The sequence below is a fragment of the Oribacterium sp. oral taxon 078 str. F0262 genome (assembly GCF_000160135.1).
GTDB lineage: Bacteria > Bacillota > Clostridia > Lachnospirales > Lachnospiraceae > Oribacterium.
This window is the reverse complement of the sequence record NZ_GG729934.1, coordinates 717290-772529: the sequence shown is the minus strand read 5'-3', so window position 1 is coordinate 772529 and position 55240 is coordinate 717290. Positions and strand designations below refer to the sequence as shown.

The 55240-nt window shown below is 57.5% G+C and carries 54 protein-coding genes, 1 tRNA gene and 1 other RNA gene (1 of these 56 only partly in view); 4 read left to right on the top strand and 52 right to left on the bottom strand.

Going from position 1 to position 55240, the window contains the following annotated elements; all coding sequences use genetic code 11:
- Positions 1 to 7: 7 nt before the first annotated feature.
- From GCWU000341_RS07335 to GCWU000341_RS07315, 5 genes are all read right to left on the bottom strand, one after another.
- Positions 8 to 1318 (bottom strand): YjiH family protein, encoded by a 1311-nt coding sequence (locus GCWU000341_RS07335; protein ID WP_009215231.1) that lies wholly within the window; start codon positions 1316 to 1318, stop codon positions 8 to 10.
- A 103-nt stretch (positions 1319 to 1421) separates the two neighbouring features.
- On the bottom strand, positions 1422 to 2750 hold the full coding sequence (locus GCWU000341_RS07330; protein ID WP_009215230.1) for a YjiH family protein: 1329 nt from the start codon (positions 2748 to 2750) through the stop codon (positions 1422 to 1424).
- Between the two features lies 1 nt (position 2751).
- Positions 2752 to 3612, bottom strand: a complete 861-nt coding sequence (locus GCWU000341_RS07325; protein ID WP_009215229.1) for an FAD binding domain-containing protein — start codon at positions 3610 to 3612, stop codon at positions 2752 to 2754.
- Entirely contained in the window at positions 3613 to 4077 is a 465-nt protein-coding gene (locus tag GCWU000341_RS07320) for a (2Fe-2S)-binding protein (protein WP_009215228.1), read from the bottom strand.
- Positions 4078 to 4082: 5 nt separating this feature from the next.
- A complete protein-coding gene (locus GCWU000341_RS07315; protein ID WP_009215227.1) occupies positions 4083 to 6350 on the bottom strand; it encodes a xanthine dehydrogenase family protein molybdopterin-binding subunit in 2268 nt (755 codons plus the stop codon).
- Positions 6351 to 6735: 385 nt separating this feature from the next.
- On the opposite strand from GCWU000341_RS07315, the gene GCWU000341_RS13760 reads away from it, so the two are divergent.
- Entirely contained in the window at positions 6736 to 7398 is a 663-nt protein-coding gene (locus GCWU000341_RS13760; protein WP_196794812.1) for an MBL fold metallo-hydrolase, read from the top strand.
- Between the two features lie 43 nt (positions 7399 to 7441).
- Here the strand turns inward: GCWU000341_RS13760 and GCWU000341_RS07305 are convergent, their stop codons facing one another.
- Complete coding sequence (locus GCWU000341_RS07305; protein ID WP_242651633.1) at positions 7442 to 8140, bottom strand: GntR family transcriptional regulator; 699 nt, start codon at positions 8138 to 8140, stop codon at positions 7442 to 7444.
- A gap of 216 nt (positions 8141 to 8356) precedes the next feature.
- On the opposite strand from GCWU000341_RS07305, the gene rnpB reads away from it, so the two are divergent.
- Positions 8357 to 8700, top strand: an RNA gene (gene rnpB, locus GCWU000341_RS12670) — RNase P RNA component class A.
- A 149-nt stretch (positions 8701 to 8849) separates the two neighbouring features.
- Here the strand turns inward: rnpB and GCWU000341_RS07300 are convergent.
- The 25 genes from GCWU000341_RS07300 to GCWU000341_RS07185 all read right to left on the bottom strand — a co-directional run bounded on the left by GCWU000341_RS07300 (position 8850) and on the right by GCWU000341_RS07185 (position 30754).
- Entirely contained in the window at positions 8850 to 10505 is a 1656-nt protein-coding gene (locus GCWU000341_RS07300) for a nucleoside kinase (RefSeq protein WP_040653584.1), read from the bottom strand.
- 108 nt (positions 10506 to 10613) lie between these two features.
- Entirely contained in the window at positions 10614 to 11432 is an 819-nt protein-coding gene (locus GCWU000341_RS07295; RefSeq protein WP_009215222.1) for a Nif3-like dinuclear metal center hexameric protein, read from the bottom strand.
- Complete coding sequence (locus tag GCWU000341_RS07290) at positions 11422 to 12090, bottom strand: tRNA (adenine(22)-N(1))-methyltransferase (protein WP_009215221.1); 669 nt, start codon at positions 12088 to 12090, stop codon at positions 11422 to 11424. The genes GCWU000341_RS07295 and GCWU000341_RS07290 overlap by 11 nt, the downstream gene beginning before the upstream one ends.
- Before the next feature lie 15 nt (positions 12091 to 12105).
- On the bottom strand, positions 12106 to 13860 hold the full coding sequence (gene dnaG / locus GCWU000341_RS07285) for a DNA primase (RefSeq protein WP_009215220.1): 1755 nt from the start codon (positions 13858 to 13860) through the stop codon (positions 12106 to 12108).
- A gap of 44 nt (positions 13861 to 13904) precedes the next feature.
- Positions 13905 to 14948 carry a deoxyguanosinetriphosphate triphosphohydrolase gene (locus GCWU000341_RS07280; protein ID WP_040653850.1) on the bottom strand — a complete coding sequence of 348 codons (1044 nt, stop codon included), beginning with the start codon at positions 14946 to 14948 and terminating at the stop codon, positions 13905 to 13907.
- 99 nt (positions 14949 to 15047) lie between these two features.
- Positions 15048 to 16397 carry a sodium-dependent transporter gene (locus GCWU000341_RS07275; protein WP_040653848.1) on the bottom strand — a complete coding sequence of 450 codons (1350 nt, stop codon included), beginning with the start codon at positions 16395 to 16397 and terminating at the stop codon, positions 15048 to 15050.
- Between the two features lie 268 nt (positions 16398 to 16665).
- Positions 16666 to 17130 carry a GNAT family N-acetyltransferase gene (locus GCWU000341_RS07270; protein ID WP_009215216.1) on the bottom strand — a complete coding sequence of 155 codons (465 nt, stop codon included), beginning with the start codon at positions 17128 to 17130 and terminating at the stop codon, positions 16666 to 16668.
- Between the two features lie 152 nt (positions 17131 to 17282).
- Positions 17283 to 17356: transfer RNA gene (locus GCWU000341_RS07265), tRNA-Pro, on the bottom strand.
- 291 nt (positions 17357 to 17647) lie between these two features.
- The gene (locus tag GCWU000341_RS07260; RefSeq protein WP_009215215.1) at positions 17648 to 18259 is read right to left on the bottom strand and encodes an HrpE/YscL family type III secretion apparatus protein; all 612 of its coding nucleotides are present in this window, start codon (positions 18257 to 18259) and stop codon (positions 17648 to 17650) included.
- A 20-nt stretch (positions 18260 to 18279) separates the two neighbouring features.
- On the bottom strand, positions 18280 to 18774 hold the full coding sequence (coaD, locus tag GCWU000341_RS07255) for a pantetheine-phosphate adenylyltransferase (RefSeq protein ID WP_009215214.1): 495 nt from the start codon (positions 18772 to 18774) through the stop codon (positions 18280 to 18282).
- Positions 18771 to 19337 (bottom strand): 16S rRNA (guanine(966)-N(2))-methyltransferase RsmD, encoded by a 567-nt coding sequence (gene rsmD / locus GCWU000341_RS07250; RefSeq protein ID WP_009215213.1) that lies wholly within the window; start codon positions 19335 to 19337, stop codon positions 18771 to 18773. The genes coaD and rsmD overlap by 4 nt, the downstream gene beginning before the upstream one ends.
- 164 nt (positions 19338 to 19501) lie before the next feature.
- A complete protein-coding gene (locus GCWU000341_RS07245; protein WP_009215211.1) occupies positions 19502 to 21196 on the bottom strand; it encodes an ATP-dependent DNA helicase RecG in 1695 nt (564 codons plus the stop codon).
- Complete coding sequence (locus GCWU000341_RS13140) at positions 21159 to 21557, bottom strand: putative ATP-dependent DNA helicase RecG (RefSeq protein WP_009215210.1); 399 nt, start codon at positions 21555 to 21557, stop codon at positions 21159 to 21161. Before GCWU000341_RS13140 ends, GCWU000341_RS07245 begins: the two co-directional genes overlap by 38 nt.
- Before the next feature lie 262 nt (positions 21558 to 21819).
- Complete coding sequence (locus GCWU000341_RS07240; RefSeq protein WP_009215208.1) at positions 21820 to 23517, bottom strand: DAK2 domain-containing protein; 1698 nt, start codon at positions 23515 to 23517, stop codon at positions 21820 to 21822.
- Between the two features lie 22 nt (positions 23518 to 23539).
- Positions 23540 to 23899, bottom strand: coding sequence for an Asp23/Gls24 family envelope stress response protein (locus GCWU000341_RS07235; protein ID WP_009215207.1), 360 nt, complete (start codon positions 23897 to 23899; stop codon positions 23540 to 23542).
- A 138-nt stretch (positions 23900 to 24037) separates the two neighbouring features.
- On the bottom strand, positions 24038 to 24244 hold the full coding sequence (gene rpmB, locus GCWU000341_RS13135) for a 50S ribosomal protein L28 (protein WP_081443163.1): 207 nt from the start codon (positions 24242 to 24244) through the stop codon (positions 24038 to 24040).
- A 172-nt stretch (positions 24245 to 24416) separates the two neighbouring features.
- Complete coding sequence (locus tag GCWU000341_RS07225) at positions 24417 to 24845, bottom strand: GerW family sporulation protein (protein WP_009215205.1); 429 nt, start codon at positions 24843 to 24845, stop codon at positions 24417 to 24419.
- On the bottom strand, positions 24835 to 26103 hold the full coding sequence (locus GCWU000341_RS07220; RefSeq protein WP_009215204.1) for a hypothetical protein: 1269 nt from the start codon (positions 26101 to 26103) through the stop codon (positions 24835 to 24837). The genes GCWU000341_RS07225 and GCWU000341_RS07220 overlap by 11 nt, the downstream gene beginning before the upstream one ends.
- 42 nt (positions 26104 to 26145) lie before the next feature.
- Complete coding sequence (locus tag GCWU000341_RS07215; RefSeq protein ID WP_009215203.1) at positions 26146 to 26421, bottom strand: hypothetical protein; 276 nt, start codon at positions 26419 to 26421, stop codon at positions 26146 to 26148.
- A 3-nt stretch (positions 26422 to 26424) separates the two neighbouring features.
- The gene (locus GCWU000341_RS07210) at positions 26425 to 26958 is read right to left on the bottom strand and encodes a CinA family protein (protein WP_009215202.1); all 534 of its coding nucleotides are present in this window, start codon (positions 26956 to 26958) and stop codon (positions 26425 to 26427) included.
- 4 nt (positions 26959 to 26962) lie between these two features.
- Positions 26963 to 27505, bottom strand: a complete 543-nt coding sequence (gene pgsA / locus GCWU000341_RS07205) for a CDP-diacylglycerol--glycerol-3-phosphate 3-phosphatidyltransferase (protein WP_009215201.1) — start codon at positions 27503 to 27505, stop codon at positions 26963 to 26965.
- Complete coding sequence (gene rimO / locus GCWU000341_RS07200) at positions 27489 to 28769, bottom strand: 30S ribosomal protein S12 methylthiotransferase RimO (protein ID WP_009215200.1); 1281 nt, start codon at positions 28767 to 28769, stop codon at positions 27489 to 27491. Before rimO ends, pgsA begins: the two co-directional genes overlap by 17 nt.
- Entirely contained in the window at positions 28769 to 29188 is a 420-nt protein-coding gene (rpoZ, locus tag GCWU000341_RS07195) for a DNA-directed RNA polymerase subunit omega (RefSeq protein ID WP_009215199.1), read from the bottom strand. The genes rimO and rpoZ overlap by 1 nt, the downstream gene beginning before the upstream one ends.
- A complete protein-coding gene (gmk, locus tag GCWU000341_RS07190) occupies positions 29166 to 29810 on the bottom strand; it encodes a guanylate kinase (protein ID WP_009215198.1) in 645 nt (214 codons plus the stop codon). Before gmk ends, rpoZ begins: the two co-directional genes overlap by 23 nt.
- Positions 29811 to 29872: 62 nt before the next feature.
- Complete coding sequence (locus GCWU000341_RS07185; protein WP_040653581.1) at positions 29873 to 30754, bottom strand: YicC/YloC family endoribonuclease; 882 nt, start codon at positions 30752 to 30754, stop codon at positions 29873 to 29875.
- A gap of 119 nt (positions 30755 to 30873) precedes the next feature.
- On the opposite strand from GCWU000341_RS07185, the gene GCWU000341_RS07180 reads away from it, so the two are divergent.
- Entirely contained in the window at positions 30874 to 32691 is a 1818-nt protein-coding gene (locus tag GCWU000341_RS07180) for an Rqc2 family fibronectin-binding protein (protein WP_009215196.1), read from the top strand.
- 24 nt (positions 32692 to 32715) lie between these two features.
- Here the strand turns inward: GCWU000341_RS07180 and GCWU000341_RS07175 are convergent, their stop codons facing one another.
- The 21 genes from GCWU000341_RS07175 to sufC all read right to left on the bottom strand — a co-directional run bounded on the left by GCWU000341_RS07175 (position 32716) and on the right by sufC (position 54710).
- Positions 32716 to 33456 carry a YebC/PmpR family DNA-binding transcriptional regulator gene (locus GCWU000341_RS07175; protein ID WP_009215195.1) on the bottom strand — a complete coding sequence of 247 codons (741 nt, stop codon included), beginning with the start codon at positions 33454 to 33456 and terminating at the stop codon, positions 32716 to 32718.
- Positions 33457 to 33533: 77 nt separating this feature from the next.
- Complete coding sequence (gene alr, locus GCWU000341_RS07170) at positions 33534 to 34823, bottom strand: alanine racemase (protein ID WP_009215194.1); 1290 nt, start codon at positions 34821 to 34823, stop codon at positions 33534 to 33536.
- A 58-nt stretch (positions 34824 to 34881) separates the two neighbouring features.
- On the bottom strand, positions 34882 to 35793 hold the full coding sequence (locus tag GCWU000341_RS07165; protein ID WP_009215193.1) for an NAD(P)H-hydrate dehydratase: 912 nt from the start codon (positions 35791 to 35793) through the stop codon (positions 34882 to 34884).
- 15 nt (positions 35794 to 35808) lie between these two features.
- Positions 35809 to 36168, bottom strand: a complete 360-nt coding sequence (gene acpS, locus GCWU000341_RS07160) for a holo-ACP synthase (RefSeq protein ID WP_009215192.1) — start codon at positions 36166 to 36168, stop codon at positions 35809 to 35811.
- On the bottom strand, positions 36165 to 36800 hold the full coding sequence (locus GCWU000341_RS07155; protein ID WP_009215191.1) for a redox-sensing transcriptional repressor Rex: 636 nt from the start codon (positions 36798 to 36800) through the stop codon (positions 36165 to 36167). Before GCWU000341_RS07155 ends, acpS begins: the two co-directional genes overlap by 4 nt.
- Positions 36801 to 36813: 13 nt before the next feature.
- Entirely contained in the window at positions 36814 to 38100 is a 1287-nt protein-coding gene (locus tag GCWU000341_RS07150; protein ID WP_009215190.1) for an adenylosuccinate synthase, read from the bottom strand.
- 39 nt (positions 38101 to 38139) lie between these two features.
- Positions 38140 to 38328, bottom strand: coding sequence for a hypothetical protein (locus GCWU000341_RS07145; RefSeq protein WP_009215189.1), 189 nt, complete (start codon positions 38326 to 38328; stop codon positions 38140 to 38142).
- Positions 38329 to 38428: 100 nt separating this feature from the next.
- Positions 38429 to 39865 (bottom strand): adenylosuccinate lyase, encoded by a 1437-nt coding sequence (gene purB, locus GCWU000341_RS07140; RefSeq protein WP_009215188.1) that lies wholly within the window; start codon positions 39863 to 39865, stop codon positions 38429 to 38431.
- A 30-nt stretch (positions 39866 to 39895) separates the two neighbouring features.
- Positions 39896 to 40660 (bottom strand): 4-hydroxy-tetrahydrodipicolinate reductase, encoded by a 765-nt coding sequence (dapB, locus tag GCWU000341_RS07135; RefSeq protein WP_009215187.1) that lies wholly within the window; start codon positions 40658 to 40660, stop codon positions 39896 to 39898.
- Positions 40661 to 40671: 11 nt separating this feature from the next.
- On the bottom strand, positions 40672 to 41577 hold the full coding sequence (dapA, locus tag GCWU000341_RS07130; RefSeq protein WP_040653843.1) for a 4-hydroxy-tetrahydrodipicolinate synthase: 906 nt from the start codon (positions 41575 to 41577) through the stop codon (positions 40672 to 40674).
- An 81-nt stretch (positions 41578 to 41658) separates the two neighbouring features.
- Positions 41659 to 43497, bottom strand: coding sequence for a translational GTPase TypA (typA, locus tag GCWU000341_RS07125; RefSeq protein ID WP_040653842.1), 1839 nt, complete (start codon positions 43495 to 43497; stop codon positions 41659 to 41661).
- Positions 43498 to 43571: 74 nt separating this feature from the next.
- The gene (locus GCWU000341_RS07120; protein WP_009215184.1) at positions 43572 to 44186 is read right to left on the bottom strand and encodes an IMPACT family protein; all 615 of its coding nucleotides are present in this window, start codon (positions 44184 to 44186) and stop codon (positions 43572 to 43574) included.
- Positions 44187 to 44189: 3 nt separating this feature from the next.
- On the bottom strand, positions 44190 to 47009 hold the full coding sequence (locus GCWU000341_RS07115; protein ID WP_009215183.1) for a transglycosylase domain-containing protein: 2820 nt from the start codon (positions 47007 to 47009) through the stop codon (positions 44190 to 44192).
- A gap of 180 nt (positions 47010 to 47189) precedes the next feature.
- Positions 47190 to 48197, bottom strand: a complete 1008-nt coding sequence (asnA, locus tag GCWU000341_RS07110; protein WP_009215181.1) for an aspartate--ammonia ligase — start codon at positions 48195 to 48197, stop codon at positions 47190 to 47192.
- 80 nt (positions 48198 to 48277) lie between these two features.
- Entirely contained in the window at positions 48278 to 48610 is a 333-nt protein-coding gene (locus tag GCWU000341_RS07105; RefSeq protein ID WP_009215180.1) for a hypothetical protein, read from the bottom strand.
- A gap of 11 nt (positions 48611 to 48621) precedes the next feature.
- Positions 48622 to 49461 (bottom strand): peptidoglycan editing factor PgeF, encoded by an 840-nt coding sequence (pgeF, locus tag GCWU000341_RS07100; RefSeq protein WP_009215179.1) that lies wholly within the window; start codon positions 49459 to 49461, stop codon positions 48622 to 48624.
- Between the two features lie 150 nt (positions 49462 to 49611).
- Positions 49612 to 50073, bottom strand: coding sequence for a Fe-S cluster assembly sulfur transfer protein SufU (sufU, locus tag GCWU000341_RS07095; protein WP_009215178.1), 462 nt, complete (start codon positions 50071 to 50073; stop codon positions 49612 to 49614).
- Positions 50063 to 51310 (bottom strand): aminotransferase class V-fold PLP-dependent enzyme, encoded by a 1248-nt coding sequence (locus tag GCWU000341_RS07090; protein ID WP_009215177.1) that lies wholly within the window; start codon positions 51308 to 51310, stop codon positions 50063 to 50065. The genes sufU and GCWU000341_RS07090 overlap by 11 nt, the downstream gene beginning before the upstream one ends.
- Positions 51307 to 52377: a SufB/SufD family protein gene (locus GCWU000341_RS07085; RefSeq protein ID WP_040653579.1), complete on the bottom strand. Its 1071-nt coding sequence runs from the start codon at positions 52375 to 52377 to the stop codon at positions 51307 to 51309. Before GCWU000341_RS07085 ends, GCWU000341_RS07090 begins: the two co-directional genes overlap by 4 nt.
- Before the next feature lie 15 nt (positions 52378 to 52392).
- Positions 52393 to 53808 carry a Fe-S cluster assembly protein SufB gene (gene sufB, locus GCWU000341_RS07080; RefSeq protein ID WP_009215175.1) on the bottom strand — a complete coding sequence of 472 codons (1416 nt, stop codon included), beginning with the start codon at positions 53806 to 53808 and terminating at the stop codon, positions 52393 to 52395.
- A 146-nt stretch (positions 53809 to 53954) separates the two neighbouring features.
- Complete coding sequence (sufC, locus tag GCWU000341_RS07075) at positions 53955 to 54710, bottom strand: Fe-S cluster assembly ATPase SufC (protein ID WP_040653577.1); 756 nt, start codon at positions 54708 to 54710, stop codon at positions 53955 to 53957.
- Positions 54711 to 55172: 462 nt separating this feature from the next.
- Here sufC and GCWU000341_RS07070 point away from each other — a divergent pair, with 462 nt between their 5' ends.
- Positions 55173 to 55240: the 5' portion of a peptidylprolyl isomerase gene (locus tag GCWU000341_RS07070; protein ID WP_009215171.1), read on the top strand. 430 nt of this gene lie beyond the right edge of the window; the window shows 68 of its 498 coding nt (coding positions 1-68); it begins with the start codon at positions 55173 to 55175; its stop codon lies beyond the right edge, outside the window.

Below are 55240 nucleotides of genomic sequence, written 5' to 3'. Positions count from 1 at the left end.
CGCTCTGCTAAAAGAGAAAATGCATCAGGGCAGCGGAGAGAACGGCGGCGATCACGGTCCGGATCAGAAAGATCGAGATGAGCTCGGAAAACTTCATCCGGAATCTGGCTCCCAGCATCGCGTTTCCGGCCTCCGTCATGAAGATGATCTGACAGATCGAAAGCAGTACGACGAAGAATACCGAGGGCTCAGCGACTCCGGAGCTCACGGAGATCGTCGGAAGGCTCACCTCGATAAAGCCGAGCAGGACGGCAGGCGCGGCCTTTGCCGCGTTCGGAACTCCGAGGAGAGAGAGGAAGGGCGCAATCGGCTTCCCCAGCCACTCAAAAACCGGAGTCAGATGGACGAGGGAGAGCGTCACAACGACAATGGGGATCATATAGGCGATGATTTTCTGGGAGAATTTCAGGGCGCTGAACATACCGGAGAGGAGAGCCTTCCCATTAAATTCCTTTGACTTCGCGGTTGCCGCAAGAAGGGCTCTCTGAAAGCGCGGAAGCTTCTCCTCTTCCCTTTTCTCGCTCCCCTCCTTCCGGGGATTGAGATAGGTGTCCGAGATCCGGCTGATCGGCGGGATGCGGACCATGACAGCGGTCATCAGGAGCACCAGGACAAAGCTGAGGCCGAGAATCATGCCATAATACTGGCTGATCCCTCCCAGAGAGCAGAGCACTCCCACATATCCCACAGAGATCGTCGCAAAGCAGCTGGCTGCGGCGACCGCCTCCCTTCGGCTGTAGACACCGTTTTCATAGTATTGATCCGTCATGTATACGCCCACTGCCGCGCTGACCACATAAGAAGAGAGGCAGTTGATCGCGGCTTCGCCGGGCAGGCGGAAGAGCGGTCTCATAAAGGGCTCCGCCAGCGTTCCCACAAATTCTACGATCCCGGATTTCAGAATCAGGACGATCAGACCTCCACAGACAGACACGGTCAGCATTACAGTCCCCGCCAGTCCCAGGATCTGCCCGCCGATATCGGGATTTGAAAAAATGCGGGCCGGCGGCAGCTTGAACTGGATCGCGAGGACCAGCGCGAACGCGATCAGATAATGAATCTGCCGGGAAATTTTATCGCCCCCAAGATAATGAATACAGCGCTCATTTTTTAAAATCTGCGCCCCTGCGATAATGAGGGCGAGGAGGAGAAGAGCCGCGATCACGAGATAGGATATCCCTCCGCCCAATCCCTTTTTTATCGTATTCACAAGTAATACCACCGGTACGATCGAGCCTTTGACCGGTATGAAATACAGAAATATCCCGAGAATACTCAATAGAATAAAACGCGCGATATCCCTTTTCCTCGTTTCCATCGATTTCTCCTTTGCAGTTAAATGTATCCGTTTCTTCTCAGAGCGATAAATCCGGGGCAGCTGATTGGATGAATCAGCGGGAAAAGATACAGAGCGAATCCCTTCATCCGCAGAAAAATCTCGCAAAGACAGCCGCGATCCCGATTCCGATCAGGGTTCGAATCAGAAAGATCATGACGAGCTTCCGGACTCCGAGCGGGATCTCCGATGCCAAAATGGCATTCCCCGCCTCCGAAAAGAAGATGATCTGAATGATAGAGAGCAGGGCCACAAAGAATCTGGTCTGTACTCCTGCCTCTGTCTGCCCGATCAGGACGGAGGGAAGACTCACCTCTACGATCTCGATCAAGACGGAGGGGGCCGCCAGCGCAGGATCCGGCAGCCGGACCAGAGCGAGAAGGGGGGTGACGGGTCTTCCGAGCCAGTAAAAAATCGGCGTATAGTAGACCAGTATCAGAACGAAGGTGACAACGGGAATCATCACTCCCACGATTTTTTGCGAAAACAGGAGGGACTGCTTTAGATTTTTCAAAAAAGCCTCCGGCCCGAAGCTCTCCGCGCATTTCCGCCCGGCCGAGAGCGCGAGCCGAAAGCGCTCCGCGGGCGATATCCTCTCCGTCTTCTCCTCCTTCCTCCTCCCGTCGATCAGGCAGTCCTCTATCCCGGAGATCGGCGGGATCCGGACCATGATCGCCCCCATGATCAGGACAGAGAGAAAGCTTGCGATGAGGAGAGAGCCGTAGCGCTCCCCGATTCCCGCGAGGGAGGCGATCACGCCGATGTAGCCCACACTGATCACACTGTAGTTTGCCACGACGGCGCAGGCCTGCCGTTTGGTATAGCTTCCCCTCTTATAGTATTGCTCCGTCAGATAAACGCCGACGGAGGCGGAGGAGACGAAGGAGGAGAGGATATTTACGGCAGCCTCTCCGGGAAGGCGGAAGAGCGGCCGCATAAAGGGCTCCGACAGCACCGCGATAAAGTCCACAAGGCCCGACTGTATGATGAAGATCACGAGACTTCCCGCCACGGCGATCGTGATAAATACCGTGGCCCCCATATCAAAGATCCTGCCCCCGATCCGCGGATCCTCCAGGAAAAAAATAGGGGCATGAAAGAGCTTAAGGAGAAAAAGCACTGCCGCCAAAATCCAAAGATAAAGACGCGGTCCGGCGCCCGAAAAGCAGTCCTTTATCCATCCCTTCCCAAGAAGCAGGGAAAGAACTGCCCCTCCTCCCAGAATCAGGCAGGAAATCCCGCTCAAAAGGGGAAGTCTCTCCCCGAGCAGAGTCTTAAGCTCATTGATCAAAAGGACAAGCGGGATATTGCCCCTGCATACCGGGATAAAGAAAAGAATCAGCCCTGCCGCACTCAGAAGAAGGAATTTCCATGTCGCTCCGGACTCCTCTCTCCGCCTCGCTCTGCCTTCCATCCTATCCCTCACTCTCCTCCGCGGAAATCAGCTTCAGGCGGGAGAAAATGTCCAGCATGGCGCCTCTCGCGGCCCAAACCTTGTAATCCCGGTCAAACTCCTCCGGGACATGCTCCCTGATATAGTCGGAGAGGATCTCCGCCATGGCCAGGACCTCGGATTCTCCGATCCTCTTTCCTATCGCAAGCTCCTCCGCGGCCTTCAGGCGAAGAGGCTTTATGCTGACCGCCCCGATATAAAGGCGGAGCTTCCGAATCCGCCCGTCCTCCCTTTCCGCCCCGAGTGCGATGCCGATCCGGGAGATCGTCAGCTTTTTCCTCGATCCCAGCTTCAGAAAGGCCGTCTCCATCGTGCAGGGCGGAAGCAGAATTCTGACAATCGCTTCGTTGTAGGAGAGGCTCATCCTCCCCGGAGAGAGGAGCACCTCCTCGATCGGGAGACGGCGAAGTCCTCCGGGACCCATGGTCTCGACCTTTGCCTCATAGAGGCAGAGCACCGGGAGGAGGTCTCCCGCCGGAGAGGCATTTCCGATATTCCCCCCTATCGTGCCGTTATTTCGGATCTGCACGGAGCCCACGTCGGCAGCGGCCTGCATAAGCGCCGGATAACGCGCTTTGATCCCGGGGTCTCTCTCGAGCTCCGTCATGCTGAGATACGCCCCGATCGAGAGTCCTTCCTCCTGCTCACGAATCTCTCTCAGCTCCCGGACATAGCCCAGATAGCAGAGCGCATCCGATTTCAGCTGTCCGGAGTGCAGCTTGATGATGAGATCCGTCCCGCCTCCCAGGAATTTGCTCTTCTCCGTCATCTGCCTCAGGCAGTCCGGAATCTCCTCCCATGTCTTTGGTATAAAGGACTGCATCTACTGACCTCCCTCCGCGGCGGTCCGGGAAACCGCCCTTATGATCTGCGTGTAGCCGGAGCAGCGGCAGATATTTCCCGCCAGCGCGTTTCGGATCTCCTCCTCCGTCGGATGGGGATTCTGCATCAGGAGAGCCTTCGCCGACATAATCATGCCGGGCGTGCAGTAGCCGCACTGGATCGCCGTCTCCTCTACAAAGATGCGCTGTATCCGGGAGAGCTCTCCCGCCTCCTCGAGCCCCTCTATGGTGAGGACCTCTCTCCCCTCCAGCTGACAGGCCAGCACCAGGCAGGAGTGCACCGCCTTCCCGTCGATAATGACCGTGCAGGCCCCGCATTCTCCCTCCCCGCAGCCCTCCTTCGTTCCGCTAAGATGCAGATCCTTCCGCAAAAGATCAATCAGCCGCCGCTCCGGCTCTGTGTCCAGTCTTTTCGGCTTCCCATTCAGAATAAACGATAGCTCCATCCGCTCTACTCTCCTTTTTTTCCCTTCTCCCGCTCCGAAAGATACGCGCAGATCACATCCGGCGTCAGCGGGATCCGGTTCATCTCACTGCCCAGCGCATCATTCACTGCGGCCACCACTGCCGCAGTGACCGGCGTATGGGCGACCTCTCCGATCGACTTCGCTCCATAGGGTCCCTCCGTACCCCCGTCCTCGATGAATTCCACCCTGACATCCGGCGCCTCGAAGCTGTTGATGAGATGGTAGTCCTTCAGGCTCCCCATAGGGCTTCCGTCCGGCCTTGTTTTTACCTCCTCTAAAAGCGCGGCCCCTGCTCCCATCAATACGGCTCCCTGCGTCTGCGCGATACAGATTTCCCGGTTGATCGCCTGCCCGATGTCATGTACCGCAAGGTAGTGGAGAAGCTTCGTCATCCCGGTATAGCGGTCCACCTCTACCATCGCAAAATGTGCTCCGGCGACGCCGGGGTTCGTATCCGGGATATACTCCTTGCTGACAAAGAGCTCCTTTTTCAGAATCTGCTGAGATTCCTCTGCCACCCGGCTCCAGCTGTAGCCCTGCTCCGGAGCGCTTCTTGGAAACACCCGTTCTCCCTCCACGAGAAGCTCCTCCTCCGGCCAGCCCGTAAGGAGAGCGACGTGCTCCTTTAATTTTTCCCGGAAGGCCTCCGCGCAGAGGACGGCGGCCTTTCCCTGCACATAGGTGGTCCGACTGGAAAAGCAGCCCACATCCAGCGGCGTGTATCTGGTATCCCCCTCTCCCAGGCTCACCTTCTCCATCGCGATCCCAAGAGCCTCCGCGGCGATCATCTGGAGGGCTGTCACGGTACCGCAGCCGTGGTCATGGATCGTCAGATTCATCTCCACGCTTCCCGTCTCCGTCAGCCTCATATCGACTCTCGCATAGTCGGTCTTCGACGGATAGAATCCGTTCACGTGCGCGCCCAGGGAGACCCCCAGGCCGCGGCGGAAGCGTTTGTTCTTCCGGTTGAAAAGGCGGATCTCCTCCTTCCTCTCCTCCCATCGGAAATGCTCCCTGCCCTGCATGAGCGCCTCTGCGGCGCGGAAATTTCCTATGGGGACCTCCGTCAGGAAATCCGAATCCCCGGGGTGCATGACATTTTTCAGGCGGATATCGATCGGATCCATCCGGAGCTTCCGAGCCGCCATATTGAAGCTGTGCTCCAGCATGATCGCAGCCTCCGGAGAGGTCCAGCCCCGGAAGGCGCCCCCCACAATCGTATTGCTGAGCACGGCTCTTGCATGGAAATGATAATAGGGATAGCGGTATCCTCTGGAGAGCTTGTAGCCCACCGTTCTGGCGTAATTGATGGAATTTCCGAGATAGGCGCCGGCGTCCAGTATCAGCTCGCAGTCCACTCCCTTAAGAGCGCCGTCCGCGGCGAAGAGACATTCCGTCTCAAAGTGCATCGGAGATCTCCCATAGCTGGATATCATGGTCTCCGCCCGGTTATAGACGAGCTTCACGGGCCTTCCCACACGGATTGCCGCCGCGGCGGCCACCGGCTCCAGCACCCACTCCTGCTTTGCCCCGAAGGATCCCCCCATCGTCGTCTTGATGACGCGCACCCTGCTGTAGTCCAGCTCGAAGAGATCTCCGATCAGAGTGCGGATTCCGTAGACGGTCTGGTTCGGAGAGTAGATCGTGAGCTCCTTTTTATAGATGTCGTAATCCGCTATGCAGGCATGGGTCTCCATGCAGACATGGTTAATGCGGGAGAGCTCCGTGACGGTCTTTAGCTTCAGGAGTCCGGGCTCCTCCCTCTTCTCCCCATAGAGGATTTCTCCGGCCTCAAAGACGGCTCCCTCCGGGTGGATCCCGTCAATCGTCCCCTTCAGGCTCTCCCATACATTCAAAGAATACGGAAGTCTCTCATATTCCACATCGATGAGGCGAAGTGCCTCCCGGGCGGCCTCCTCCGTCTCCGCGATCACACAGGCGATCCGATCCCCCACAAAGCGCACATGCTCGTTAAATACTCTTTCCGTTTTGACGAGCTTCTGTCCGAACTGACTCTGATAGCGGTTGTACTCCTTTTTCGTCGTGTTAAAGCAATGCGCGATATCCACAACACCGGGATAGTCCAGGGCCCTGCGGCAGTCCAGAGCTTTCACGATCCCGTGCGGAATCTCGGAAAAGAGCACGGCCCCATACAGCATCTCTTTCTGCTCCATGTCCCCCGCATAGACAGCTCTTCCGGAGGCTTTTTGCTCTGCGTCGTGGATCGGATAGCTTTTCCCTACATATCTCATCTTTTCTCCTTCTGTCAAAATGACTCCGAAACAGACCGGCTCCGGAACTGTTTTCAGTATAATTCCGAAATTGGTATATGTCAATTTTAAATTGGTATACTTTTTAAATGAAAAACGCTCTCCGAAAATGAAAAGGAAAAGGCGGTGGAGCGCCGTATCTGAAAGCGTCCATCGCCTTTCCCTTGTCTTGTCTTCTCTTATCTTCTCTTATCTTCCCTTGTCTTCTCTTGTCTTTTTTTATCTTTTTTCATCTTATCTTTTCTTTTTTATCTATCTCCGGGCCAAAAAGTGCGGCTTTTTTCGACTTCAGAAAGCCGGTCTCTTTTGCTATACTGAATCCGTCCCCTTACTTGACAGCGGGGCAAAAAAACAAGGAGGATATCACATGCTCTTTTCCATCTTATCCCTTCCCTTCATGAGACCTCTCCCGACCGGGAAGCTAAGGGACGGCATCTATGCGGTAAAGGTCTGGAGGAACGATGCCTTTTTCATCCGGGCGGAGGGAGAATTCCTCGCCGTGGATTCCGGAAAATATCTCTCCGAGCTAAAAGATGGCCTTTCTAAGCTTGGTCTCGATCCCTCCGAGGTCCGCGACATTTTCCTGACACATTCCGACATCGACCACATCGGAGGCTTGGAGCTCTTCCCGGGCGCGAGAATCCATCTCTCAAGGCGGGAGCTACGGGAAGGAGGAAGCGGCGGAGAAAGAATTCGCGGCTTTCGCAGTGATTTTCCAAAGGGCGTGGAGAGAGCGCAGCTTCAGCTCCTCTCCGGCGGAGAAAAGCTCTCTATCGGCGGGCACCGCATAGAGTGCATCCCCGCCCCGGGGCACACTCCGGGATCCATGGCCTATTTACTGGACGATCGAATCCTCTTCAGCGGAGACGCCCTTCGGATCAGGAGAGGAAGGGCCGAAATCCACCCCTTTACCGAAGACCGGAAAAAAGCACGCTCCTCGATCGATGAGCTCCTGCGGATCGGAAGGGGTAAGGAGATCCTTAGCTCCCACTATGGCATGATCCCGGCTGCAAAGCTCCCCCATGAATAGGAATATGACAGCAGCTTCCGCCTATGGCAGAAGCTGCTGTCCCTCACTTAATCACGATTTTCCGGCTTCGGAAAGTATAGCTGTCTCCCGGATGGTAGCTTCGGCAAAAGAGCATCGGCTCCTCATCTCTCGCCCTGTAAAACCAGGTTTTGATCTGCAGGATCGGGGAGCCCTCCCTCACATTCAGAATCTTTCCCGTGGTCTTCAGGCAAAGAAGCGCCTCCACCTGCTGCTGACGGAGCGGATGGAGCTCTCCCCCCTTCTCCTGCACCATCCGATGCAGACCGACGGCATAGTAGGATACGTCCACCGCCGGAAAAAAGCGCTCCCTGAGATAAATATCCTCATAGGCAAAGGGGAGGTGATTCAGATATCGGGATCTTCTTATCCTCCAGTAGCCCTCCTCACTGTCCTCCGAAAGCTCCAGCATCCGGGAGCCGTAGCCTCTCTCCCGGCAAAGAGCGCAGCTGATCAGGCGGAAGGCCTGCTGCTCCTCTGCCCCCTTTTCCGCGATCAGCTCATCCTTTCGCACCTTTTCACTCGTAAGGTAGGTGCCGCTCCCCTTTTTCCGGATCAGATACCCGTCGTACGAAAGCTCCTCCACCGCTCTCCGAAGCGTCATCCGGTTCACGCCGAGCGTGGCCGCAAGCTCTCTCTCCGGAGGGAGCGGGCGCTCCGGCACATAGCTCCCGTCCATGATCCTCTCGTAAAGATATGCCTTCACCTTCTGATACTTCTTCAATCCCCCCTCCCTTCCCTTTCTTCCCACAATCCGCAGCGCACAGATGAAAGCTCTGCCATCGGCCCTTTCCGCCCGGAAAAGGTCCGGACTGCTGAGGATTTAAGCGGCGGCATCTCCATTCTCCGCCGTTGGGCCTGCCTATTGAAAATAAGCGAAAAAAGCTCTTATCCCCGGAAGTGCTTGACCGTCTCCCGGATTTATACTAGAATTCTCCCTGGAGTACCGCGGGTGGTCGCTGCCGGAGAGGCGAGAGCTTCCGGGAGAGGAAAGTCCGGGCTTCACAGAGCAGGATGCCTGATAACGTCAGGTTGAGGTGACTCACAGGACAGTGCAGCAGAAAATTACCGCCGGAAATCCGGTAAGGGTGAAAAGGCAGTGTAAGAGACTACCGGTCGTCTGGCAACAGGCGGCGCCGTGTAAACCCCATCCGAAGCAAGACCAAACAGAGAGCACAGGGCTGCTCGTCCGCTCTCGGGTAGGTTGCTTGAGGCTCATGGCGACATGAGTCCTAGATAGATGACCATCCACGACATAACCCGGCTTACAGCGGTACTCATCCCAGAAAAATCACTCCCCCAAAACTTGGGAAGCTTTCCAATACAGGCAGGGCTTAAAATTAAGCCCTGCTTTTTTATTCTTCCCGGCAGCCCGGCATGGAAAAATATAGCTTCTCCGCGCTGAGCGAGGAGGAAAGCATGCCGCAGTAAGCTCAGCCGACATCCAGGCAGCTCCCCCCGATAAATTCCCGGACGATGGAGTTTTGCGGGATGAATTCGGGACTGATCGGAAGCATATAGTCCAAAAACTTCAGGAGGCGCTTTGCCTCCTGCCAGGAGGGAGAAGTCTCCTTGATCTGAAAGAGGATCGGCTCCGCAAAGATCTTTAGGACCGGGAGCTCGTAGAGCATCGCGGAATTCACCATGACATCCGCTCTCTCCTGATAGGGGAAGATATTTCTCTCCTCTCCCCTTCTCACATTCTTCCACATACTGATCGTATCCTCTGCGGAATAGCCGCGGGTCCTGTTGTCCCGGACCATACGGCGGATGAGCCGCGCATCTGTGCTCGGAATGCGGTTATGCTCATCGATGTTCAGCTGCGTGAGCGCAGAGATATAGACCCGGAACTTCGCCTCCTCCGGGAGGGACTCGGACATGAGGGGATTCAGGCAGTGAATCCCTTCGATCACAAGGATATCGTCCCGGGAGAGCTTCCGGAAATCTCCCTTGTACTCCCGCTCTCCCGTAAAGAAATTATAGCGGGGCAGCTCCACGCTTTCCCCTCGGAGCAGGGCCGCCATGTCCCTGTTGAAGGTCGGGAGATCGACGCTCCCTATGGATTCGAAGTCATAGCTTCCGTTCTCATCCCGCGGCGCGAGCGCCCGGTTTATGAAGTAGTTGTCGACGGAGATCGGATGCGGCTTCTTTCCGAGAGCCTGAAGCTGTATCGCGAGGCGCTTGCTGAAGCTCGTCTTCCCGGAGGAGGAGGGCCCGGCGATCAGGACGGCCTTTCTGTCCTGCGCGCTGATCTCTGCCGCGATATCGCCGACCGTCTTCTCAAAGATCGCCTCCTGCATCAAAATCAGATGATCCGTTTCCCCCTGTACGATCATATCATTCAGCATGCCGATATTGGCGATGCCGACCTTCTCCGCCCAGTCTGTGGAGCTCTTCTGCACGGAAAAGAGCTTCTCCATCGGGCGAAACGGAGGAAGGGCATCCGGGCAGGTCTCCGTCGGAAGCAGAAGAACGAAGCCCCCATTATAGGGAAGGAGGTCAAAGAGACGGATATAGCCGCAGTCCATCACCATGAAGCCATAGAAATAGTCCTCGAAGTTCCCCAGTGAGTAGAGGTTCACACGGCTCGTCATCCGATAGCGGAAGAGGTGCTCCTTGGAATGCATGCCCACTCTCCGGAAAAAGCGGATCGCCTCATCCGTGGGGACAGAATGCTTCATGATCGGGAGCTTCCTCTCGCTGTAGCCCCGCATGGTTTCCTTCACCGTATCGAGGAGCTCCGGCGTCACACTAAGCTCTCCCTTCAGATGGCAGTAGATCCCCCCGCCGATGCTGTATTCCACAATGACATCAAAGCCCTCCACCCCTTCACAGACATTGAAGAAGGCCTTCAGCATCATGAGGATCGCGGATCTCCGGTAGGTCATGTTCCCGATCTTATCCCCCGCCGTGATAAACTCCGCCTCCATGTCCCGCTCCGGGCATCTCTTGTGCAGCTCGTAAAGTCTCGGGCCGACCTTCGCGAGGAGAATCTCCCTCGGATACTCCCCCTGGAAGCGCTCCGCGACATCCTTCCAGACGGTTCCCTGAGGAAAATCCACCGCCCTGTCTCCCACTGTAATTCTCACTGAAAACCTCCTAGCTCTCTCTTCGATCGATCTCCCGGCGGCCCGGGCAATTCCGGCCCCTCCTCAGTATAGGCAGAAGCAGGGGCATTTTCAAGCAAACCGCGACCCCTACAGAAAGCGGGCGGGAAAGCGGATCGGGGCCGCGGTCACGGAAAGCTCCGGGTATTCTGCGGACAAAAGTCCCGCGAGCTCCTCCGAAAAGGGATGCTCCAGTCCATAATGCCCCGCGTTTACGAGGCTGATTCCGGCCTCCACAAAGTCCAGGCCGTCGTGGTGCCCCAGGTCTCCGCTCAGAAAAAGCCCCGCTCCGGAGCGAAGCACATTGGCAAGCTGGCCTCTCCCGCTCCCCGGGCAGCAGGCGATCCTCTTTACGGGACGCCCCGCGTCGTAGAGCTCCACCGCGGGAAGGCGGAAGACCCTTTTCACAAGGAGGGAAAAGCTCTCCGGGCTCAGGATATCGGGAAGCTCCGCGAGAAAGCCGATCCCATAGCGCTCTCCCCCCTCCGCGCTCTCCTCCGTCTCTCTCCTCTGTTCCCGGAAGGGAATTTCCTCCAGCGGAGCGAGCATCCTGAGTCCGAGCATCCGGGAGACGAGCTGCCCCATGCCGGATGGGGAGGCGTCATAATTTGTGTGCATGGAAAAGACCGCTGTCCGGCTCTCCACGAGCCGAAGCAGCTTCCTCCCAAGGGGGGAGGCATCGCTCAGCTCCCGCACGCCCCGGAAGATGACGGGATGGTGCGTCACGATAAGCTCGCAGCCCCGGGAGACTGCCTCCTCTATGACCTCCTCTGTCGCATCCAATGCCACATAGATGCTGTGAACCTCCGCATCGAGATGCCCGACGAGAAGCCCCGGATTATCCCAGTCGCAGGCGGCGTCCCGCGGAAATAAACGCTCCAGTCTCTCTGTGATCTCCCTAAGTCTCATATCTTTCCAGCGCCTCCCTCAGATTCCAGGCTTCCCTGAGAATCTCTGCCTTATCTGTCCTCTTCAAAATCTCTTCATAGCGCGCCCTCTCCCTTTCCAAAAAGGCGCGGAGCACGATGTCTCGTCTCAAAAGGAGCTCTCTCCCATACAAAAGCTCGATCTCCGAGTAGGAAGCCTCCTCTCTCTCTTCCCCCGCCTTTCTCCTCTCCGCCCGGAGGATAAGATAATATTTCCCGTCCTCCGAAAGCATCTCCTCCCCTGCGATAGAGAGGCCCTCCCGGAGGACGAGAGCCCGGACCCTCTCCGGCTCAGACTGCGGAGAGAGCAGGAAGCTTTGGAAATCCCGGAGCCGCCCTCTCAGGATCTCCTCCATAAGCCTCCCTCCCATGCCGGAGAGGATGACGAGCTCCGCTTCTCCCGCCTTTACCTCCTTGAGCCCGTCTCCGAGCCGAAGCGAAATCCTGCCGGAGAGCCCCGCTTCCTCCACATTCCGCCGTGCCTGAAGGAGCGGGCCCGGGCGGATGTCGCAGGCTATAGCCCGCTCCGCGGCCCCTCTTTTCACAAGCTCGATCGGGACATAGGCGTGGTCGCAGCCGATATCGCAGACCACAGCGCAGCTCCCGGCGGAGGCTATGATTCTCTCCAGGCGCTCGGACAAGTTTCCTCCCTTCTCTCAGGAGAGCCGGAAGCTCTGAAGCGCCGACTGCTCCCGAAAAAGCTCCGTCAGCCTCTCCCCGTCGCTCTCTCTTTCAATCTCCTCGTTCAGTCTCCGGAGTCGGATGCTCCGGATGATATCCTCGAGCCCCTTGAGGAGAGCCTTCTCATCGCTCTCTGTGCCTACGGGATCTCCGCTCAGGAGGGAGGCCGCCCTCTCGTAGCGCTCCTCATCTCCCCGGAAACGGTCCAGAATCCGGCTCGCCGGAAGTCTTTGACAAAGAAGAGGGAAGATCTCCCGGCAGATCTCATCCGAGAGCTCCGAGGGGCGGATGTGCTTCTCCGCGATGGGGATCATATCCGGCTTTTCCGAGAGCCAGGCGATGAGCTGCCGCTCTGTCCTCTGCTCCCGGCTCTCCGCTCTCCGCCCGGATCTTCTCTGCTCCCGGCTGTCTCCCCTTCCGGGAGGGTTCAGGAGCGGACTCTGCTCCCCGGATCTTCTCTCCACCAGCTGCCGAAGAAGCTCATAGTCGATGAGCTGCTCTCTCGCGACAGCCCGGATATAGCTCTCCCTCTCCAGGGGATCGGAAAAGCTTACGGAGAGAAGCTTCCCGACCGCCTGGTAATAGGCATTTAGTCCCGCGGGATCCTGCAAATCGTAATTCCCCTTCTCCGTCTCCACCTCCCAGAGAAAGGCATTCCGCGCTTTGGAGAGCCTCTCCCGGAGGCTGTCCGGTCCCTTTGTCCGGATCAGCTCATCCGGGTCCTTACACGGCCTTAAGTCCAGGAGCTTTGGCTCCACGCCGGCCTCTCGCAGGATCGGGATCGCCCGCTTTGCCGCCTTCACCCCCGCATTGTCCGAGTCGTAGGAGAGCACAAGCTCCGAGACATAGCGCTTTAGAAGGGCGGCCTGCCGCTCCGTCAAAGAGGTGCCGAGGGAAGCCACCGCATTCGAAAAGCCGGCCTGATGCATACTGATCACATCCATATAGCCCTCGCAGAGTATCATCTGCTTCTGCCTCGACCTCTTCGCGAAGTTGAGCCCGAAGAGGTTCCTGGACTTATCGAAGAGCTCGGTCTCCGGAGAGTTCAGATACTTCGGCTCGCCCTCTCCGATGACTCTGCCCCCGAAACCGATCACCCGCATATTGACATCCAGGATCGGAAAGATCACACGCTGAAAAAATCGGTCGCTGACTCCCCTTTCCGAAAAGCGGAAGAGGCCGGAGTCCCGGAGAAGCTCATCCTCATAGCCCTTCCCCTTAAGATAGCGGTAGAGACTGTCTCTCCTTTGATCCGCATAGCCGAGTCCCCAGTGGACGATCGTCTCTCCGCGGATCCCTCTTTTCTTCAGGTAGGAAAGTCCGGGGGCCCCCGCATCGGAGCGAAGCGCCGCATAGAAAAAGACCGCCGCGTCCCGATTCAGCTCTAAAAGTCTCATCCTTCTGTCCCGCTCTGCCCTGCCCGCTCCTGTATCCGAGAGCTCCGGCAGCGGGACATTGAGCTCGGAAGCGAGCCTCTGCACGGCCTCCTGAAAGCTGATGTTCTCGTATTCCATCAGGAATTTCAGGACATCTCCCCCCTTCCCGCAGCCAAAGCAGTAAAAGATCTGCTTTCCCGGCGCGACGGAAAAGGAGGGCGTCTTCTCTCCGTGAAAGGGACAGAGTCCGAAGTAGTTCGCGCCCCTCTTTTTCAGCGAGACATAATTTCCGATCACATCGACGATATTCGCCCTGGAGCGAAGCTCTTCGATGAACTCATCCGGATAATACAAGCTCCCCTCTCCTTTCCTCCCTGCCCTATCCCCATCTCCATCCCCTAATACTTCTGCCAGCCCTTAGGGACGAAATACTGCAAAAACTTCCTCGTGCAGTAGTCATCCGTCATCCCCGCGATGTAGTCACAGACGATTCGCTGCTTCGCGATCCTCTCTTCCTCTCCTCCGAGAGGGAGCTCCGAAAGATCCCTGCCGAGAAGCTCCCGGTACTCCTCCGTCATCTCCGAGGGATTCCGGTAGTAAAAGTCAAAGAGCAGCTCCAGCATCCCCTTGACCTTCCACTCCTCCCGCTTCGCCTCTCCCCCGGTGTAGACATTTTGAAACATCCATCGCCGAAGCCCCTGCATTCCCTCCTCGGTCTCCGGCTCCATCCGAAGACAGGGCTCATCGATGGAGTGGAAGATCACCGCGCGGATCAGCGTGTTTAAACGATCCTTCACGCTGTGCCCGAGGAGATCCGTATATTCCCTCGGAAGCTCCTCCTCCGTGAAAAGTCCCGCCCGGATCGCGTCGTCAATGTCGTGGTTCAGATAGGCGATCTTATCCGCAAAGCGGACCGCCTGTCCCTCCAGGGTCGCCGGCTTCCCGGAGGAGCGGTGGTTCAGGATCCCGTCCCGCACCTCCTTCGTGAGGTTTAAGCCCATCCCGCCCTTCTCCAGCACCTCTACCACGCGCACGCTCTGCTCCACATGGGAAAAGCCCCGGATACAGAGCTCATTCAAAACCCGCTCTCCGGCATGTCCAAAGGGCGTATGTCCGAGATCATGTCCCAGGGCAATGGCCTCCGTGAGGTCCTCATTCAGGCGGAGTGCCTTCGCGAAGGTACGCGCGATCTGGCTTACCTCCAGCGTATGCGTGAGCCTTGTCCGGTAATGATCCCCCTCCGGAGCGATGAAGACCTGGGTCTTATGCTTTAATCTCCGGAAGGACTTACAGTGCAGGATCCGGTCCCGGTCCCTCTCGTAGACCGGACGGATGTCATCCTCCGGCTCGAAGCGGTCCCTTCCACGGGATTTTTCGGACAGAGCCGCATAGGAAGAGAGCGTCCTTCTCTCCCGCTCCTCCATCTGTTCCCGGATATTCATCTGTTCCCGGATATTCATATGCGCCTCCCTTCCGGACCTCCCGCATCGGAAACGATCTTAAGAAAAATCTTAAGGAAAAGATCTGAAAAGAGGGAAATGCTAGCGCAGGCCCTGAATCAGGATGAAAAGGATCATAAGAGGCAGAATGAAGCGAAAATACGGCTTCAGGAAGCGAGGCATCCTGAGGCCGCTTCCCTTATTGCACTCCGCCATATAGTTCTCATAGCCCCAGCCCAGTCTCCCCGTGCAAAAGAGGAGATAAATGAGGGCTCCGAGCGGCAGGAGGAGATTGCTCACGATGAAATCCTCGGAGTCCAGGATATCCCGTCCGCCGATCAAGTGGACATGGCTCCAGAGATTATATCCCAGCACGCAGGGGATGCTGGCGAGGAGGATGAAGATGCAGTTGATGTAAACCGCCTTCCTCCGATCCCAGCCGAAGTTGTCGATGCAGCTCGCCAGCAGATTTTCAAAGACCGCGATCACGGTGGAGAAGCTGGCAAAGCTCATAAAGAGGAAGAAGAGGCTCCCCCAGACCCTGCCTCCCGCCATATTCACAAAAAGCTTCGGCAGCGTGAGAAAGATGAGAGCGGGGCCGGAATCCGGCTCCACATGAAAGCTGAAGCAGGCGGGGAAGATGATGAGACCCGCCACGATGGCGACGAAGGTATCCAGAGCGCAGATCCGAACCGCCTCTCCGGTCAGCGTGAACTCATCCGACATATAGCTTCCGAAGATCTCCATCGCGGCGATGCCGAGACTCAGTGTGAAAAAGGCCTGATTCATCGCGGCGGTGATCACATGGGAAAGTCCGATCTCCCGCACCCTCTCAAGACTCGGAAGGAGGTAAAACGCCGCCCCCTCCGAGGCCCCGGGAAGCAGGAGGCTGTGGAGCGCAAGAAGAATAATCAAAAGGAGAAGGCAGCTCATCATGACGGTCGTCACCTTCTCAAGCCCCTTCTGCAGTCCGAGGGAGCAGATCATAAAGCCGGCGATGACGATCACCGCCATGCAAAGCGCCATCTCCTCGGGCTTCCCGAGCATGGAGGAAAAGACCTGCCCGCTGTCCATAAGACCGCCCTGAAAGCTTCCGAAGGCAAACTTCAGAAAATACGAGAGCATCCAGCCGGATACCGTCGTATAATACATCATGAGAAGATAGCAGCCCGCGATACAGAACCAGCCGTGGACATGCCAGACGCTCCCCTTCGGTTCCAGCGCCCGGTAGCCCTCTACCACACTCTTTTTGCTGGCTCTTCCGACAGCAAGCTCCATCGTGAGGACCGGCATCCCCATGAAAAGGAGAAAGAGAAGGTAAAAGAGCACAAAGATGCCCCCGCCGTTTTGTCCCACAAGATAGGGGAATTTCCATACATTGCCGATTCCGATCGCACAGCCCGCACTGACTAAAATAAAGCCGAGCCTCGATTTAAAGCTCTCTCTCTCCATCCTCTCCCCCTTTGCTTCCTCTTTCCCTCGTTTCCCGCCTTCCCCCGCATTATAGCATGATCGCCGCCTCTTATCCACCGCGCGGAAGACCGTTCGCTCCGCCGCTCCGTTTTCCCTTCTTTATCCGCCGGAAGGAAGCGCTCCCGCTCTGTCTTCCTCCCCTTGTCCGAAAAAAGGCGCTCCCATTCTGTCTTCCCCTCCCGAGGCTAAGATGCAAAATGCCGCGGCGAAAGAGGCTTGGCCCAAGGCAGCCTCTTTCCCTTAAAATTTATCCTTTATCGCGATATTTTCTCATAATGTATTTCCGCTTCGGATTCTCAATAACCTCCTCGATTTCAAAGCCGAGCTTCTCATAGAGCCTCTTCGCGTTTTGATTGAAATCGAACACGGTTAAGGAAATACTTTGAATCCTGTCATCCTCAAAAATAAAATCCAAAAATCCCTTCATCGCCGCCGTTCCAAGACCCCTTCCTGTCTTTTCGGGATCTATCACAAATCTCCCGATGTGTATCCTGTCCTCTTCGATTCTCACTTCCTGGATCACTCCGATAAATTCCTCCTTATCGAAGATCGAAAAGATATGTTCCAGCTCCTTGATCTTGTCATAATTCAGCGGATAAGAGAGCCTGGGCCCCATCCACTGCTCCTGAAATTCCCTCCCCTCCTCATTGGACCAGCCGCATAGAAGCAAAGCATTGTCTTTACGAATCCCCTTTTGAAAGCTGATCTTCATAAGCGATCCCCGTATCCCTTTCTTATGCCTCTCATGCACTATGTAAAATGCGCAGGATGCAAAACGCGTAAATTCAGTCTTCTATTCTCCGATTTTAAAACAATTCTCTAATTTTAACATAAAAAGAGAGAGGCACGCTCTCCTCTCTCAGATCGATGCGACTGGATTCGAACCAGCGGCCTCTGCGTCCCGAACGCAGCGCTCTACCAAGCTGAGCCACGCATCGCCTTTTCCCCGCCGCAGCCGGTTTTTTCTCTTGCTGCGACATGGGCTATATTACTCCATCCGTCCTGCTTTGTCAATCCCTTTCGTAAGATTTCATGCTCTTCATCCCCATAGATTCGAGACCGGCTGCCCCGCGCATCCCCTGCCATAATTCAGTGGTTTTTCCGGACGGGAAGCGGAAATGGAAATGCAGAAACGCAAATATCCGTTCCCGCCGACGATGCGGCGCGAACGGCTTTGATATCTTCCATTCAGTCCATTCAGAGCGCTGCCATAGAGCAGCGCGGGAAGCTTATTGCGGAATCTGCAAAGGCCCTCCCTCCGAAGCATCCGCGCCCTGTCCCGGCTGCGCCTGCTGCTGCGGCATAAAGGCCTGGGAGAGCTCTGCGCGATTGGAGAGCACGATCTCCTGAGAGCTCTTCAGGGAGGAGAGCAGCCCGTCGTAGCGGGTCTGCGCGTCATCGATCGAGCGCCCGATGATCGTCTCCAGGCTCGCCAGCATCTCATCGGTATACTGAATCGCATTGGAGCGGATATTGTCCGCGTCCGTCATCGCGCTGTTTACGATACTCTCCGCCTGCGCCTGCGCCTGCTGCATCAGCTCATTGGCCTTCGCATAGGCCTGCTGCATGATTTCGTTGTCGGATACCATCTCCTCGGTCTGAAGCTTTGCGTCGGTGATCATGCTGTCCGCCTGATTTTTCGCGTCCGCGATGATCGCCTCCTGCTGAGAGATGATTTTCTGATACTTCTTGATCTCGTCGGGGACCCGGAGGCGAAGCTCTACGAGAAGCTCCTCCATCTCCTCCTTGTTCACAAGGATCTTGGTATTGGAAAGAGGCTGATATTTACAGCTGTCAATGTATTCCTCGATTTCTCCAATCAACTGCTCAATTCTGCTCATCTTCTCCTCACCCTCTGCCTTTATTCTGCGATAAAATCCGTCCCCAGCTTCCGATGAATTTCCCGAATCACATTCTCCGGCACAAAGGGACGGATGTCCCCGCCGTAGGAGGCGATCTCCTTCACGGTGCTGGAACTCAGATAGGAATATTTTAAGTTTGTCGTCAAAAAAACGGTATCGATGTCGGCCGCCATGACCTTATTCGTCTGTGAGAGCTGAAGCTCATACTCAAAGTCCGTCACCGCGCGGAGCCCGCGGACGATGACCGTGGCGCCGAGACTTCTCGCATAATCCACAGTGAGCCCCGAAAAGGAGCGCACCTCAACATTTTTAAGTCCTTTTATCAGAACGCTAATCATTCTAACACGTTCTTCCATAGAAAACAACGGGGTTTTTACGCTGTTCACGAGCACCCCCACAAAAAGTCTGTCAAAAATTTTCGCGCTTCTCTCGATAATATCCAGGTGCCCGAAGGTCACAGGATCGAAGGATCCCGGATAGAGCGCAATCCTCATGGCCGCTCCTCTCTCAGACGGAGAAAGACATGCTTATTCGTCTTATAGCACTTCTCCCGGATGAGCTCATAGCGCTCCGCCTCCCAGAGCTCCGCCCCCTCCTTAAGAGCGCATTCCAGGATAAAGACCGTCCTTTTGTCCACATACTCTTTCCCGGAAAGCCGCTGCAGTGCCCTCTCACAAAGTCCCTGGCCGTAGGGCGGGTCCAGAAAAACCAGGCCGAAGTGATAGTCCCGTCTTTTAAGCTTCTCCAGAGCGGCCGCATAGTCCCCGAGGATCAGCTCGGCCCGGTCCATGAGATGGGTGCGAACGAGATTTTCCTGAATGCAGGAGACGGCCTCCTTTCTGTTGTCACAGAAAACGGCCCGCTTCGCCCCTCTCGAAAGAGCCTCGATGCCGATTCCTCCCGATCCCGCAAAGAGGTCCAGGACCTCGGTCCCGGGGACATCAAACTGAATCATATTAAAAAGGGTCTCTTTGATGCGGTCCGTGGTCGGCCTCGTATCCATGGAATCCACCGTCCGAAGATTCATGCGCCTCGCGCTCCCTGCAATCACTCTCATATTTGACCTCATTCCCTATCTCTGCCCGAAGAGCCAATTCGCCCTCTCTTTTCCGCTGCGATTCCCATCCCTCTGTCTGCTTCCCGCACTGCCGTACTGCCCTCTCCTCCGCCCTGCCGTATCTTGATCCGAAAACAAATCTGAAACAGGCCGTCTGCCGCATTTCACAGCACCTCTCCCGCCCCTTCAAAGTCAAAGAGCCTTTTTTGAAGTTTTTCATTCCGTTTCTCCGAGAGCCCCGGATCCTCCTCCAGGAGCTCTGTAGCGTCCCGGGAGGCTTCCTTCCAGAGCTCTTTGTCCCGGTAGATGTCCGCAAAGCGAAACTGGAGCGCTCCGGACTGACGGATCCCGAAGAGCTCTCCCGGTCCGCGGAGCCTGAGATCCTCCTCTGCGATCCAAAAGCCGTCGTTTGAGCGGACAAGGACAGAGAGGCGCTCCCTCGACTTCTTCGAGTTTTTGCAGTCCAGCAGGATGCAGTAGCTCTGAAGGGAGGATCGTCCCACTCTTCCGCGGAGCTGATGGAGCTGGGCAAGTCCGAAGCGCTCGGCATTCTCGATCAAAATTACACTGGCATTCGGGACATCGACCCCGACCTCGACGACGGTGGTGGATACGAGGATGTCGATCTCGCGTCGGAGAAAGCTCTCCATGATCCGCTCCTTTTCCTCCGCTCTCATCCTCCCGTGGAGCCCCTCGATCCGGAAGCCCTCCGGCAGAAAGGCCCGGAGCTTACGCTGATATTCCGAGACATTCTGAAGCTCCGGCTCTCCGTTATCCTCGATCATCGGGCAGATGATGTAGGCCTGCCGCCCCTTTCTGCACTCCCCCGCGAGAAATCTCCACGCCTTTCCCCGCTCTCCCGCGCCGATCAGCGCATTCTTTACCGGAAGGCGCTCTGCCGGGCGCCCGGGGATGCGGGAGACCTGCATATCCTGATAGAGGAGGAGGGAGAGGGTCCGCGGGATCGGTGTCGCGGAGAGGAGAAGGATGTGAGGCCGGCTCCCCTTTTCCGAGAAGGCCTTCCTCTGCAGGACGCCGAAGCGCTGCTGCTCGTCTGTCACGACGAGAGAGAGGGCCGGATAATGAATCCCCTCCTGAAAGAGCGCATGGGTCCCGAGGATGAGTCTCAGCTCTCCCTCCTCTATCCTCCGGCAGAGCTCTCTCTTCTCCCCCCGGCTCAAAGAGCCGGTGAGAAGAGCTGCCTCCCAGGGGAGAGAAATCTTCTTCAGTATCTCCCTGAGCTTCTCATAGTGCTGACGGGCGAGGAGCTCCGTCGGCGCCATCATGGCCGCCTGGAAGCCGGAGGAAGCCGCGAGGAAGAGAGCGTAGAAGGCGACGACGGTCTTCCCCGATCCCACATCTCCCTGCAAAAGGCGGTTCATCACAAAGCCGCCGGAGAGCTCTCCTTCGATCTCCCGGATCGCTTCCCTCTGCCCCTCCGTGAGAGAAAAGGGGAGGGAATGCAGGAAACGCTCCGCCTCTCCCCTCTCTGTGAGGAGAAAGCGGCTTCTTTCCCCGCTCCGCTCCCGCTTCCTCCTTAAGAGAGCGAGAGAAAAAAGCAAAAGCTCCTCGTAGGAAAAGCGCTCCCTCGCAAGAAGCGCCTCCTCCTCGCTCCCGGGGCAGTGAACGGCGGAAAGGCTCTCATAGAGCCCGGGGAGGTCCCGCCTCCTTCGGAGAGTCTCCGGGACAAAGTCAAAGGCATGAAGAGGAGAGGGATCCTCAGAGAAACCGAGAAGAGCCGCCCGGACCGCCTTTCGGATCGTCTGTCCGGAGAGTCCCGCGCTCTTTGGATAGACCGGCTCCGGGACCCCCTGCATCTTCTTATACTCCTCCCTCGAAAAAAGCTTCGGCTGCTCCATGAAAAGCCTTCCCCGAAAGCGGGAGACTCTCCCGTAAAAGACGAAGCTCTCTCCCGCGCGAAGTCTTTTTTTTCAGAAAAGGGGAATGAAACCAGCGGAGAAAGAGCCTTCCGGACAGATCCCCGGCGGAGACCGTGAGCGTCACGAGCCCGTTTCCCCGAAACAGCCTGGCATCCCCCAAAAGAGAGGCATAGACCGCCTCCCTCTCCCCCTCTCTGAGCTCAGACACCGCGCGGAGCGGCGGGTAGAGGAGATAGTCCGTCGGAAAATAAAAGAGGAGCTCCTCTGCCGAATGAATTCCGAGCCTTCGGAAGATCTCCTCCGTTTTCGGCCCGACCCCCTTCAGAAGCTGAAGCTCCATCCCGATTCCCTTTCCCCGGCGGGCGGAAGCAGCAGAAAATATCCTCTCTGCCTTCCGCCGCAGTCTGTGCTCCTCCCGGTCTTTCCTCTCTTATACCGCTTATCCTGCAATCGTCGTGGCCATGGCTTCCTTTTCCTTCGTCAAAATTCAGGAAGCCCCCGGCTTTCCATCCCGGCTTCTCTTTCTCTCCGGGAAAAGCTCCCTGGGCGCAGTGCTTTTACAGCGCTGTCCCTCCCTATTTGGGCGTGGTGAAATCCCAGCCTTATTCCACCGAGATGAAATAATAGTAGACGGGCTGCCCCCCGGGCTGAAGCTCAAGCTCCTGCTCCGGATGCTCTTCCCGCAGCTTCTTTGCAAGCTGCTCCGCCTCCTCCTCCCGCACATCCTCTCCGTAGTAGAGGGTGATGATCTCGGAATCCGGTCTTAACATAGCGTTCAGAGCTTCGGAGACGGACTCCTGCACCGTCTCTGAAACCGAGAGCAGTCCCCGGTCTCCGATGCAGATGATGTTTCCCTCCGCGATGGCCCTCCCCTCGATGACCGTGTTCCGCACCGCATAGGTGACTTCGGCGGAGCTGACCTTGGACATGGCCTCCCTCATCGCCTTCTCGTTCTCCTCCACCCCCATATCCGGGCTGAAGGCGATCATCGCGCTGATCCCCTGGGGAATCGTCAGAGAGGGAATCACATGGAGCTCCCCTCCCTCCGAGAGAGCCGCCGCCTGATTGGCCGCGAGAACGATGTTTTTATTGTTCGGAAGGATAAAGATATGCTTTGCCCTGAGCCCCTCCGCGGCCTTCAGGATGTCCTCCGTGGACGGATTCATCGTCTGTCCCCCGGAGATGATTCTGTCCGCTCCGATCCCCTTAAAGACCTCCGCGAGCCCCTCTCCGGCACAGACGGCGAGAAAGGCAAAGTCCTTCTCCTCCGCTTCCTCCTCTGCCTTTTCCCTCTCGAGGCTTTGCATCGCAGCGATCCTCGAGGCATCCCGGATCAGTCTCTCGTTATGCTCAAGGCGCATGTTGTCGACCTTCATCTTCGAGAGATAACCCATGGAGAGTCCCTTTTCGAAGGCGTTTCCGGGGTGGTTCGTGTGGACATGGACCTTTATGATATTTCCGTCGGAGAAGCAGACGATGGAATCCCCCACTCCCTCCAGCCAGCTTCGGAGTGCCTCCACCTCCTCATCTCTGAACTCGTGCTCGCCGTTTATCATAAATTCCGTACAATAGCCAAAGCGGATATCCGCTGTGGAAAGCTCTCCGCTCCGACTTCCTTCTCCCGAGGGAAGAGGCGCTCCCTCTCCGCTCCCCGGATCCCCGAGCTCCAGCTTAAGCTCCGTCTTTTCCCCCTTCAGGGAGAGAAGGGCGCCGTAGAGGACCGTCATGAGCCCCTTCCCGCCGGAGTCGACGACACCGGCTTCCTTCAAAACCGGTAGCAGCTCCGGTGTCTTTTCGAGCACCTCGTCTCCGTACTCGAGCACCTTTTCCAGAATGGGAATCAGTCCCTCCTCGGAGACAGCGAGCTCCGTCATGCGCTCCGCCACTCCCTTCGCGACAGTCAGGATCGTCCCCTCCTTCGGCTTCATGACGGCGCGGTAGGCAGTCTCCACAGCCCGGTTGAAGGCTCTCGCGAGGACCGGGGCGTCGATCACGCCGCTCTCTCTGAGCTCCTTCGTGAAGCCGCGGATCAGCTGGGAGAGGATGACTCCGGAGTTCCCTCTCGCGCCGCGAAGTGAGCCGCCCGCCATGGCCTTCGTGACATTTTCGATGTCAGGCTCCTCGATATCGGCCACCTCCCTCGCGGCTGAGAGGATCGTCATCGTCATATTGGTTCCGGTATCGCCGTCCGGGACCGGGAAGACGTTCAGCTCGTTGATGAGCTCCTTTTTCTCATTCAGCAGGCTGGCTCCGGCCAGAAAGGCCTCCTTGAGCTGTCCTGCGCTTATCTGATTCCCCACAGCTAACTATCCTCCTTCATCCTCAGTCGATCAGCCGCACGCCTTCCACATAGACGCTCACACGGTTCACCTTCATGCCCGTGAATTCCTCCAGCTTATAGCGGACGCTCTCTGTCAGGTTGCCGCAGACCGCCTGTATGCTCACGCCGTAGGCGACAATCACGTGGAAGTCGAGATCAATCTCGTTATTTACGATGTTGACGGTGATCCCCTTTCTGAGACTCTCGTCGCGGAGCAGACGCGCGATGCCGCCCTCTCTCATGGAAAGCTTCGCCATGCCCACAATGCCAAAGCAGCCCACCGCCGTGGTTCCCGCGTAGGTCGCGATGACATCGGATGAGATCTGTATCTCGCCCATTTTCGAAGCGATCTTAGCCTTCATAAAGATTTCCTCCCTCTAGTCCGTCTTTTCGCCCATTATACAACAAGTCCGGACTCCTGAAAAGCGGAGCGGGGCGCCAAAAAGGGGGCATGCGATTCCCTCGCCATGCCCCCCGGCTCATTTCTCTCTCTTCCCCGATCACGCCTTCGCGCTTCCGGAAATCGCCCGCTCCACCTTGCCGGATCTCAAGCAGGAAGTACATACATACATCTTCTTTGTACCGCCATCTACCTTTACTCTGACCGACTTGACATTAGCTCTCCAAATCTTGTTGGATCTTCTATGTGAATGGCTCACCTGGTTTCCGAAATGAACTGCCTTCCCACAAATCGCACACTTAGCCATGGTTGCACCTCCCTCTTTGCAGATTTCGCGGCTTTTAACGCGACTGAACTATGATAGCAAAGTTCCCCGCAGATTGCAAGTATTAAAAGCCGCTCTCCCCGCCGCTTCGCTCTCTCCTTATCCGAAAGCAGCCCTTTTTTCAGAGCGCCCTCCTATAATCCCGGCCCCGGACCTAGTCCAGCTCCTCGATCGTAATCTCCGGCTCAGCGCCCTTCATGAGGTCCTCCGCCTTCTTCTCCGCGCTCTTTGAGACCTGGCTTCCGCCGGTAAAGCGGTCCAGAAGCTCCGGGAGCAGCTCGAGCAGCTTTTCGACCGCGTCCTGGCTCTTCACATGGATGAGCTTCGACCTGCCGTTTTGGATGATGAGCATGGCGCTCGGCGTGATCTTTGAGCTCATCGCGGCCGCGGAGGCTGTCCCGTTTTTCCTGTCTCTGTTTTGGAGAAAGCCGCCGGAGGCCATGCCGCAGCTCACCTCGATGAGCGGAACCAGCGTCGCATCCCCAATCTGCACGGGCTCTCCGACGACGGTCTTCGTATTGACGAAGCCGTCGAGTCCCCGGAAAACGCTCTCCATCAGCTCCTTCACATTCTCATTCGCCATCTCTTTCCTCCCTGGGTTCCCGCCTCTTAGAACGGGCGCTTTCCGCACGGGATCCCGGTCCCTCCGATCGCCCGGGCTCTCCCTCCTCCATCTCTTTCTCTTCCCGCTTTTCCCTCTCTCCGCCTGCGCCGGAAATAAGTCCTCTGATTCTTCTGTCCATGAGGAGCGGGATTCCCAAAAGGACGAGATGAATCAGGCGGATATGTCCCCTTCCATAGATCCAGCCCTCCAGGCGCTTCTCCCCAAAGTGAGGCTCCAGGGAGAGCTCCCTCCCGTAGAGCGGATAGAAAAAGCTCAGGAGCTCCAGAAGCTTTCCGAGAAGATAAGGGTCCTCCATGCCGAAAATGATCTCTCCCCGCAGTCTCCTTATCCCCCAGTGCCGGAGAAGAGAGCGGAGCTTTCGCAGGATTTTAAGGAGCGCTTCCCTGTTTTCTTCCAAAAGGAGAAGACGGAGTCTCTTTAACCCATCCCGGGAACTCTCCTTCTCTCCCGCCGCCGGACCGCGCGTCCTCTCCCCCGCTTCTTTCCCCTCCTGCCCCAGATCATCGGGAGCGGGATCGGGAGGCGGCTCGATCTCTTTCTCCGCTCTTTCCTCTGATTTCTCAGCTTTGCGTTTCTCAGGAGAAAAGCCAGTCCGCAGCTCCTTGGCGATGGGGCGGGGCGAATCGGATGTATCAGAGGAAGAACAGGGCTTATCCTCCCTCTCTTTCTCCGCTCTATCAGGAGAAGGGCCGGGCCACTGCTCCCCGCTGTCGGGACGGGTCGAATCGGGTGCCTCAGAGGAAGAACAGGGCTTATTCTCTGTTCCTTCCCCCGATCTTCCCTCTGATTTCTCAAGAGGAAAGTCAGTCCGTAGCTCCCTGGCGGTGGGACGAGGCGTATCGGATGCATCGGAGGAAGAACGGGAGCTATTCTCTGTCCCTTCCTCCGATCTGTCAGGATAAGAGCCCGGACGGGGCATTTCGGACCGGGATTCCTCCCGGCTCTCCCCCCCGCTGTCCAGCAGGGTGAAAAGAAACAGCTTCGCCTGAAAGGAGAGCTCTCTTTCATAGCCTGCCCAAAAGCGAAAGAGACCGAAGAGGAAGCGGACGGAGAAATGGGCGCGATTCTCCCCCTCTTTGCTCCGGGCTGCCTCGAAGCGATAGGAAAACGGGGAGAGAAGCAGGAGCAGGAGGATGAGAAGGATCAGGCAAAAAAGAAGGAGGATGAGGAAGAGAAGGGTCTTCAGGACCGCGAGGAGAATCCCTATCATAAGCATCTTGTCTCGCTCCTCCCTTCCGGACGGGCGGCGCCTTTTCCCTTATTCCTCCCGCGAAAGCCGTTCCTCCACCATCTTTTGCAAAAGCCGAAGCGTGTCCGGGCGTCCATAGCCGATCCCCAGGATCAGAAGATCTCTCTCCTTAAAGTGCGGCTCCAGAAGCCAGTAGGAGGGATAGATCTCAAAGAGCCTCGGCGGTTCGGCCTCCGCGATGAGGAAGGCCCCCGGCTGGAAGCGCCCCTTCTCGATATTCTCCAGGAGATAACGCCTGTGCTTTTTGGCATGTGCCCCGAAGCGGAGCTCCTCTGCGAAGCGCATCCGCTATACAAATTTCTCCACCACGGTATTTTTTACCATGAGGAGCGCCTTCTCTACGGTCTGCTCTCGGATCTCTCTCCGATCTCCCTCGAAGTGGAACTCCTCGACCCGGGTCTTTCCCCTGGCACAGACCGCGATATAGACCAGTCCCACCGGCTTATCCTCCATCCCCTCCGGCCCGGCATTCCCCGTCACCGCGACGCTGAGATCCGCCTCGGACTCCATCATAGCGCCGATTGCCATCTCTCTGGCCACCGGTGCGGAGACGGCCCCCTCCTTCCGGAGGAGATCCTTCTTCACGGAGAGCACCTTCCTCTTCGCCTTATTGGAGTAGGTGATATAGCCGACCTTGAAGCAGTCCGAAGCCCCGGGGACAGAGGTCAGCGCCGCCGCGACCAGGCCGCCGGTCAGGCTCTCCGCCGTCGTGATGGTGAGCTTTCTCTCCCGGAGCAGCTGCACCAGCTGTTCCTCAATCGGGCTGTCCTTGATCCTGTCCAGGAGCTGGCTGAGCTCCTTTTTGTCCTTCTTCTCTCCCATCAGATCAAAGTCCTCCTTCCGTCAGCACATGAAGATTTTTTCGGATATAATCGCAGAGGGAAATTATGGTCAGCGCCAGCGCGAGGAACAGAAAAAGCTCCGTCGCGGGCCGGAGCGGCTCGAGATTCAGAATCAGAAGAATCACGAGAAGCATCTGGGAGACCGTCTTCCACTTCCCCCACCAGGAGGCCGCGATCACAATACCCTTGTCCGCCGCTACGAGACGAAAGCCTGAAATGATAAACTCCCTCGCGATAATGATAATCCCATACCAGGCGGGAAGCTCCCGGAGCTCAATCATAGAGATGAGAGCGGAAGAGACCAAAAGCTTATCCGCCAGGGGGTCCATGAACTTCCCAAAATTCGTGACAAGATGATACCTTCTTGCGATCTGTCCGTCGAGAAAGTCCGTGAAGGAGGCGAGAGAAAACACGGCGAGCGCCGCGATCCGAAATCCCATCTCCTCTCCGCCCCGAAAGAGGAGGAGAAAGACAAAGACCGGGACCAGCAGCACTCTGAAAAGCGTCAGTTTATTGGGTAGATTCATCCAGCTCTCCTATCAGGTCATAGCCCCGGCTCCCCGTGATCCTGACCTGCCGCATGTCCCCGGCCAAAAGGTTCCTCCGGGATCCCGCATTGACATAGACGAAGCTGTCGATCTCCGGCGCATCCATATAGGAGCGCGCGATATAATGCTTCGCCCCGGGATCATAGGCCGTGATCAGGACGCGGAGCCTCCTTCCGATCTGCTCCTTCGCCTTCTCAAAGGCGATGCCCTGCTGAAGCTCCATAAGCTTTTTCCATCTCTCGCGCTTCAGCTTCTCCGGGAGCTGTCCCTCCATCTCTGCCGCCGCGGTCCCCTCCTCTCTCGAGTAGGGGAAGACGCCGAGGCGGTCGAAGCGGAGCTCCCTTGTGAAATCGAGAAGCTCCCGAAAGTCCTCCTCACTCTCCCCGGGAAAGCCCGTGATGAGCGTCGTCCGGAGAGTGATGTCCGGGATCTCCCTCCGTAAAAGTGCGATCTTCTCCCGGAGCTCCGAGGCTCTGGTTCTCCGGCGCATGCGGCCTAGGATCCGGTCCGAGGCATGCTGGATCGGAAGATCCAGGTAATGGCAGAGCTTCGCGTTATCCCTGATCTCCCGGATGAGCGGAAGCTCGATCTCCTCGGGATAGCAGTAGAGCAGCCGGATCCACTCGATGCCTTCGACAGCGGAGAGCCTTTGTATGAGCTCGGGGAGCGCCTTCTTCCCATAGAGATCCGTGCCGTAGAGCGTAGTCTCCTGCGCGACCAGATTCAGCTCCTTCACTCCTCTCAGAGAAAGCTGCTCCGCCTCCCGGAGAAGATGCTCCATCGGAATGGAGCGGTAATGTCCCCGGAGCTTCGGTATGATGCAGTAGCTGCAGTATTTGTCGCAGCCCTCCGCGATCTTCAGATAATCGCTGTACTGCTCTCCGCTTGCGACCCTCTCCATCTGGAGGTCCAGCCGGCTCACGTAGTCGCTCACGCCGATTACCTCATCCACCTCCGGGAGCTCCTTCCGGATCTCCTCCCGATATCGTTCCGCGAGGCAGCCGGCGACAAGCAGCTTTTGCAGTCGGGCGGTCTTTTTATACTCCCCAAGGGCGAGAATCGTCTGGATGCTCTCCTCCTTCGCGGGTCCGATAAAGGAGCAGGTGTTTACGATGGCGAGCTCCGCCTCCTCCGGATCATCCGTCACAGAGGAGCCGGGATGCTTCAGGAGGAGGGAGGAGAGCAGCTTCTCGGAGTCCACCCGGTTTTTATCGCAGCCCAGCGAGACCATGTAAAGCTTCATCAGGCCTCACTGTCGGACTCGTAGTCGTCCTCTCCGTAAGCGCTCTCCGCGCCCTCGTCCTTCTCGTCTCTTTCTTCTTCGTCTTCCTCCTCGGAGTCCTCAAAGCCGTCGTTCTCCTCATCCTCCTCCGCACTGTAGGAGGCATAATCCCTCTGTCCGACGGGAAGGGAGTCCGGGCCGTCCTCCTCCAAAGAGCCCCTCTCGATCGTCACGACATTTTTCGAGATCTCCTCAATCGCGATGGAAAGAGGCTTCTTCCCCTCCTCCCCCGGGAGAAGAGGCTCCGAACCGTCAATGATCTGCCGGGCCCTCTTCGCCGATGCGATGACCACCGAGTAGCGGGATTCGACGTCCTTCTCTCTGTCCTCTCTGCCGCTGTTGATGGAATGGATTAAATCATGATAGGTTGGCCGCAGCATTTTCGATCCTCCTAAGGTCTTTTCTGATGCACTCGATGATATCGAGATGCGCGCTCGCCCGGTCATGGGAAGCGCGTATAAGATTATGCAGGTTTTCCGTACAGGTGTCAATATCCTCATTCACGAGGATATAGTCATAGGCTTCGACGCCGTCCGCCTCTGCGACCGCTCTCATAAGGCGCCGGTGAACCGCGGAGAGCTCCTCTGTCCCCCTTCCGATTAAGCGGCTTCTCAGCTCCTCCGCACTGGGAGGGGTCAGAAAGACGAGGATGGCGTCCGGGAATTTCTGCTTGATTTTCAGGGCCCCCTGGATCTCGATCTCCAGGATCACATCCTTTCCCTCCTCCCGCTTCTCCTCCACGAAGGCTCTGGGCGTCCCGTAGTAATGGTCCACATATTTGGCATACTCCACGAGCTCATCCCGGTCGATCATCTCCTCGAAGCAGTCCTTGTCCACGAAGAAATACTCTCTCCCCGAGCGCTCGCCCGGTCTCGGCGCCCTCGTCGTCGCGGAAATCGAGAGCGCGTAGCCGTCGTAGCGCTCCATCAGCCTCCTCATGATCGTGCCCTTTCCGGCGCCGGAGAAGCCGGATACCACAACCAGCAGTCCCTTTTCCATCATTCCTCCCGCTTTCCCCCTCTGTTTCAGATTCCGCAGTTCTCCCGCCCTGGGTTTTCTCTCTTCTACTCCAGATTCTGTACCTGCTCCCTGATCTTCTCGATGAGTGTCTTAAGATGAATCGCGTCCTCGGAGACAAGCATGTCATTCGCCTTCGAAAGGATCGTATTGGCCTCCCGGTTCATCTCCTGCGCGAGGAAGTCGAGCTCCCTTCCCACCGTTCCTCCCTCTGTGAGCTTCCGCCTCATATTGTCGATATGACTGTGAAGACGGACGAGCTCCTCATCCGTACAAAGCTTATCCGTGTAGAGGACCATCTCCTGCATGAGCCTCCCCTCATCGATCTCCGTATCGCTGAGAAGCTCGCTGAGCTTCTCCCGGAGATGTCTCTCATGGAGACGCACGATCTCTGGGGATCTTTTTTCTATCTTTTGAACGATTTCCTCCATCTCCCTGAGCTTTGCAAGGAGATCCTCTCCGAGGTTTATCCCCTCCGCCTCCCGGTTCTCAAGGAAGGACTCCAGCGCCTCTGTGAGACAGGGATTCAGGCGCGCCCAGAGCTTCTCCCGGTCCCCCTCCTCCTCCGTCAGAAGGAGGACATCCGGAAATTCCGCGATGCGGCTCGCCTGCGGTTCGTTTCGGATCGAAAGCGCCTCCGCGATCTGTGAGAGCGCCGCGTAATACTCCCTTGCGAGGGAGAGGTTCAGACAGAGCTTCCCCCTCTCCACGGAAAAATCCTCATACATCAGGTAGAGATCCAGCTTGCCCCGGGAGAGATAGTCCTTCACTCTCTTTCGAATCCTTCCCTCCAGTGCATTGAATTTCTTCGGCATCCGGAGATTAAGATCCAGGAAACGGGAGTTCACGGATTTTAATTCCACGGAGATCCTAATATCGGAAAGCGTCTGCTCAGAGCGGCCAAATCCCGTCATACTTCTCAATGCCATCCTCTGCCCCCCTCCTGCGCTCACTTGCCAAGCATTCGTGAAATCACTATAATAGTATGATTATAATGCACTTGTCCTGATATTTTCAAGTTCGGAAAGGCAGAAAGGGAATTTAATCTATGGCATACGATGGATTTATGGTCTCTGCCAGTGTAAAGGAGTTCAGGAAATACCTCTGCGGCGGAAAGCTCTCTAAGATCATACAGCCGGAGCGGGACGAGATTCAGCTTCTCATCCGAAGGCAGAAGGAAAGCTTCCGTCTTCAGATCTCGGTGAATCCCTCTCTCCCTCTCTGCTGCATCACAGAGGAAGGAAAGCCCGCCCCGGCAATCGCGCCGGGCTTTTGCATGTCTCTTAGAAAGCAGATCGGAAACGGGACGATCGTCTCGATCCATCAGCCGGGAAAAAGCCTCTCCGAGGAGGGGCTTGAGAGGATCATCGTCCTGGAGATCGAGTGCTTCGATGAGCTCGGAGACCGCGCAAGGCGCTATCTCGTCACGGAGCTCATGGGAAAATATTCCAATCTGATCCTTCTCCGGGAGGATCTCACGATCCTCGACGCGATCCGGCGGATCTCCGCCTCTCAGTCCTCCGTGCGGGAGGTTCTCCCAAACCGAAGCTATTTCATCCCCTCTCAGGCCGGAAAGGAAAATCCGCTCTCTCTCACGGAAAATGGCCTTTCGGAGCTTCTCCTCCGGGAGGAGCTCCCTCTCTACCAGGCGCTCTATCGGAGCCTGACAGGCTTCAGTCCTCTGAGCAGCCAGGAGCTTTGCTTCCGGGCGAACCTCGACCCGGATCTTCCGGCCTCAGCGCAAAGCGGGGAGAAGCTTCCCCTTCTGTATCGGAAGCTAAGGGAAGCTCTCACGCAGGATCCGGATCCCTGTCTCCTCTATCAGGGAAGAGGAAGGGACAGTGAGGCGAAGGACTTTTCGGCGCTCTACCTCTTCTCCTATGAGGGCCGGGCATCCGATCCGGAGAAGGATCCCGCTCCCGGGAAGGAAAGCTTCCGCCTCGAACGGGTGGAAAGCGTCTCCGCCCTGATCCGCCGCTTCTATTCGGAAAAGGACCGGCAGAGCCGAATCCGCCAAAAAAGCGGGGATCTCCGAAAGCTTCTCACCACCCTGCTGGAGCGATCCGCAAAGAAGCTCTCCCTCCAGGAAAAGCAGCTGAAGGACACAGAGGGCCGGGAGCGCTACCGCGTCTACGGCGAGCTTCTCCACACCTATGGCTACTCCTTAAAGGGAGGGGAGACAGAGCTTCGATGTGAAAATTTCTATGACGGAAAGGAGATCTCCGTTCCTCTTCGGAGCGATCTCACGGCCTCCGAAAACGCGCAGCGCTACTTTGAAAAATATGACAAGCAAAAGCGCACTGAGCAAAAGCTCAGTGCGCAGCTTCAGGAAAGCCGAAATGAGCTTCTCCATCTCCAGTCCATCCTCAGCGCTCTGGAGCTCTCGGAGGGAGAGGCGGAGCTTCAGGAGATCCGGCAGGAGATGGAGGACTACGGCTTTCTCCGGAAGAGTCCGGGGAAGAAAAAGCTCCGGGAGAGCGAGAAGGCGAAGCCTCTCCGCTTCCTGTCCTCCGACGGCTATGAGCTCTATGTGGGAAGGAACAACTATCAGAATGAAAAGCTGAGCTTTCAGCTTGCGGACGGGGGAGACCTATGGTTCCACGTAAAGAATTCCCCCGGCTCCCACGTCATCGCAAGAACCGGGGGAAAGTCCCTCGAGGAGCTCCCGGATCGCCTCTTTCTGGAGGCCGCCTCCCTGGCCGCCTTCTATTCCTCCCGCAGAAAGGAGCAGAAGGTCGAGGTGGACTACACCTTCCGAAAGGAGTTAAAGAGAGTGCCGGGCGCGGCCCCCGGCTTTGTGATCTATCACAGCAACTACTCTCTCAGCGTCATGCCGGAGAGAAGGCTTGAGGAGCTCTCCTCTTAGCCCCTCGGGCTTCCCTCTCATCCGCTACTCCTCCTCCCAGTTGGTATAGACATTTTGCACATCGTCGGACTCCTCGAGAAGGTCCAGTGTCCGCCGGAGATTTTTCACAGCCTCCTCCTCGGTCACGGAGACATAGTTCTGCGGGATCATGACGATATCGGCCTCCGCCATCGGGATTCCCTGCTTCTCCAACTCCTCGCGGACCGAGGAAAAGTCCTCCGGAGAGGTGAGAATCTCATAGGAATCCTCTTCCTCCCGGATGTCCTCCGCCCCGGCCTCGAGCGCAAGCTCCATCAAACTGTCAAAGTCCTTGTCCAGATCCTCCATGGCTTCCTTATCCAGGATGATCTGCCCCTTTTCATCAAAGAGGAAGGAGACGGAGCCCTGCGTTCCAAGAGACCCCCTCCCCTTCGCAAAGGCGGAGCGCACATCCGCCGCGGAGCGGTTTTTGTTGTCAGTCAGGGCTTTCACGATGATGGCGACGCCGTTTACGCCGTAGCCCTCGTACTGAAGCTCCTCGAAATTCACGCTTTCCAGCGATCCCGCGGCCTTCTTGATGCCGTTGTTTATCGTATCATTCGGCATATTATTCGCCTTCGCCTTCGCGATGACATCCCTGAGCTTGCTGTTGCTCGCCGGGTCCGCGCCGCCCTGCTTCACGGCGAGCGCGAGCTCGTGTCCGATGACGGTAAAGATCTTTCCCTTCGCGGCGTCGTTCTTTTCCTTCTTTGCTTTGATATTCGAAAACTTTGAATGTCCTGACATAAACCTCTCCCTGACTGTATCACTGAAAACTGTGCAAGCTGATGCGGCGGATCTATCTCCGCAATTTCTCTTCCGGGCTAAAAACAGACGGAAAAGTCCCGGTACTCCTCGGAAAAGCAGTCCTTCCTCCCCGCGAGCTCCCCGCCCCAAAGATAGAGTCTCGGCACCCTCTTTCCCAGGCCGCAGAGGACTTCATAGGGGAAAGCGCCGAGCCTCTCCCAGTCATAAAGGCCGATCTCCTCCTCTCCGTCCCTCCCAAGCAGAGTGACTCTGTCTCCGCGCCGCACGCCAAGCCCTGTCACATCCGCCATAAACTGGTCCATGCATATCCGGCCGAGGATCGGGCAACGCCGCCCCCGGATCAAAACCTCCGCCCGATTGGAGAGAAGCCTCGGCAGGCCGTCCCCATAGCCCAGCGGAATGACCGCAAGCTCCGTCTCCCGCGCTGTCGTGAAGGTCCTCCCGTAGGATATGGGGGAGGAGGCCGGAAGTCTGCGGACAGCGGAGACCTTCGCGAACCAGGAGAGCGCCGCTTTTAAGGGGAGGCGTGCGCTCTCTGCCGCGCGGGAGGGATAGATGCCGTAGAGAGCGATGCCGTCCCTCACCATATCAAAGTCCGTCCCGATCGATGCGATGATGCCGGCGGAGTTTGCGCAGTGCCGGATCGGGATCGAAAGCCCTCTCTCCGAGAGCTTCTCACAAAAACGCCTGAAGCGCTCCCGCTGCAAAAAGGAAAATTCCTTATCCGTCTCATCTGCCGTCGAAAAATGGGTGAAGATCCCCTCGACCTTCAGATTCGGAAGTGCGGCGATCGAGAGCGCAAGCTCCGCGGAGCCCTCCTCTTCCGAGGCTATGCCGATCCGCCCCATCCCCGTGTCCACGGCGAGGTGCAATAAGGCCGTGCACCCCGCCTCTCCGGCCGCTTTTGAAAGAGCCTTCGCCTGGGAGAGGAGGAAGACCGCCGGCCTTATCCTCCTCTCAAGGAGCATGGGATAGGCGCGGTCCGAGACCGCGCCGAGGACGAGAATCGGCTTTTGGAATCCGTGGGCGCGGAGGAGCGCCCCCTCCTCCGGCGTCGCGACCGCGTAAAAATCCGAAAGATCATCGATCGCGGAAGCCACGGCGGGAGCCCCGTGCCCGTAGGCATCCGCCTTCAAAACCGAACAGAAGCGGCAGCCCTTTGGCAGAAGCTTCCTCGCGTTCCTCACATTTTCCCGGATGATATCGAGATCCACCAGCGCATAGCTTCTGTCGTAGATCTCTTCATAATCCCTTCCCATTAAAAAATCCCTTCTTCCCGTCTTCCGATCTCTTCCTCCCGTGCTTTCGCCCCCGGCACCGGAAAAGGAAAAGCCATGCTTTTCCATACCGGCTTCCGGCGGCTGCCTCCGATGAAAAATCCGAAGGCAGAATTCCCGGCATATATCAGCGGGGAGGCGCGTTTACCGCCTCCAACGCAAGACCGAGCATATCTGCAGTATCGCCCGCGAGAACACCGTGCTGTCCGAAGCGCTCCGCCGCGAGTCTTCCCGCAGTCACATGCGCCGAGATCCCGAGGGCCGCTGCGCGGTACAAAAGCGCCGCGCTGCTCTCCCCGTTCCCCTTCTCCGCCCGGAGGATCTCAAAGATCCCGGCGATGCAGCCGCACAGCACATCCCCGCTCCCCGCCTTTGAGAGCGCGGGAGATGCCGTCCTGTTCTGGAAATAGCGCTCCGCTCCCCTCGAAAAAAGGAGGCTGTGCGAGCCCTTTACGATGAGGAGGAGATCATGCCTCCTGGCAAAGACTCTCCCGACTCGCATCGGGTCCTTCAAGATCTCCTCCAGCTCCCGTCCCGTCAGCCTGGCGAGCTCCCCCGGATGCGGGGTAAGCAGTACCGGGGAGCTCGGCGCGGTGCGGTAGAGATACTTCCTCGCCTGCGGGTCCTCCGAGACGATATTCAGCGCATCCGCGTCCATGATGAGCGGGATACGGATCTGACGGAGCGCCTCCTCCACGAGGGCTCTGGCCTCCTCGCTCTGGGAAAGCCCCGGCCCCATGACGCAGAGATCCGCCCAGCGAAACTCCTGCTCCAAAAGCGCCTCGAGCTCATCCTGCTCCCGGTAGAGGGAAAGCACCGCCTCGGGGATCAAAAGCTGGAGAGGAATGCGGTTCTCCTCCGATGTGACGATTCTCACAAGTCCCGTCCCGCTCCGATAGGCCGCCCGCGCGCAGAGCGCGGCCGCGCCGCACATCCCGGGAGAACCCGCCAGGATAAGGAGCTTTCCATAGCTCCCCTTGTGGGAGTTCAGAAGTCTGGCCGGAACGCTCCCGAAGCTCTTTATCGTATCCTCCAGCATGCCTCCTCCTTCCTTTCAGCCCTCCAGAAGAGCCTGCGCCATGACAAGCTCTCTCGTATCGGAGATAGAGACAAGGATTCTCCTTCCGCCAAGCCTCTCATAGAGCGCCCTCGCCCTGCCGTGCAGAATGACATAGGGCTTTCCGGCGGGGTCACGGAGCACCTCGACCTCCGGGAGTGAAAAGGCGGAAAGTCCCGTCCCAAAGGCCTTGGAAAGCGCCTCCTTCACGCAGAAATCCCCCGCGAGGACCGCGCTCCTCCCCGCCGCATGGGAGAGCTCCCGCTCTGTGAAGATCCTATTGAGCCCTGTCCTGCGTCTCAGAAGGCGCTCCATCCTCCCGATCTCCAAAAGATCACAGCCAATCCCCAAAATCATGATTCTGAGAGCTCCCTCATCCGATAGGAGAGCCGCATCAGGGACTCGGAGAGGTGGACGTTTTCGACGACCACCTGCTCCGGAAGTTCCAGATCCACGGGGGCGAAGTTCCAGATCCCCTTGATGCCCAGAGAGACCAGCCTCTCCGCAACAGGCAGGGCGGCATCCTTCGGGACGCAGAGGGCGGCGAGCCTCGGCCCTGACTCCTCGATCACTCGCTCCAGCTCCTCCATCGGAAGCACCTTGAGCCCCGCCACCTCCGTTCCGATGAGCTCCGGCTTCACATCAAAGACGGCCCGCAGGAGAAAGCCCCTCTTTTGGAAATTACTGTAGTTTGCGAGAGCCTGTCCCAGATGCCCCGCCCCGATGAGGATCATGCTGTGCTCCTCGTTCAGACTCAGAATCCTTGCGATCTCGTCATGGAGCTTCTGGATCCGGTATCCGTAGCCCTGCTGTCCGAAGCCACCGAAGTTATTTAAGTCCTGCCGGATCTGCGATGCCGTGAGCTTCATCCTCTTCGAGAGCTCATTCGAGGAGATCCGCTCCAGTCCCTGCTCCATCAGCTCCTCCAGGTAGCGGTAGTACCTGGGGAGGCGCTGGATAACTGCCTGTGAAATCTCTTTCTTTGCCATGATCCCCCCAAGCTTATAGTCTCGGTGTCCTTTTCAGGATTTCGTGGCGGCCGGGGCCGTTTGAGACCATCGTGATCGGGACTCCGATTTCTTTTTCGATAAAGTCGACATAGGCTCTGCAGGCCTCCGGGAGCGCGTCATAGCTTTGGATCCCGCGGATATCGGAGCCCCAGCCGGGGAGCACGGTGTAGACCGGCTTCGCTCTCCCGAGCTTTGCGCTCACCGGAAAGTCCTTCGTCCAGCTGCCGTCAATCTCATAGGCGGTGCAGACCTTGATTTCCGGGAGGTAGCCGAGCGGGTCGAGCACGGTCAGAGCGGCCTCTGTGGCCCCCTGAAGCTCACAGCCATAACGGGAGGCCACAGCGTCATACCACCCCACTCTTCTCGGGCGGCCCGTCGTCGCGCCGTACTCTCCCTTGTCCCCTCCTCTTTTCCGAAGCTCCTCCGCCTCCTCGCCGAAAATCTCTGAGACAAATTCACCGGCTCCCACAGCGGAGGAGTAGGCCTTCGTCACCGCGATGATGTCCCGGATCTCATAGGGCGGGATGCCGGCTCCCACCGCGCCGTAGGCGGCGAGGGTGGAGCTCGAAGTCACCATCGGATAGATGCCGTGGTCCGGGTCCTTCATCGTCCCGAGCTGTCCCTCCAGAAGAACCGTCTTCCCCTCTCTCAGTGCCCTTCGCAAAAAGCGGGAGCAGTCCGAAAGATAGGGGCGGATCAGCTCTCTCTCCCTCCGAAGCTCCGCGAGAAGCTCTTCGCGGTCGAGGAGAGGCTTCCCGTAGAGCGTTTTAAGAAGCGAGTTTTTGATCTCGACCAGCTTTGCGATCCGCTCCTCGAGGATCTCCTCGCTGAAAAGCTCATTGGTCTGAATCCCGATCTTCGCAAACTTATCGGAAAAGAAGGGGGCGATGCCGGATCTCGTGGAGCCATAGCTCTTCCCGCCGAGCCTCTCCTCCTCATAGCTGTCCAGAAGCTTATGACAGGGCAGCACGACCTGTGCCCGGTCCGAAACCAGAAGCTTCGGCTTCGGGACTCCCGCCTCCTCTAAGGCGGCGAGCTCCTCGATCAGCTTCGGAATATCCAGCGCGACACCGTTTCCGAGTACGGATGTGGTATGCTCATAAAAAACACCGCTCGGAAGGAGATGCAGAGAAAATCTCCCGTAATGATTGATGATGGTGTGTCCGGCATTGGCTCCCCCCTGAAAGCGGACGACGATGTCCGAGCTCTCGGCGAGCATATCCGTAATCTTTCCCTTCCCCTCGTCTCCCCAGTTGGCGCCCACTATCGCTCGTACCATATTTCTCCCCTTTCTTTCGCCCCGCAAACATCCCGCTCCTCATTTTTCCTTTACAAGCCCCGTGAACCAAAGAAAGATATAGATCAGGGACGGAATCACAATGAGGCAGAAAAGGACGCCGAGAATGCGCTCCTTCGCCGCCCCCGTAAAGGCAAAATACAAAAGGAGAAACAGGAGGACGGCAAAAAGAAGCAAGGCCAGTATGGCGAGAATCCGTCTCCAGTTCATACTCCTCTCCCTTCGTTTATCGCTTCCCTGTCCTCCTTAGCCGCCGTCTGAAGCATTATGCCGCCCGGCAGAAAAGGCTTTCCCCTCCGACTGCCGGATTTTAAAGCTTGATCTCCGCCTTCATCCCCAGGAGCTCCCTGTTTTCCTCGAGGAGAGGCCGGACGAAGTCCCTCAGGAATTCCTCCACCTGCTCGGGGGCGCGGCCGATATAGCGCTCCGGCCGCAAGGACTTTTTCAGCTCCGACAGACTCAGGCGGAAGGCGGGGTCTGCCGCGATCCTCTCCAGGAGGTCATTTTCTCTCCCCTCCTCCTTCACCGCCCTTCCCGCCTGCATCGAGAGAAGCCGGATCTTCTCGTGGAGCTCCTGCCGGTCTCCCCCCGCCTTTACCGCATCCATTAGGATATTCTCCGTCGCGAGGAAGGGAAGCTCCGACAGGATGTGCTTCTCGATGACCTTCGGATAGACGATGATGCCGTCCACCACATTCATGAGAAGCTCCAGGACCGCATCCGCCGCGAGAAAGCCCTCCGGGAGGGAGAGCCTCCGGTTTGCAGAGTCATCCAGGGTCCGCTCAAAGCACTGCGTGGAGGCCACCAGCATCGGATTCATAAGGTTGCTCATGAGAAAATCGGAGAGGGATGCGATCCGCTCCGATCTCATGGGATTTCTCTTATAGGCCATGGCGCTGGAGCCGATCTGCTGCTTTTCGAAGGGCTCCTCCAGCTCCTTCAGCTGCTGAAGCAGACGGATATCGTTCGTCATCTTGTGCGCAGACTGGCCGATAGAGGAAAGGACGGAGAGCACGCGGAAATCGAGCTTCCGGGAATAGGTCTGACCGGAGACCGGGTAGCAGGAGGAAAATCCCATCTTTTCCGCGATCTTTTGGTCCAAAGCCCGGCAGCTTTCCTGTGAGCCCCCGAAGAGCTCGAGGAAGGAGGCCTGGGTTCCGGTGGTTCCCTTCGAGCCGAGAAGTCGGATTCCGGAGAGCACATAATCCAGATCCCGAAAATCCTGGAGGAAGTCCTGGAGCCAAAGGCTCGCCCTCTTCCCGACTGTCGTCGGCTGCGCCGGCTGAAGATGCGTGAAAGCGAGAGTTGCGAGACCGCGGTATCTCTCCGAAAAATCCGCCAGCAGCTTCATGACATTCAGAAGCTTCTCCCGGAGCAGGGTGAGCGCCTCTCTCATGATAATGAGATCCGTGTTGTCCCCCACATAGCAGGAGGTCGCCCCGAGGTGAAGGATTCCCCTCGCGGCGGGACACTGAAGGCCATAGGCATAGACATGGCTCATGACATCATGCCGGACCTCCCTCTCCCGCCTCTCCGCGTCCTCATAATTGATGTCATCCCGGTGCGCGCGGAGCTCTGCGATCTGCTCCTCTGTGATCGGAAGGCCAAGCTCCTTCTCTGCCTCCGCCAGCGCAATCCAAAGACGCCTCCAGCTCCGGAATTTGTGCTCCGGAGAGAAAAGATACTGCATCTTCTCCGAGGCGTAGCGCCCCGTGAGCGGATTCTGATAGCTGTTTCGCGTAAGCATCCTGCCCCCCTCCTTCCTGCGGGCTCCCGATCAGGAAGCAAACAAAACATCCCTCATGCTGTAGAGCCCCGGCTCCCTTCCCGCGATCCAAAGGGCCGCGCTGAGCGCTCCCTTTGCGAAAATCCCCCGGGAATAGGCCGTATGACTCAGCGTGAGGATCTCATCCTCTCCGGCAAAGATGAGCTCATGGACCCCGGGAATGCTCCCTCCCCTGAGGGAGCTGATGCCGATCTCCCGCTTCGGGCGGGGCGTGCGGCGCTTCGTCCTGTCGAAGACCCTCTCAAGCCTCTCTCCGATCGCCTCGTCTACCGCGTCCGCAAGCATGAGAGCTGTGCCGGAGGGCGCGTCCTTCTTCCTCCGATGATGCTCCTCCAAAATCTCAATGTCAAAGCCCCTCTCGTAGAGCTTTGCCGCGGAGAGCTTCACAAGCTCCGTCAGAAGATTGATGCCGAGGGACATATTGGCACTTCGGAGGATCGGAATCCGGCGGGAGGCCTCCTCGAGCAAAGAAAGCTCCTCCTCCGAGAGGCCGGTCGTACAAAAGACCAGGGGCTTTCCCCTTTCACAGGCGTAGCGCAGGAGTCCCCCGGCCGCCTCCGGGACCGAAAAATCGACGATGACATCGAAGTCCTCCCTTATCTCGGAGAGCTCCCTGTAGAGCGGAAAGGGACGGGATATCCCCTCCTCCCCGGCCCGGCGGTCCACGCCGGCGACGATATTTGTTTCCCCGCCGGACAGGGCAGAGATCTTCTCCCCCATCACGCCGCAGGCCCCGTGCAGCAGTATTCTGAGCATATCCCCTCCTATTATCCTCTCCCTGAGCCTTCCGGAAGGAGTCCGTAGCGCTCCATCTCCGCGCGGAGCTTCTCCCGGTTTTCCTCCGTGATCTCCGTGAGCGGAAGGCGCAGCGGCCCCACTTCCTTTCCCAAAAGATTCATCGCCGCCTTCACAGGGATGGGGTTTACCTCCATGAAAAGCGCGCGGATCAGGGCGAGCGCACGGAGCTGTTCCCTTCTGGCGCCCTCGACATCCCCCTTAAACCAGCTCTCACAGAGCCCGTGCATTTCCCTCGGCGCGATGTTTGAGAGCACGGAGATCACTCCGGATCCCCCGATCGAGAGGAGCGGCAGGACAATTCCATCCTCTCCGGAATAAAGAAGGAAGTCCCGGTCCACAAGGCTCATGAGGCGGGAGCTCATCGCAAGGTCTCCGCCCGCATCCTTTACGCCCACGATATTTTCAAAGTCCCGGTAGAGCCTCGCCATCGTCTCCGGCTGTATCGTAACACCGGTCCGGGAGGGCACATTATAGAGGATGCAGGGGATGGAGACCGACTCCGCGACCGCCTTATAGTGCTCATAGAGCCCTCCCTGCGTCGCCTTATTGTAGTAGGGTGTCACGAGGAGAAGTCCGTCCGCGTCGGCCTCCTCCGCCTCTTTCGAGAGCTTCACCGCGGTCTCCGTGCTGTTGGAGCCCGTGCCTGCGATCACAGGGATCCGATGCGCTGTGACCCGGACGCTGTGGCGGATCACATCCATATGTTCCGCCTCGGAGAGCGTCGCGGCCTCCCCCGTCGTCCCGCAGGAAATGATGGCGTCCGTCCCTCCCGCGATCTGTTCCTCCAGAATCTCCGTGAGTTTCTCATAATTCACGGAGCCGTCTTCATGCATCGGCGTGATCAGCGCCACGCCTGCGCCCCTGAATATCGCCATATCGTCCTCCTGTCTGTCCCTCGTCCTCCCTCTTTCCCGGAAGACAAGACTCAAACTGCAAAAGCGGCATCCTTTGCTCCCCTAGCCCTGCTTTCGGGAGAAGCCCGCCCTCTTTCGAAGCACCGGGTCGAGAATCTTTTTTCGAATTCTCAGATTCTCCGGCGTCACCTCGAGAAGCTCATCCGTGTCGATGAAGTCAATGCACTGCTCCAGGGACATGATCTTCTTCGGCACCAGCTTCAGAGCCTCGTCCGAGCTAGAGGTACGGGTGTTTGTGAGATGCTTTGTCTTACACACATTGACCTCGATGTCCTCTGCCTTCGGACTCTGTCCGATGACCATGCCTCCGTAGACCTTCTCCCCCGGTCCGATGAAGAGTGTCCCCCTCGCCTGAGCCTGAAAGAGACCATAGGTCACGGCCTCTCCCCTCTCGAAGGCGATGAGAGAGCCCTGGCGCCGGTAGCTGAGCTCTCCCCGGTACTCGCTGTAGCCGTCAAACTCCGTGTTCAGAATCCCGTTTCCCTTCGTATCCGTCATGAATTCGCCCCGATAGCCGATGAGACCTCGGGAGGGAATCTCAAATTCCAGCCTGGTATAGCCGGTGGAGAGCGGACTCATCCCGTTCAGGACTCCCTTCCGCTGCGTGAGCTTTTGGATGACGGATCCCGTGCACTCGTCCGGGACATCGATGTAGGCGATCTCCATCGGCTCCAGCCTGCGGCCGGCCTCATCCGTCTTATAGATGACCTCCGCCTTCGAGACCGCAAACTCGAAGCCCTCTCTCCGCATCGTCTCCACAAGGACGGAGAGATGCAGCTCTCCCCTCCCGGAGACCTTGAGGCAGTCCGTACTTTCGGTCTCCTCCACGCGGAGGGAGACGTCGGTGTTGAGCTCCCGGAAGAGGCGCTCTCTTATGTGGCGGGAGGTCACATATTTCCCCTCCGTACCGGCTAAGGGAGAGTCATTTACCATAAAGTCCATGGAGATCGTGGGCTCCGAAATCTTCTGGAAGGGGAGCGCCGTCGGATTTTCCTCCGTGCAGATCGTATCTCCCACATGGAGGTCCTCGATGCCGGAGACCGCGACGATGGAGCCAAAGCCCGCCTCCTGCACATCCACCCTCTTCAGCCCGTCAAACTCATAGAGCTTCGTGATGCGGACCTTCTTTCTCTTTGCGCTGTCATGGTGATTCAGGACCAGCGCCTCCTGATTCACGCGGACCGAGCCGTTCTCCACCTTCCCGATCCCGATCCTCCCCACGAACTCATTGTAGTCGATCGTGGAGATCAGCATCTGTGTCGGCGCATCCGGATCCCCCTCCGGTGCCGGGATGAAGCTCAGGATCGTCTCAAAAAGCGGCTTCATGTCGAGATCCGGGTCCTCCAGCTTCCTCTTCGCGTATCCCGCCTTCGAGGACGCAAAGAGGAAAGGGCAGTCCAGCTGCTCGTCCGACGCGTTCAGATCCATCATGAGCTCCAGCACCTCATCCACGACCTCGAGCGGGCGGGCCTGGGGCTTATCGATCTTATTGATGACGACAAGCACAGGGAGCCGGAGATCCAGCGCCCTTTGCAAAACGAAGCGGGTCTGCGGCATCGGGCCCTCAAAGGCGTCCACCAGGAGGATCGCTCCGTTTACCATCTTCAGAATCCGCTCCACCTCTCCGCCGAAATCCGCATGGCCGGGAGTGTCCACGATATTGATCTTGACACCCTCGTAGCTGACTGCCGTATTCTTTGAGAGAATGGTGATCCCCCTCTCCCGCTCGATCGGGTTGGAATCCATGACGCGGACCCCCACATCCTGGTTCTCCCGGAACGCGCCGGACTGCTTCAAAAGCTCATCCACCAGCGTCGTCTTCCCGTGGTCGACGTGAGCAATGATGGCAACATTACGGATATCTTCTCTCTTCTCTGACATTTTCCTCTCTTTTCCTCTCCCCTGCCTCGCCGGAATATAAGGGCTGAAGCACCGCATTTTCCGACCCCATAAGCTTATGGATTATACCACCGGGTTTTTTCAATTGCAAGGGAGAGCGAAGCGCCGGAGAGATCCCGGAGCCTGTCGGAAAAGAGCGGAAGCCTCTCCTTTGGGACGAGCCAGCTCAGCACTATTCCCTCTCCGTATTCCGCGCTCTCCTCCCGAATCTCCATCGACTCCGCGAGAAAACGGAGCTTTCCGAGAAGGGAATAGGGGAGCTCCGTCCGGACGCGGAAGCCCTCGACTCCTCCCACGATGACGGCCCCGCTCAAAGCGGCCTTCGCGGCCTCCGTGTAGGCCCGGACCAGCCCTCCGGTTCCGAGCAGTGTCCCGCCGAAATAGCGGCTCACCACCAAAAGACTGTCTGTGAGCTCGGCCCCGCAGAGGACCTTCAGGATCGGGAGACCGGCCGTCTGCGAGGGCTCCCCGTCGTCAGACTGTCTCTGCTCCTCCCCCTTCTCCCCCAGGATATAGGCATAGCAGTGATGACGCGCCTCGTAATGGCGCTTTCTCTGCTCCATGATCCTCTCCTGCGCGTCCTCCCGGCAGGATATCGGAAAAACCGCACCGAGAAAGCGGGATTTCTTCTCCTCGTAGCTCCCGCTCCCCGCCTCCTTCACATAATTCATGACTCATCCCTTTTTCTTTGTCGGCCCCTTATCGCTGATCTCCGCATCCTCCGAGCTCTTTTTCTTCTTCGTATCCGATCCGCCGGAGGATTTTTTCTTCGAGCCGGAGTCTCCATCGGAGGACTTCTTCTTCGAACCGGAGTCTCCGTCGGAGGACTTTTTCTTCGTGTCGGAATCCCCGTCGGCGGACTTCTTCTTCGAGCCCGAATCCCCGTCGGAAGACTTCTTCTTCGAATCCGAATCCCCGTCAGAGGACTTCTTCGAATCGGAATCTCCGTCGGAGGACTTCTTCGAATCGGAATCCCCGTCTCCCTCCTCGTCCTCTTCCTCCGTGGTCTCCGGCACATAGCGGAAGTAGCGGTCATCCGTATGCCCCGACTCATTCTCCGGAACGCGGATCGCGCCCCAGCTCGTGTGGAGACTGCACTTCTCCGTGGGGACCGTCCCCTCCGCAAAAAGCTCCGTGATCACCGCAGAGCCCCGGTAGTCCTCATAGCAGCCCGCAGACGGAAGCTTCCCCGACTTCCGGCAGACCTTCGCCTCCACGATGCCCGCCGGGCGCACAAAGCCGGGATCCGAGAGGCCTTTATGCACCTTTTGCATGATATTTCGCCAGATATCCTTGTGGAAGCCGGTGCCGCCGTTGTATTCCCCGGTCCTTGTATCCTTCAGGGACTGATTCTCGTCGCAGCCTCCCCAGATCCCTCCGATATAATAGGGAGAATAGCCCACAAACCAGATATCCCGGTTGTTCGTCGTAGTCCCGGACTTTCCGGCCAGACTCATGCCGTCAAAATGCGCCCTCGTCGAGGTGGTATTGATCGTCATCGTATCCGCAAAGGCCCGGTGGAACTCCATGGAGGAGGCCATCGCATCCGTGAGGAGGTAGGCCGTCGTCTCCTTCATGACCTGCTTCGCCTCATCCTTTGTGGTATCGATCAGGACCTTTCCGCTCTGATCCACAATCTTCGTGAAAAATTTCGCCCGGTTCAGCTTTCCGCCGTTTGCGATCGCGCCGAAGGCCTGCGTCAGCTCCAGATTGGAGACCCCCCTTGTGAGACCGCCGAGCGCGATCGCGGGCGCATTGTCCTCCTCCGTCAGAGTGCTGATGCCCAGAGACTGCGCATACTCAAAGCCGTTCTTTGGCTGCACCGTCTCCATCAGGCAGCGGAGAGCGACGATATTCAGAGAATACATGATGCCGTCCCGTATGCTCTGATAGCCGAGATAGCCCCCCGAGTACCAGTTCTTGAAGACCTTCGTCCCGATGGAATACTCGGAATCATAATAGCTGCTGGCCAGGGTCGCCCCGTACTTGTCGATCGCGGGCGCAAAGGAGCTCAGGATCTTGAAGGTCGAGCCCGGCTGCCGTAGGACATTGCTCGCGCGGTTCAAGGTGAGGGACTGCTTCTTCTCCCCCCTCCCCCCGGAGAGCGCCAGAACCTCCCCGCTGTGGGGATCCATGAGGATGAAGGAGGCCTGCGGCTGCAGGCTGTAGTCCGCGGTCTCTGAGAGGATCTTGTCCCCCTCCGTCAAAACGGCCTTCTTATAGAGATCGATGTTCTTCTGCGCGCTCTCCGTGCTCTGAAAGAGGCCGTTGAAGTCCTGCTTTCGAACCTCCGTCATCCAGCGCTGGAGATCCTTTTCGGAATAGTTCACCACGGTCCCATTCGCGTGCTGCACGGAAAAACGCCAGCTCAGGGAATACTTCTGCACATCATAATTATTCGGATCATTGATCTCCTGATCGACGATCGCCTGAAGCTTCGGGTCCTGCGTCGTATAGATGCTGAGCCCGCCGGAATAAAGCAGTCTCGCCGCCTCCTCCCGACTGTAGCCGAGCCTCTCCTGAAGGGCCTCCATAACCTGCTCCGTGAGCTCATCCGTAAAATAGGAATAGGGCTTCGACTCATCCTGCGTCATCTGCACATTGACATTCTGAATCCGCTCATAGACATTGTCCGCCATGGCCTGATCGTATTGCTCTTTTGTAATATAATTCTGCTTCAGCATATAGGAGAGCACGATCGCCCGGCGCTTCGCGTTGTTCTCCGGATGAGTGATCGGGTTCAGGCGGGTCGGGTTTTTCGTGATCGCCGCGATGACCGCGCACTCGGAGAGCGTGAGCTCGGAGATCTCCTTATTGAAATAATGGCGCGCCGCCACCTTTACGCCGAGCGTGTTGGAGCCCAGATTGATCGTATTCAGATATTCCGTAAGGATGCTCTCCTTCAGGCTCCGCTTGTCCATCCCCGGCTGCGCTTCGAGCTCAAACGCGAGATACTGCTCCTGGAACTTTCTGACATAGCGCTCAAAGGTCCCCTCGTGGAGCCCTCCTCCAAAAACATTGTTCTTTAAAAGCTGCTGGGTAATGGTGGACCCGCCGCCGGCCCTGCTGCTGTCATCCGAGGCGACGCCCTTTACCGCGCGGAGAATGGCCCAGAGGTCGATGCCGTTGTGCTTCCAGAAGCGCTCGTCCTCGACCGAAACCACCGCATTCACAAGGTCCGTGGGGATCTCCTCAAAGCTCACCCTCTCCCGGTTGGAGCCCTCCATCACAAGCGTCGCGACCGGATTTCCCTCTCGGTCATAGGTCTTCGTCGCGTAGGCGGTGGGGCCCACATTGATCTTGTCGATATCCGGGGCGGAATCCAGAATCCCCCGGAACATGCCAAGCCCGAAGGAGAGGACGAGAAGGACAGCCCCGACCGAAAAGACCAGGGACGCGCTCCCGAAAAAACCCGTGACCCGGTGCCAGATCCTGGCCTTCGGGCTGTCCAGCTCATAGAGCGTATTTTCTATGTTATAGCGGGTGTACTTCATCCTGTCGCTTTCTCCGGCCTGAAACCGGCACAAAAAGAACAGACCTCACTATGGTCCTTTTTACATAATACCATAGTGAGGCGTTTTTTTTCAATATAAGCCCGCTCCAAAGGCAGGCGGCCGGCTCCGCGCCTTCCTAAAATACCGAAAAGCAGACAGCAAGACAGCATGGATCTATGCCTACAGCAGGATGATCCCGTTCCTCCTGCACTCCTCCTCCATCTCCTTCGGCCAGATCGAGGCCTGGACCTCTCCCACATGAGCCCGGTCCAAAAGAAGCATGCAAAGCCTGCTCTGTCCGATGCCCCCGCCGATCGTAGAAGGGAGCTCGCCGTTTAAAAGCATGCGGTGGTAGGGAAGGACTCTCCTCTCCTCACAGCCCGCCTCCTTCAGCTGCCTCGAAAGAGAGCTCTCATCGACGCGGATTCCCATCGAGGAGATCTCCAGCGCACAGTTTAGTCTGTCGAACCAAAAGAGGATATCCCCGTTCAGCGACCAGTCATCATAGTCCGGTGCCCTCCCGTCGTGCGGCTTTCCGTCCGAGAGCCTGCCCCCGATCCGGCTGATGAAGACGCAGCCATGCTCCTTCGTGATCAGATTCTCCCGCTCCTTCGGGCTCTTATCCGGATATCTTTGTAAAAGGCTCTCGGAGTCGATGAAGAATATATCCTCCGGGAGCTTTTTCACCGCCCTCGGATACTGATACCAGACCTCGTGCTCCATATGCTTTATGATCCGAAAGATCATGCGGACGGTCCCCTCGAGCGTGATCTCATTCCGCTCCTCTTTTTCGATGACCTTCTCCCAGTCCCACTGATCGACATAACAGCTGTGGAGGTTGTCGAGCTCCTCATCCCGCCGGATCGCATTCATATTCGTGTAGAGCCCCTCGCCCGGCTGAAAGCCGTAGCGAAGAAGCGCAAGCCTCTTCCACTTCGCGAGGGACTGCACGACCTCCACGCTCTCCTCCGGCTCCCAGGGCACATCAAAGCTGACCGGGCGCTCCACGCCGTTCAGATTGTCATTGAGCCCTGTGCTCCTCTCCACGAAGAGGGGAGCGGAGATCCGGGACAGATTCATCTCCCTCCCGAACTCCTTTTGAAAGGTATCTCTGATATATTTGATCGCTTCCTGCGTCTCCCGGACGGAGAGCCGGGGATCATAGTCCTTCGGAATCACTAAAGCCATCTTCTTTTCTCCTCCATCGCCTTACTCCCTGAAAAACAGCGCCCGAAGCGGGGCGCCTTTTATCATAACTAAATTCCTCCCTAGAATTCCGCCTCCAGGTAATGCTCCGCGCTCTGCCGGTCCCCGTCCTCTGTGAAATAATCATAGAGAAAATCCCGCTGCGCCCTTGTGAGGGGCAGGAGATGTGTCACAAGCTTTCTCTCCCTCCCGGGGCTATGAATCAGGCAATAGCCCCGTCCGGACAGATAGTCCCGGACATTCAGGATGCTGTGCCGCAAAAAATCCTCAAAGAGGCCGAGCTCAGAAAGGATCCGCTCCGCCTCCGTCGAATGCGCTCCCCATCCGCAGGGATAAAAGTCCCCGGACGGTGAGAGCCAGCCAAGCCTCTCTTCTCCATATTCCCGCGCCCCCATCTCATACCTCCTCAGAGAAGCATCAAAAATGCCGCCTGATTCCCCCTCCTCTCCCCGGAGAAGCGGTGGGAGAAGAAGAGCTTCGGATTACAGCAGGTACAAAAGCCGGGAAGTTCGATCCGGTCCTCCGAAACTCCCTCCTCTAAAAGAAGCTGCCGATTCGCCTCCCAGAGATTAAGATGATATTTTCGCTCTCCCCCGGCATCTCGCCCTGTGAAGGAGACGATCCGCTCTCCTCCGGGGAAGTCCCGGAGAAAGCGCTCGGAGAGCTCCTCCGATACCTCATAGCAGCTCCCGCAGATGCTCGGTCCGATCGAGATAAAAAGATCCGAGGGCTCCGTCCCGTATTCCCTCCGCATTGCCTCCACCGTCTTTGACGCGATGCGGGAAAATGTCCCCCGCCAGCCGGAATGGACCGCGCCGATCGCCCTCTTTCTCGGGTCATAGAGGAGGAGGGGGACGCAGTCTGCCCAGAAGACCGTGAGCAAAAGACGCGGGACATCCGTGATCAGGGCATCCACATCGGTATAGTCCCTCTCCCTGGTAAGTCCCTTCCCCGCGTCCTCCTCCGTCACGGTCCGAACCCTGTCTTTATGCGTCTGATGGCTTAAGACGAAGCGACTCTCCGGGACGGAAAAATGCTCCGCGATCCGGTGAAAGTTTTCCCGGACATCCTTCTCCCGGTCTCCCCTCGTAAAGCTTAAATTCATGCTGCTCCACTCGCCCTCGCTCACACCGCCAAGCCGCGTGGCATAGGCGTGCCTGATCCCGGAAAAAGAACCAAAAAGCGCCGATTCCAGGAGCGGAAGCTCGCTCCCATCTCTGTTTTGATAGCTGTGAAGCTCCAGCAAGCTCCCCTCCTCTTCCGAAACGAAGAACTTTTCCTCTGGCCCGGCCGAAGGACGATCCCGATCCGGGAACGATCCGACTCGTCCGCTCGGGAACGGGACGGATGCCTACTTCCCCGGCGATCCCGCTCCGGGAACGATCCGATCGGCGGGCTAGTTCGCCCTTTGCTCCTTCCCCTTCTCTCCGGCATCCTCTCTCAGGATCTCGTCCATGGTGCGCCAGCCGAGTACGGCGCACTTCACGCGGGAGGGCATATGGGAGATATCCTCGAGGATTCCGGCTTCCTCCAGCTCCTCCTTCTCCTCCTCCGTGATCTTTCCGGTAATCATGCGGAGAAAAATCTCGGAGAGGCGCAGGGCCTCCGACTTCTCCCTCCCGATAATCAGATCACACATAATGTCCGCGCTGGCCTGCGAGATCGCACAGCCGTCCCCATCGAAGGAGGCATCCGAGATGACTCCCTTCTCGTCCAGCTTCAGATAGAGAACAAGCTCATCCCCGCAGCTCGGATTGACACCCTCCAGAGAATAGCTCGCATCCTCCATCCGGTGCTTGTGCAGGGGATGCACATTATGCTCTGTGAGGATCTCGCCGTAGTAGGTCTTAGTCGCCATAGCCCATCTCCTCCCTGATCCCGGAAAGCACAAGGAGAAAACGCTTCACATCCTCCTCTGTATTGTATAATCCGATGCTCGCTCTCGTAGTGCTCGGCGTCCCGAGAAACTTCATGAGAGGCTGCGCGCAGTGGTGTCCCGCCCGCACATCGACATTGTGGGAATCGAAGATCGCCGCGATATCGTGCGGGTGCACATCGTCTATCGTAAAGGTGACGATGCCGTGGTGATCCTCCGGGGAAGCGGATCCCAGGATGTGGACATGGGGAAGCTCCCGCATTCCATCCATGAGAAGCCTCGTGAGATGAAGCTCCCTCTCCTGTATCCTCTCCATTCCGATGGACTTTACATAACGGAGTGCCTCCCCGAGCCCTACGGCGCCTCCCGCGTTGACCGTCCCCGCCTCGAACTTATGCGGAAGCTCCGCCCAGGTAGCCCGTTCCGTCGTGACATAGTCGATCATCTCTCCCCCGAAGAGGAAGGGCGGCATCTTTTCCAGGAGCTCTCTCTTCCCATAGAGTACGCCGATCCCCATGGGGCCGTAGATCTTGTGCCCCGAAAAGGCGAGGAAATCGACGTCCAGCTCCTGCACATCCACCTTCCTGTGCGGCACGGACTGCGCTCCGTCACAGACGAAGACCGCGCCTCCCTCGTGGGCGATCCTTGCAAAGGTCTTGATATCCTGCTCACAGCCGAGCACATTGCTGACCTGATGCATCGCGGCGATTTTCACCCTGGGGTTCATCGCAGCGCGGAAGCTCTCCTCGGAGATCTTCCCGTTTGGATCCGGCTCAAGATAGCGGACGAGGGCACCGCTTGCAAGGGCCGCCTGCTGCCAGGGGATCAGATTGCTGTGGTGCTCCATGATCGTTATGAGGATCTCATCCCCCTCGTGAAGGACGCTCCGCGCGTAGCTGTAGGCCACCAGATTCAGGCTCTCCGAGGCATTCCTCGTAAAGAGAATCTCGGCGCTCTCCCTCGCGTTGAGAAAGCTTCTCACCTCTTCCCTCGCGGCTTCATAGGCGTCGGTCGCCGCGATGGAGAGCTTATAGAGGCCCCGGAGCGGATTGGCATTTTGCGTGCGGTAATAATTATTGACCGCCTGCAGGACGCACTCCGGCTTCTGCGTCGTCGCGGCATTATCGAGATAGCTGAAATCCGCCGAGCGGAAAATCAGAAATTTCGAACGGATCCTCTGGTCCTCCGCCCTCCTCTCTTCTCCTGTCATCTCCCTCATACCGCCTCCTCGTCCTCTCTTCTCCGGTAGCTCTTCACCTGCTCCCTGAGCTTTTCATCCGAAATCCCGTTGATTACGGCATCGATCTTTGCGTCCGCCATCATCTCATAAACGGCTTCCTTCTCCATGCCGCGGCTCTGCATATAGAAGAGCATGTCCTCATCCAGTCTTCCGATGCTCGCCCCGTGATTTCCCTCCACATCCTCCTCATCGCAGAGGATGACGGGAACGGTCTGGTTCACGACCGTATCATTCATAAGGAGCACTGTCTCCATCTCGTTTCCGACCGCGCCCTTCGCGCCCTTTCTCAAATCAATCGTTCCCCGGAAGAGCTTAAAGGCATGGTCCCGGAGCACGCCGTCCGAATCGATCCGGCTCTCCGTCTTCTCCCCGATATGATTTGCGATCAGGTTAATGTCCAGGCGTTCCTCTTTCTTGAGGAGGTAGCCGATCGCGCTCTCAAAGCGGCTCTCTCGCCCCGAGAGGTCTGTCCGGATCCCATGGAAGCTCTGTCTTCCGCTTAGGAGAATCTCCCTCTCGTCAAATTCCGCTCCTTCCCCGGTCTTTGCGCCGATGTCGTGGAAGAAGCAAAAGTCCTCTCCGAGCCTCTGCACCTGGATGAGCCGGACTCTCGCACCCTTTTCGATGGAAAGCTTCGTCTGCACACCGGCATATCCCGCCTTCTCCGAGGAAAAGTCCATGAAGATCGTGAGCTCGCTTCCCTCCTCCGCGCGGATGGAAAAGAGGTTCAGCGCCTGCTCCCCCTCCCCGTAGTGGAGACTGATATAGAGCGCATCCTTCTTCGAAATTCCGGCCCCGATGTGAAACTCGCGGACGGGAATCCCGCTCTCCTCCGCCATCCGGTCGAGCTCCTCTCCCATGCCTCCCGCGATATTTCTCATCAGCGTATAATCTGTCTCCGAGGCGGAGAGCTCCTCTGTATCCTTTAAAACCGGCTTTCCCTCCTTGAGCTTCTCCGGCACCGGGAGAAGTGCGCTGTTCATCCCGAGCCAGCGGAAGGTGGGAGAGGGCAGCTTATTTACTGTGATATTTCTCTCTTCTGACACATTAGCTCCTTTCCCTCAGCCGATCGCTCCGACCATCTCGAGGCGGATCAGATTATTCATCTCCACCGCATACTCCAGAGGAAGCTCCTTGGACACAGTATCCGCGAAGCCGCTCACGATCATCGCCCTCGCGTCCTCCTCGGAGAGACCGCGGGACATCAGATAGAAGACGGCGTCATCGGAGATCCTCCCGATCCGCGCCTCATGCCCGACATCCGCCTGCTGCGTCCTGACATCCATCGCCGGTATCGTATCCGAGCGGGAGTCCGAATCCAGCATGAGGGACTGGCAGGAGACCGCGGACTTCGCGTTTTTCGCATTCCTCCCGATCACGACAGAGGAGCGGTAGGTCGAGACTCCTCCGTCCTTTGAGATCGAGCGGGTATTGATATAGGAGCTGGTATCCTCCGCATTATGCACCATCTTCGCCCCGGTATCGAGATTCTGCCCGTGCCCCGCGAAGGTTACGCCGGTGAACTCGGACTTTGCGCCCCTACCGTTTAATATCGTCATCGGATAGAGGTAGGATACATGGGAGCCGAAGGAACCGGAAACCCACTCCATCGTGCCGCCCTCCGCGACAATCGCCCGCTTTGTATTCAGATTGTACATGTTCTTCGACCAGTTCTCAATGGTGGAATAGCGAAGATGCGCATTCTTCCCGACGAAGAGCTCCACGCAGCCCGCGTGCAGGTTCGCAATATTATATTTCGGAGCGGAACAGCCCTCGATGAAATGGAGATAGGCCCCCTCATCCACGATGATCAGCGTATGCTCAAACTGCCCCGCGCCCGGCGCGTTCAGCCGGAAGTAGGACTGAAGCGGAATCTCCACAGAGACCCCCTTTGGGACATAGACAAAGGAGCCCCCGGACCAGACCGCCCCGTGGAGCGCGGCGAACTTATGATCTGTCGGCGGCACGAGATGCATAAAGTGCTCCTCGATCATCTTCGCGTAGGGCCCGTGCAGAGCGGACTCAAGATCCGTGTATACGACACCCTTGGACGCGGCCTCCTCCTGGAGATTATGGTAGACCAGCTCCGAATCATACTGCGCTCCCACACCGGCGAGACTCTTCCGCTCCGCCTGCGGGATGCCGAGCTTATCGAAGGTTTCCTTGATATCCTTCGGCACCTCATCCCAGTCCGCCGTCATCTTCGTCTTCGGCTTGACATAGGTCACGATATTCTTCATATCCAATCCGTCGATGGGGGGACCCCAGGTCGGAATGCTCTTCTCATTGTAGATCTCCAGGGAGCGAAGACGGAAGTCCCGCATCCACGCAGGATCCTTCTTCTTCTCTGAGATCTCCTCTACGATCTCCCGGTCCAGCCCCTCCTTGATCTTGTAAAAGTCGGAGTCCTTCTCCTCATAGCGGAAATCATAGATGGAACGATCGATATCGTTCACTTCGGTTCTTTCCCTTGCCATCACTATACCTCTGCTCTCTCCATCATCGACTCTCCTACTCCCCTGCGAGAGCGAGAAAAAGCCCGCGCCCTGACGTCCGCTTCATGCTCATGAAGGGGGCGTGTCGCAAAGTCTTCCCTCCGCGCCCGTGCAAGCACGGCGCGGGCTCAGACTTTGGACACTGGAGTCATGTATCTCTCAAATCCTTCCTGGTTGATTCTGTCCACGAGGGAGGCGTCCCCTTCGTCTTCCATGCGTCCGTTTACGATGATATGTGTCCGGTCGACCTTCAGGGATTCCAGGATTCTCGTGGCGTGTGTGATGATGATGAGGGCGCCGTCCATGGATTTTTGGTACTCCTCCACACCCTCCGACACCGTCCGCACCGCGTCTACGTCGAGGCCGGAATCCGTTTCATCCAAAATCGCGAGGGCGGGCTTCAGCATGAGAAGCTGAAGGATCTCCGCCTTCTTCTTCTCCCCGCCGGAGAATCCCACATTGAGATCCCGCTCGGCGTAGGAGGGATCCATATGGAGAAGCTCCAGAGCCTTCTTCATCTCCTTTTTGAAATCCCAGAGACGAATCCGCTTTCCGCTCCTTTGCTCCATGGCGCTTCGAATGAAATTCCCGAGCGTGACGCCCGGCACCTCCAGCGGATTCTGGAAGGAGAGGTAAATTCCCCGCCGAGCCCGTTTGTCCACGGCCTCCTCCGTGATATCCTCTCCCTCGAAGAGGATCTTCCCGCTCTCTACCGTATAGCGCGGATTCCCCATGATCGCATTCCCGAGCGTCGACTTCCCCGCGCCGTTTGGCCCCATGAGGACATGGGTCTCTCCCCTCTTCACCGAAAGATTGATCCCGTGCAGGATTCCCTTTTCCTCCACGGATACACATAGATCCTTCACATTCAATAAATCAGCCATAATTTTATCCTCCCGCACCGCGCTTTTCCAAAACGCGGAAGCTGCGCCAAGTCAAATCCCCTTCCTTAATCTATCTTCCCATTATCGGAACAGGTTCTCCTGCCTGTGGAATCGGATTATACCCTGAGGAGAGATTTTGCGCAAGATATTTCCCAGTAAAATAATAGGATTACCAGAAAAAGAACAAAGCACGGCCATTTTCACTCCGCTCGGAGGCCTTATTCATGCATGATATTCATTCCTTAAACGAAGGCTCATCCGGCTTCTTAGACCGGCAAGGCCCGGTCTGCCGCCCGGCCGATCCGCTCTCATACCTCAAATCCACATAGAAGACCCATCCGGCGCCGATGCTCTCCCGCTCTTTAGCGCTTACTTGCCAGATCACGGGATAAACTGCTACAATATTTTCTGTTCCAAAAAGGCAGACTGCACACTGTTTTAAAAAGGAAAGGAAGGAATTTTATGGCGAACCCTATTGTCAGCATCCTGATGGATGACGGAAAGACGATCCGTCTGGAGCTCTATCCGGA

What these genes read in the sequence shown, in the direction of transcription:
- pgsA (WP_009215201.1), bottom strand. Translation starts at nt 27,505, where the DNA reads ATGAATCTACCCAATAAACTGACGCTTTTCAGAGTGCTGCTGGTCCCG.
- rsmD (WP_009215213.1), bottom strand. Translation starts at nt 19,337, where the DNA reads ATGAGAGTGATTGCAGGGAGCGCGAGGCGCATGAATCTTCGGACGGTG.
- GCWU000341_RS07270 (WP_009215216.1), bottom strand. Translation starts at nt 17,130, where the DNA reads ATGAAGATCAGCTTTCAAAAGGGGATTCGTAAAGACAATGCTTTGCTT.
- sufB (WP_009215175.1), bottom strand. Translation starts at nt 53,808, where the DNA reads ATGGCAAGGGAAAGAACCGAAGTGAACGATATCGATCGTTCCATCTAT.
- GCWU000341_RS07315 (WP_009215227.1), bottom strand. Translation starts at nt 6,350, where the DNA reads ATGAGATATGTAGGGAAAAGCTATCCGATCCACGACGCAGAGCAAAAA.
- GCWU000341_RS07090 (WP_009215177.1), bottom strand. Translation starts at nt 51,310, where the DNA reads ATGAGGGAGATGACAGGAGAAGAGAGGAGGGCGGAGGACCAGAGGATC.
- GCWU000341_RS13760 (WP_196794812.1), top strand. Translation starts at nt 6,736, where the DNA reads ATGCTCTTTTCCATCTTATCCCTTCCCTTCATGAGACCTCTCCCGACC.
- gmk (WP_009215198.1), bottom strand. Translation starts at nt 29,810, where the DNA reads ATGATGGAAAAGGGACTGCTGGTTGTGGTATCCGGCTTCTCCGGCGCC.
- rpoZ (WP_009215199.1), bottom strand. Translation starts at nt 29,188, where the DNA reads ATGCTGCGGCCAACCTATCATGATTTAATCCATTCCATCAACAGCGGC.
- GCWU000341_RS07330 (WP_009215230.1), bottom strand. Translation starts at nt 2,750, where the DNA reads ATGGAAGGCAGAGCGAGGCGGAGAGAGGAGTCCGGAGCGACATGGAAA.
- purB (WP_009215188.1), bottom strand. Translation starts at nt 39,865, where the DNA reads ATGCTTACGCGAAACAGCTATCAGAATCCGCTCACGGGGCGCTACGCC.
- rimO (WP_009215200.1), bottom strand. Translation starts at nt 28,769, where the DNA reads ATGAAGCTTTACATGGTCTCGCTGGGCTGCGATAAAAACCGGGTGGAC.
- GCWU000341_RS07105 (WP_009215180.1), bottom strand. Translation starts at nt 48,610, where the DNA reads ATGGGGGCGCGGGAATATGGAGAAGAGAGGCTTGGCTGGCTCTCACCG.
- GCWU000341_RS07115 (WP_009215183.1), bottom strand. Translation starts at nt 47,009, where the DNA reads ATGAAGTACACCCGCTATAACATAGAAAATACGCTCTATGAGCTGGAC.
- acpS (WP_009215192.1), bottom strand. Translation starts at nt 36,168, where the DNA reads ATGATTTTGGGGATTGGCTGTGATCTTTTGGAGATCGGGAGGATGGAG.
- GCWU000341_RS07145 (WP_009215189.1), bottom strand. Translation starts at nt 38,328, where the DNA reads ATGAACTGGAGACGGATTCTCGCCATACTGGCCTTGCTTCTTTTTGCC.
- asnA (WP_009215181.1), bottom strand. Translation starts at nt 48,197, where the DNA reads ATGGCTTTAGTGATTCCGAAGGACTATGATCCCCGGCTCTCCGTCCGG.
- GCWU000341_RS13140 (WP_009215210.1), bottom strand. Translation starts at nt 21,557, where the DNA reads ATGGAGCTTCAGCTTCTGAAGGGGGTCGGGCCGAAAACGGAGGAGATC.
- GCWU000341_RS07210 (WP_009215202.1), bottom strand. Translation starts at nt 26,958, where the DNA reads ATGGGAGAGAAGAAGGACAAAAAGGAGCTCAGCCAGCTCCTGGACAGG.
- rpmB (WP_081443163.1), bottom strand. Translation starts at nt 24,244, where the DNA reads ATGGCTAAGTGTGCGATTTGTGGGAAGGCAGTTCATTTCGGAAACCAG.
- sufU (WP_009215178.1), bottom strand. Translation starts at nt 50,073, where the DNA reads ATGGCGACTAAGACCTACTACGGCGAGATCCTCACAGAGCATAATGTG.
- dapB (WP_009215187.1), bottom strand. Translation starts at nt 40,660, where the DNA reads ATGCTCAGAATACTGCTGCACGGGGCCTGCGGCGTGATGGGGGAGAAG.
- sufC (WP_040653577.1), bottom strand. Translation starts at nt 54,710, where the DNA reads ATGGCTGATTTATTGAATGTGAAGGATCTATGTGTATCCGTGGAGGAA.
- GCWU000341_RS07150 (WP_009215190.1), bottom strand. Translation starts at nt 38,100, where the DNA reads ATGGTACGAGCGATAGTGGGCGCCAACTGGGGAGACGAGGGGAAGGGA.
- GCWU000341_RS07215 (WP_009215203.1), bottom strand. Translation starts at nt 26,421, where the DNA reads ATGCGCTTCGCAGAGGAGCTCCGCTTCGGGGCACATGCCAAAAAGCAC.
- dapA (WP_040653843.1), bottom strand. Translation starts at nt 41,577, where the DNA reads ATGGCGATATTCAGGGGCGCAGGCGTGGCGCTGATCACGCCGATGCAT.
- GCWU000341_RS07275 (WP_040653848.1), bottom strand. Translation starts at nt 16,397, where the DNA reads ATGGAGAGAGAGAGCTTTAAATCGAGGCTCGGCTTTATTTTAGTCAGT.
- GCWU000341_RS07320 (WP_009215228.1), bottom strand. Translation starts at nt 4,077, where the DNA reads ATGGAGCTATCGTTTATTCTGAATGGGAAGCCGAAAAGACTGGACACA.
- GCWU000341_RS07180 (WP_009215196.1), top strand. Translation starts at nt 30,874, where the DNA reads ATGGCATACGATGGATTTATGGTCTCTGCCAGTGTAAAGGAGTTCAGG.
- GCWU000341_RS07155 (WP_009215191.1), bottom strand. Translation starts at nt 36,800, where the DNA reads ATGGCAAAGAAAGAGATTTCACAGGCAGTTATCCAGCGCCTCCCCAGG.
- alr (WP_009215194.1), bottom strand. Translation starts at nt 34,823, where the DNA reads ATGGAAAAGCATGGCTTTTCCTTTTCCGGTGCCGGGGGCGAAAGCACG.
- GCWU000341_RS07235 (WP_009215207.1), bottom strand. Translation starts at nt 23,899, where the DNA reads ATGAAGGCTAAGATCGCTTCGAAAATGGGCGAGATACAGATCTCATCC.
- GCWU000341_RS07220 (WP_009215204.1), bottom strand. Translation starts at nt 26,103, where the DNA reads ATGCTTATGATAGGGATTCTCCTCGCGGTCCTGAAGACCCTTCTCTTC.
- GCWU000341_RS07325 (WP_009215229.1), bottom strand. Translation starts at nt 3,612, where the DNA reads ATGCAGTCCTTTATACCAAAGACATGGGAGGAGATTCCGGACTGCCTG.
- GCWU000341_RS07295 (WP_009215222.1), bottom strand. Translation starts at nt 11,432, where the DNA reads ATGAGACTTAGGGAGATCACAGAGAGACTGGAGCGTTTATTTCCGCGG.
- GCWU000341_RS07280 (WP_040653850.1), bottom strand. Translation starts at nt 14,948, where the DNA reads ATGAATATCCGGGAACAGATGGAGGAGCGGGAGAGAAGGACGCTCTCT.
- GCWU000341_RS07260 (WP_009215215.1), bottom strand. Translation starts at nt 18,259, where the DNA reads ATGAGCAGAATTGAGCAGTTGATTGGAGAAATCGAGGAATACATTGAC.
- GCWU000341_RS07245 (WP_009215211.1), bottom strand. Translation starts at nt 21,196, where the DNA reads ATGGAGCAGCCGAAGCTTTTTTCGAGGGAGGAGTATAAGAAGATGCAG.
- GCWU000341_RS07185 (WP_040653581.1), bottom strand. Translation starts at nt 30,754, where the DNA reads ATGGCATTGAGAAGTATGACGGGATTTGGCCGCTCTGAGCAGACGCTT.
- GCWU000341_RS07175 (WP_009215195.1), bottom strand. Translation starts at nt 33,456, where the DNA reads ATGTCAGGACATTCAAAGTTTTCGAATATCAAAGCAAAGAAGGAAAAG.
- GCWU000341_RS07120 (WP_009215184.1), bottom strand. Translation starts at nt 44,186, where the DNA reads ATGAATTATGTGAAGGAGGCGGGGAGCGGGAGCTACGAGGAGAAGAAA.
- GCWU000341_RS07335 (WP_009215231.1), bottom strand. Translation starts at nt 1,318, where the DNA reads ATGGAAACGAGGAAAAGGGATATCGCGCGTTTTATTCTATTGAGTATT.
- GCWU000341_RS07165 (WP_009215193.1), bottom strand. Translation starts at nt 35,793, where the DNA reads ATGCTGGAGGATACGATAAAGAGCTTCGGGAGCGTTCCGGCCAGACTT.
- coaD (WP_009215214.1), bottom strand. Translation starts at nt 18,774, where the DNA reads ATGAGGATTGCGCTCTATCCGGGATCCTTCGATCCTGTGACCTTCGGG.
- GCWU000341_RS07225 (WP_009215205.1), bottom strand. Translation starts at nt 24,845, where the DNA reads ATGGCGAATGAGAATGTGAAGGAGCTGATGGAGAGCGTTTTCCGGGGA.
- typA (WP_040653842.1), bottom strand. Translation starts at nt 43,497, where the DNA reads ATGTCAGAGAAGAGAGAAGATATCCGTAATGTTGCCATCATTGCTCAC.